Annotated in this window: 51 protein-coding genes and 2 tRNA genes (2 of these 53 cut by a window edge); 26 read left to right on the forward strand and 27 right to left on the reverse strand. The window is 61.7% G+C overall.

All coding sequences use genetic code 11. The features are described 5' to 3' along the window. The 3 genes from ACFFP0_RS18385 to ACFFP0_RS18395 form a co-directional block, all read right to left on the reverse strand. On the reverse strand, positions 1–26 hold the 5' portion of the coding sequence (locus ACFFP0_RS18385; RefSeq protein ID WP_377263521.1) for a hypothetical protein. The gene continues 136 nt to the left of window position 1, outside the view; 26 of the gene's 162 nt are visible here — the first part of the coding sequence; the start codon lies at positions 24–26; the stop codon falls past the left edge of the window. A gap of 592 nt (positions 27–618) precedes the next feature. Further along, positions 619–708, reverse strand: a tRNA-Ser gene (locus ACFFP0_RS18390). A gap of 73 nt (positions 709–781) precedes the next feature. Further along, the gene (locus ACFFP0_RS18395) at positions 782–1501 is read right to left on the reverse strand and encodes a Crp/Fnr family transcriptional regulator (protein WP_377263522.1); all 720 of its coding nucleotides are present in this window, start codon (positions 1499–1501) and stop codon (positions 782–784) included. A 143-nt stretch (positions 1502–1644) separates the two neighbouring features. Here ACFFP0_RS18395 and ACFFP0_RS18400 point away from each other — a divergent pair, with 143 nt between their 5' ends. The 8 genes from ACFFP0_RS18400 (at position 1645) to ACFFP0_RS18435 (ending at position 9536) form a co-directional block, all read left to right on the forward strand. Further along, complete coding sequence (locus ACFFP0_RS18400) at positions 1645–1881, forward strand: DUF6894 family protein (RefSeq protein ID WP_377263523.1); 237 nt, start codon at positions 1645–1647, stop codon at positions 1879–1881. 180 nt (positions 1882–2061) lie between these two features. Then, on the forward strand, positions 2062–3240 hold the full coding sequence (locus ACFFP0_RS18405; protein ID WP_446692713.1) for a septal ring lytic transglycosylase RlpA family protein: 1179 nt from the start codon (positions 2062–2064) through the stop codon (positions 3238–3240). 68 nt (positions 3241–3308) lie between these two features. Continuing rightward, positions 3309–4475, forward strand: a complete 1167-nt coding sequence (locus tag ACFFP0_RS18410) for a D-alanyl-D-alanine carboxypeptidase family protein (RefSeq protein ID WP_377263656.1) — start codon at positions 3309–3311, stop codon at positions 4473–4475. A gap of 53 nt (positions 4476–4528) precedes the next feature. Then, positions 4529–5227, forward strand: coding sequence for a dTMP kinase (gene tmk / locus ACFFP0_RS18415; RefSeq protein WP_377263524.1), 699 nt, complete (start codon positions 4529–4531; stop codon positions 5225–5227). After that, entirely contained in the window at positions 5224–6252 is a 1029-nt protein-coding gene (locus ACFFP0_RS18420) for a DNA polymerase III subunit delta' (RefSeq protein WP_377263525.1), read from the forward strand. Before tmk ends, ACFFP0_RS18420 begins: the two co-directional genes overlap by 4 nt. 103 nt (positions 6253–6355) lie before the next feature. Continuing rightward, the gene (metG, locus tag ACFFP0_RS18425; protein WP_377263527.1) at positions 6356–7912 is read left to right on the forward strand and encodes a methionine--tRNA ligase; all 1557 of its coding nucleotides are present in this window, start codon (positions 6356–6358) and stop codon (positions 7910–7912) included. Positions 7913–7928: 16 nt separating this feature from the next. After that, a complete protein-coding gene (locus ACFFP0_RS18430) occupies positions 7929–8711 on the forward strand; it encodes a TatD family hydrolase (protein ID WP_377263528.1) in 783 nt (260 codons plus the stop codon). 3 nt (positions 8712–8714) lie between these two features. Further along, positions 8715–9536 (forward strand): MBL fold metallo-hydrolase, encoded by an 822-nt coding sequence (locus tag ACFFP0_RS18435; protein ID WP_377263529.1) that lies wholly within the window; start codon positions 8715–8717, stop codon positions 9534–9536. Between the two features lie 232 nt (positions 9537–9768). Here the strand turns inward: ACFFP0_RS18435 and ACFFP0_RS18440 are convergent, their stop codons facing one another. From ACFFP0_RS18440 to ACFFP0_RS18450, 3 genes are all read right to left on the reverse strand, one after another. Next, positions 9769–10248 carry a GNAT family N-acetyltransferase gene (locus ACFFP0_RS18440; protein ID WP_377263530.1) on the reverse strand — a complete coding sequence of 160 codons (480 nt, stop codon included), beginning with the start codon at positions 10246–10248 and terminating at the stop codon, positions 9769–9771. Positions 10249–10329: 81 nt separating this feature from the next. After that, positions 10330–10920, reverse strand: a complete 591-nt coding sequence (locus ACFFP0_RS18445) for a J domain-containing protein (protein ID WP_377263531.1) — start codon at positions 10918–10920, stop codon at positions 10330–10332. A gap of 323 nt (positions 10921–11243) precedes the next feature. Continuing rightward, positions 11244–12401: an MFS transporter gene (locus tag ACFFP0_RS18450; RefSeq protein ID WP_377263532.1), complete on the reverse strand. Its 1158-nt coding sequence runs from the start codon at positions 12399–12401 to the stop codon at positions 11244–11246. Positions 12402–12683: 282 nt separating this feature from the next. Here ACFFP0_RS18450 and ACFFP0_RS18455 point away from each other — a divergent pair, with 282 nt between their 5' ends. Further along, positions 12684–13109 carry a DUF4864 domain-containing protein gene (locus ACFFP0_RS18455; RefSeq protein ID WP_377263534.1) on the forward strand — a complete coding sequence of 142 codons (426 nt, stop codon included), beginning with the start codon at positions 12684–12686 and terminating at the stop codon, positions 13107–13109. A 31-nt stretch (positions 13110–13140) separates the two neighbouring features. Here ACFFP0_RS18455 and tgt read toward each other — a convergent pair whose 3' ends face one another. From tgt to coaD, 5 genes are all read right to left on the reverse strand, one after another. Next, complete coding sequence (tgt, locus tag ACFFP0_RS18460; RefSeq protein ID WP_377263535.1) at positions 13141–14271, reverse strand: tRNA guanosine(34) transglycosylase Tgt; 1131 nt, start codon at positions 14269–14271, stop codon at positions 13141–13143. Further along, positions 14268–15353 (reverse strand): tRNA preQ1(34) S-adenosylmethionine ribosyltransferase-isomerase QueA, encoded by a 1086-nt coding sequence (gene queA / locus ACFFP0_RS18465; protein WP_377263536.1) that lies wholly within the window; start codon positions 15351–15353, stop codon positions 14268–14270. Before queA ends, tgt begins: the two co-directional genes overlap by 4 nt. A 66-nt stretch (positions 15354–15419) precedes the next feature. Further along, positions 15420–15929: a peptidylprolyl isomerase gene (locus ACFFP0_RS18470; protein WP_377263537.1), complete on the reverse strand. Its 510-nt coding sequence runs from the start codon at positions 15927–15929 to the stop codon at positions 15420–15422. 55 nt (positions 15930–15984) lie between these two features. After that, positions 15985–16557, reverse strand: coding sequence for a peptidylprolyl isomerase (locus ACFFP0_RS18475; RefSeq protein WP_377263538.1), 573 nt, complete (start codon positions 16555–16557; stop codon positions 15985–15987). A 24-nt stretch (positions 16558–16581) separates the two neighbouring features. After that, positions 16582–17076, reverse strand: a complete 495-nt coding sequence (gene coaD / locus ACFFP0_RS18480) for a pantetheine-phosphate adenylyltransferase (RefSeq protein WP_377263539.1) — start codon at positions 17074–17076, stop codon at positions 16582–16584. A 434-nt stretch (positions 17077–17510) separates the two neighbouring features. Here coaD and ACFFP0_RS18485 point away from each other — a divergent pair, with 434 nt between their 5' ends. After that, positions 17511–17666, forward strand: coding sequence for a hypothetical protein (locus ACFFP0_RS18485; RefSeq protein ID WP_159457700.1), 156 nt, complete (start codon positions 17511–17513; stop codon positions 17664–17666). A 35-nt stretch (positions 17667–17701) separates the two neighbouring features. Beyond that, positions 17702–17839, forward strand: a complete 138-nt coding sequence (locus tag ACFFP0_RS18490; protein ID WP_377263666.1) for a hypothetical protein — start codon at positions 17702–17704, stop codon at positions 17837–17839. Positions 17840–17957: 118 nt separating this feature from the next. On the opposite strand, the gene gyrA is transcribed toward ACFFP0_RS18490, so the two are convergent. After that, positions 17958–20771: a DNA gyrase subunit A gene (gyrA, locus tag ACFFP0_RS18495; RefSeq protein ID WP_377263540.1), complete on the reverse strand. Its 2814-nt coding sequence runs from the start codon at positions 20769–20771 to the stop codon at positions 17958–17960. A 228-nt stretch (positions 20772–20999) separates the two neighbouring features. Between gyrA and ACFFP0_RS18500 the strand changes: the two genes are divergently transcribed. Next, entirely contained in the window at positions 21000–21629 is a 630-nt protein-coding gene (locus ACFFP0_RS18500; protein ID WP_377263541.1) for a MarC family protein, read from the forward strand. A gap of 71 nt (positions 21630–21700) precedes the next feature. Continuing rightward, positions 21701–22846, forward strand: a complete 1146-nt coding sequence (locus tag ACFFP0_RS18505; protein WP_377263542.1) for an HPP family protein — start codon at positions 21701–21703, stop codon at positions 22844–22846. Between the two features lie 95 nt (positions 22847–22941). On the opposite strand, the gene ACFFP0_RS18510 is transcribed toward ACFFP0_RS18505, so the two are convergent. Further along, on the reverse strand, positions 22942–23487 hold the full coding sequence (locus ACFFP0_RS18510) for a single-stranded DNA-binding protein (RefSeq protein ID WP_377263543.1): 546 nt from the start codon (positions 23485–23487) through the stop codon (positions 22942–22944). Between the two features lie 247 nt (positions 23488–23734). Here ACFFP0_RS18510 and uvrA point away from each other — a divergent pair, with 247 nt between their 5' ends. Together uvrA and ACFFP0_RS18520 are read left to right on the forward strand one after the other, a co-directional pair. Then, positions 23735–26656, forward strand: a complete 2922-nt coding sequence (gene uvrA / locus ACFFP0_RS18515) for an excinuclease ABC subunit UvrA (protein ID WP_377263545.1) — start codon at positions 23735–23737, stop codon at positions 26654–26656. A gap of 25 nt (positions 26657–26681) precedes the next feature. Beyond that, the gene (locus tag ACFFP0_RS18520) at positions 26682–27500 is read left to right on the forward strand and encodes a DUF72 domain-containing protein (RefSeq protein ID WP_377263547.1); all 819 of its coding nucleotides are present in this window, start codon (positions 26682–26684) and stop codon (positions 27498–27500) included. Here ACFFP0_RS18520 and ACFFP0_RS18525 read toward each other — a convergent pair. After that, on the reverse strand, positions 27490–28971 hold the full coding sequence (locus ACFFP0_RS18525; protein ID WP_377263549.1) for an NAD(P)H-hydrate dehydratase: 1482 nt from the start codon (positions 28969–28971) through the stop codon (positions 27490–27492). The two genes, ACFFP0_RS18520 and ACFFP0_RS18525, sit on opposite strands and share 11 nt — an antisense overlap. A 342-nt stretch (positions 28972–29313) precedes the next feature. On the opposite strand from ACFFP0_RS18525, the gene ACFFP0_RS18530 reads away from it, so the two are divergent. From ACFFP0_RS18530 to hspQ, 4 genes are all read left to right on the forward strand, one after another. Beyond that, a complete protein-coding gene (locus tag ACFFP0_RS18530; protein WP_011975544.1) occupies positions 29314–29652 on the forward strand; it encodes a P-II family nitrogen regulator in 339 nt (112 codons plus the stop codon). A gap of 63 nt (positions 29653–29715) precedes the next feature. Next, positions 29716–31125, forward strand: a complete 1410-nt coding sequence (gene glnA / locus ACFFP0_RS18535; RefSeq protein ID WP_377263554.1) for a type I glutamate--ammonia ligase — start codon at positions 29716–29718, stop codon at positions 31123–31125. Between the two features lie 100 nt (positions 31126–31225). Continuing rightward, entirely contained in the window at positions 31226–32149 is a 924-nt protein-coding gene (locus ACFFP0_RS18540) for a DMT family transporter (RefSeq protein ID WP_377263556.1), read from the forward strand. Positions 32150–32243: 94 nt separating this feature from the next. Beyond that, positions 32244–32573, forward strand: a complete 330-nt coding sequence (hspQ, locus tag ACFFP0_RS18545) for a heat shock protein HspQ (protein WP_377263558.1) — start codon at positions 32244–32246, stop codon at positions 32571–32573. A 162-nt stretch (positions 32574–32735) separates the two neighbouring features. Here hspQ and ACFFP0_RS18550 read toward each other — a convergent pair whose 3' ends face one another. Further along, a complete protein-coding gene (locus tag ACFFP0_RS18550) occupies positions 32736–33383 on the reverse strand; it encodes an invasion associated locus B family protein (protein WP_377263560.1) in 648 nt (215 codons plus the stop codon). A gap of 284 nt (positions 33384–33667) precedes the next feature. Here ACFFP0_RS18550 and ACFFP0_RS18555 point away from each other — a divergent pair, with 284 nt between their 5' ends. From ACFFP0_RS18555 to ACFFP0_RS18565, 3 genes are read left to right on the forward strand one after another with little or no spacing between them, the layout of a single operon-like run. Next, positions 33668–35473, forward strand: coding sequence for an extracellular solute-binding protein (locus ACFFP0_RS18555; RefSeq protein WP_377263658.1), 1806 nt, complete (start codon positions 33668–33670; stop codon positions 35471–35473). A gap of 38 nt (positions 35474–35511) precedes the next feature. Then, on the forward strand, positions 35512–36183 hold the full coding sequence (locus ACFFP0_RS18560) for a DsbA family oxidoreductase (RefSeq protein WP_377263562.1): 672 nt from the start codon (positions 35512–35514) through the stop codon (positions 36181–36183). Between the two features lie 20 nt (positions 36184–36203). After that, complete coding sequence (locus ACFFP0_RS18565) at positions 36204–37130, forward strand: DMT family transporter (protein WP_377263565.1); 927 nt, start codon at positions 36204–36206, stop codon at positions 37128–37130. Positions 37131–37143: 13 nt separating this feature from the next. Here ACFFP0_RS18565 and mfd read toward each other — a convergent pair whose 3' ends face one another. Beyond that, positions 37144–40650 carry a transcription-repair coupling factor gene (mfd, locus tag ACFFP0_RS18570; RefSeq protein WP_377263660.1) on the reverse strand — a complete coding sequence of 1169 codons (3507 nt, stop codon included), beginning with the start codon at positions 40648–40650 and terminating at the stop codon, positions 37144–37146. An 11-nt stretch (positions 40651–40661) separates the two neighbouring features. Further along, positions 40662–40991 (reverse strand): FAD assembly factor SdhE, encoded by a 330-nt coding sequence (locus ACFFP0_RS18575; RefSeq protein ID WP_377263567.1) that lies wholly within the window; start codon positions 40989–40991, stop codon positions 40662–40664. A 90-nt stretch (positions 40992–41081) separates the two neighbouring features. Here ACFFP0_RS18575 and recG point away from each other — a divergent pair, with 90 nt between their 5' ends. Beyond that, on the forward strand, positions 41082–43190 hold the full coding sequence (gene recG / locus ACFFP0_RS18580; RefSeq protein ID WP_377263569.1) for an ATP-dependent DNA helicase RecG: 2109 nt from the start codon (positions 41082–41084) through the stop codon (positions 43188–43190). A 1-nt stretch (position 43191) separates the two neighbouring features. On the opposite strand, the gene ACFFP0_RS18585 is transcribed toward recG, so the two are convergent. The 8 genes from ACFFP0_RS18585 to pcsA form a co-directional block, all read right to left on the reverse strand. Then, positions 43192–43887 (reverse strand): DUF502 domain-containing protein, encoded by a 696-nt coding sequence (locus ACFFP0_RS18585; protein WP_377263570.1) that lies wholly within the window; start codon positions 43885–43887, stop codon positions 43192–43194. A gap of 93 nt (positions 43888–43980) precedes the next feature. Further along, positions 43981–45807: a glutamine--fructose-6-phosphate transaminase (isomerizing) gene (gene glmS, locus ACFFP0_RS18590; RefSeq protein WP_377263571.1), complete on the reverse strand. Its 1827-nt coding sequence runs from the start codon at positions 45805–45807 to the stop codon at positions 43981–43983. Between the two features lie 124 nt (positions 45808–45931). Then, the gene (gene glmU, locus ACFFP0_RS18595) at positions 45932–47293 is read right to left on the reverse strand and encodes a bifunctional UDP-N-acetylglucosamine diphosphorylase/glucosamine-1-phosphate N-acetyltransferase GlmU (RefSeq protein ID WP_377263572.1); all 1362 of its coding nucleotides are present in this window, start codon (positions 47291–47293) and stop codon (positions 45932–45934) included. A 244-nt stretch (positions 47294–47537) separates the two neighbouring features. Then, complete coding sequence (locus ACFFP0_RS18600) at positions 47538–48611, reverse strand: BMP family ABC transporter substrate-binding protein (protein WP_377263573.1); 1074 nt, start codon at positions 48609–48611, stop codon at positions 47538–47540. 45 nt (positions 48612–48656) lie between these two features. Beyond that, on the reverse strand, positions 48657–49571 hold the full coding sequence (locus ACFFP0_RS18605) for an ABC transporter permease (protein ID WP_377263574.1): 915 nt from the start codon (positions 49569–49571) through the stop codon (positions 48657–48659). After that, positions 49571–50659, reverse strand: coding sequence for an ABC transporter permease (locus tag ACFFP0_RS18610; RefSeq protein ID WP_377263575.1), 1089 nt, complete (start codon positions 50657–50659; stop codon positions 49571–49573). The genes ACFFP0_RS18605 and ACFFP0_RS18610 overlap by 1 nt, the downstream gene beginning before the upstream one ends. Next, positions 50649–52223: an ABC transporter ATP-binding protein gene (locus ACFFP0_RS18615; protein ID WP_377263577.1), complete on the reverse strand. Its 1575-nt coding sequence runs from the start codon at positions 52221–52223 to the stop codon at positions 50649–50651. Before ACFFP0_RS18615 ends, ACFFP0_RS18610 begins: the two co-directional genes overlap by 11 nt. Before the next feature lie 172 nt (positions 52224–52395). Then, entirely contained in the window at positions 52396–53124 is a 729-nt protein-coding gene (gene pcsA / locus ACFFP0_RS18620) for a phosphatidylcholine synthase (RefSeq protein ID WP_377263578.1), read from the reverse strand. 187 nt (positions 53125–53311) lie between these two features. On the opposite strand from pcsA, the gene ACFFP0_RS18625 reads away from it, so the two are divergent. Continuing rightward, positions 53312–54514: a UbiH/UbiF family hydroxylase gene (locus tag ACFFP0_RS18625; RefSeq protein ID WP_377263579.1), complete on the forward strand. Its 1203-nt coding sequence runs from the start codon at positions 53312–53314 to the stop codon at positions 54512–54514. Here the strand turns inward: ACFFP0_RS18625 and ACFFP0_RS18630 are convergent. Then, the gene (locus ACFFP0_RS18630) at positions 54491–55453 is read right to left on the reverse strand and encodes an AEC family transporter (RefSeq protein ID WP_377263580.1); all 963 of its coding nucleotides are present in this window, start codon (positions 55451–55453) and stop codon (positions 54491–54493) included. The two genes, ACFFP0_RS18625 and ACFFP0_RS18630, sit on opposite strands and share 24 nt — an antisense overlap. 43 nt (positions 55454–55496) lie before the next feature. Continuing rightward, the gene (locus ACFFP0_RS18635) at positions 55497–56252 is read right to left on the reverse strand and encodes a cytochrome c biogenesis CcdA family protein (RefSeq protein WP_377263581.1); all 756 of its coding nucleotides are present in this window, start codon (positions 56250–56252) and stop codon (positions 55497–55499) included. Positions 56253–56455: 203 nt separating this feature from the next. Between ACFFP0_RS18635 and ACFFP0_RS18640 the strand changes: the two genes are divergently transcribed. Both ACFFP0_RS18640 and ACFFP0_RS18645 read left to right on the forward strand, forming a co-directional pair. Then, positions 56456–56531 (forward strand) — tRNA-Lys (locus ACFFP0_RS18640). Between the two features lie 604 nt (positions 56532–57135). After that, on the forward strand, positions 57136–57671 hold the start of the coding sequence (locus ACFFP0_RS18645; RefSeq protein WP_377263582.1) for a DegQ family serine endoprotease. 994 nt of this gene lie beyond the right edge of the window; only the first 536 of its 1530 coding nucleotides appear in the window; its start codon is at positions 57136–57138; its stop codon lies off the right edge, out of view.

The following is a 57671-nucleotide window of genomic DNA, read 5'->3' on the forward strand; positions in this document are numbered from 1 at the left end:
CTTATCGACATGGTTTCGTTCGACATATCATTGTCCCCAATCTGCCCCGGGTTCATCCCGGACGGGAAAACGATAGGGATGTTGGCTTGCGCCGAGCTTGATAGATGGCCGGATGCGGATTCGCAACGGGCTATCCGCATCCGGTTATTCAGCTAGCGTTCATTTAGCAAATGTCAATTCAGACACGCCGTATCGCCTTACGGCAGGAGGCCCGGCGTGTTGATCACACGAGGCGCACGCCGGGTCTTTCGATCATCGAATGGGGGGAGCCGTGCAGCTGGCAGCGATCTTGAAGCGTCTGCTATCCGTTTTTCAGAGACGCCGGAGCCATAACGATATCGATTATACCCTTGGATATCGCGAGCCTTGGATCGACCAGTCCATTCGGGATTTCGAGCGGCAGTTGAGAGATTAGGGGCGCGGGGCCGGGAGAAGGTCTCTTTATCATTCTTACATTGCAGGGGGCGCCGCAAACGGCTTCTCATGTCGGCTGCTTTCCAATGCCGGCGTGCTATTGGTATTCAGCTATGCCAGTTCTTTAGCGAAAGGCCCCGAATTTGCTAAAGCAAATCGTCAATGGGATTTTCTAGATTAGAAAACGCAATAAAATCAATACAATGGCGGAAGAGGTGGGATTCGAACCCACGGTACGGTTTCCCGCACGCCGGTTTTCAAGACCGGTTCCTTAAACCACTCGGACACTCTTCCCCGAACGCTGGCTTTATAGCTTGCCGGTCTTCGGCGTCAACTGAATGGTATCGATGATTTCAGGGGAGGCGATTTATCTCGGCTCCACCGAGAGGCTGAGATAGGTGGGATCGAATTCGGCGACTTCCGCCAGCCGTTCCCAGTCCAGGATCGTGATCGTCTGGTTGATCCAGGAAATCAGGCCCTCACGCCGGAGCCGCTGGATGACGCGGTTCATGTGGACGAGCGACAGGCCCAGCACATCGGCCATTTCGCCCTGCGACAACGGCAGATGGAAGCTTGGGCCGCTCGTGCGGTGGACGACGCCCAGCCGGACGTAAAGCTCGCAGATGATGTGGGCCAGGTGCGATGCCTTCGAACGCCGCCCCATGGCAACGATCCAGGCGCGGTGGATGGAACCGTGCACTAGCGTGTCGAGCCAGAGCATCCGGGTCAGGTGAGGGTGGCGCTCCGTGATTTTCTTCAGTTCCCCGTGGTCGGCAAATGCGACGTGACACGGAGAAAGCGCGATGATGCCATGATCCATGGTCTTCAGCAGGAAAGCATGCAGATCGACGAAATCGCCGGCAATATGGATCGCGGTGATCTGCCGCGTCCCTTCACCCGTCAGCTTGTAACGTGCAGCAAACCCGCCCACAAGCAGGCTGCTGAATGCCGGTCTCGATCCCTCCACCACGAGATCCTCACCGGCGGCGAAACGCCTCTCGCGAACGATGATCCCCCTTAATAGATCCCGCTCCTCATCCGTCAGGACATCATGCTGCTGAAGGTTGAGAAACAGGGAGTTGATCACGATTTTCCTCGATTTGCCTGAAGGTAGAAACGGAAGAGATCACGAAAGGTTCAAACGCATCGGATGAACGACGCGGCGACCGACGGGAACAAACAGCGTCGCCGGTCATTCGGCGTCCATGGACCGGTAGCGGCAGACATGGCATGGCGCGATATTTTTTCGATCTTATCAACGGAGCGGGCACCAACCGGGACCTGGAGGGCCAGGACATGACCAGCCCGGAGGAAATCAGCCGGGAGGTAAGCCGGATACTTGCGGATATCGCCCAGGAGGAGTTTCCTGGCCGCGACGGCGGCATGATTTCCGTCGAGGTGCGTGACGAACAGGGCAGGCCGGTTCTTGCCGGCCATCTGTCCTTCAGGACACACTGGTATCCGTGAGGGAAGGCTCAAAGCTGCAGACCACGCCGTCATCGGCATCAATTCATTAACCATACTCGATAGAATTTTATCTATGTGACCGATTTGGCTCGCATTTCCGCCATGTTGCGGGCAAAACTCGTCCCATATCAGTTCAATGGCATCGTCGCATGTCTCGAACCGGTTCAATATCCGCGAAGGATGAGACAGTTACGAGGGTTGTCTCTGTCCGTCGCGGCAAGGCGGCGATATAAACGGACGGGTTTGGGTTTGAGTGGCGGCAAGCTTTCACTAGGCGTGAAGTGGCTCGGGGTTACTTTGGTCTGTTTCGGAATGGCGTCCTGCGCCACGACCGAGGCGCCGAAAAAGAAATCCCGCAGCAAGGAGTATTTCTCCGAAAAGGAATACGGCGTGAAGGCAAGTCCGCGCGTCGTGGGCGATGGGCAGGCCATTCCGAAGGGCGGCGGGCGCTTCATGGTCGGTCAGCCCTATCAGGTGAAGGGCCAGACCTATGTTCCGAAGGAAGATCCGAATTACAACAAGAACGGATTGGCCTCGTGGTATGGCTCCGCTTTCCACGGACGGCTCACCGCGAATGGCGAAGTCTATGACAGCGAGCATCTCTCTGCCGCGCATCCGACCTTCCCCCTGCCAAGCTACGCCCGGGTGACGAACCTCGAAACGGGGTCGTCGGTCATCGTGCGCGTCAACGACCGCGGGCCATACCATCCGGGCCGCATCCTCGACGTTTCCGAGAAAACCGCCGAGATGCTCGATATAAAGCGCACCGGGACCGCGAAGGTGAACGTGCAGTATGTCGGCCGGGCCCGCATGGACGGCCAGGACACGCCGTTCCTCATGGCATCCTATATCCGCAAGGGCGACCGCCTGCCGTCGATCCGTCCGGAAGGACAGATCGCAACCGGCGTGATGGTCGCCTCGAACCAGCCGCTCGGCGATCAGTTGCAGAGCTACGGTTCCTCCATGCCGCAGCCGGTCGTGCAGGCCGGACGCGTCCCAGCGGGTGCGAAGCCGGTATCCTCCGGAAAACCTGCCTCTGCAGCGCAGAACAATGTCGCGGCGGCGTCGCAGGCTGCGCCGAAGCCGAACGACCGCCCGGGGACCGCCGAGGTGCGCCAGCCGGCGAAGATGGTAGCCGCAGCAGCCTATCCCGCCCCGCAGCCACGTCAGGCGGCACCGGCTCAGCAGCCGGCGCGGATGGCGTCGGACATTCGTCCGATCGAACCTCAGGCACGGCAACCGCAACCCCAGACCACGGCGACCGCCTATGCGGGCGAGCAGCGGGCGAAGGAACCGGTCGTCATCTTCGGCAACATGGTGCTTCAAAACCCCACACCCGGTCAAAAGCCCGTGCGCTGACCTTCCGCGGCAATTGCCTGTTGCAGTTGCCGCTGCTACGCATGGGACGGAACGTCCATGGGGTGATGATGCGGCACCTTCTGTTTCTGTTTTGCCTGATCGTGCATGGCGCCACCTGGCTCTCCGGACTGGCAATGGCGCAGGAATCTCCCCCCGCCTTCGTCACCAAGGCGAAGCAGGTCTACATGATCGAGGCAAAGACCGGCACGGTGCTGCTCGCCTCCAACGAGAACCAGGTTTTTCCGCCCGCGTCGCTCGCCAAGCTGATGACGATGGAAGTCGTCTTCAGCGCGATCAAGCGGAACGAGATCAGCCGGGACACCGTCTATTCCGTCAGCGAACATGCCTGGAGAACCGGAGGAGCGCCGTCCGGAACAACGACCATGTTCGCCGCCCTGAAATCCCAGATACGCGTGGACGACCTGCTCAGGGGCGTCATCATTCAAAACGCCAATGATGCCTGCATGGTTCTGGCCGAGGGCATTTCCCGCTCGGATGCCGAATTCGCCGCCCGGATGACGGCGCGCGCCAGGGATCTCGGTCTCACCCGCTCGATCTTCAGCAATTCGACCGGCCTTCCGGATGCCGAAAGCCGTACGACGGCCCGTGACCTCGTCGAACTCGCCCGGCACATCTACGGGACATATCCGGAATTCTATCCGCTCTATGCGCAGCCGGACTTCACATGGAACAAGATATTCCAGCGCAACAAGAATCCGCTTCTTGCGCTGAATATCGGCGTGGACGGTTTCGGTGCCGGATTTGCCGAGGGTTCCGGTTATGCGCTCGTTGCTTCCGTCGAGCGCAACGGCACGCGCCTCTTCCTGGCCATGGGCGGGCTTGCCGGCGACAAGGAAAGGCTCGAGGAAGCCAGGAAGGTGCTCGAATGGGGGCTTTCCTCCTTCGAAACCAAAGTGCTCTTCAAGCAGGGCGAAGTGGTCGGCCAGGCGAGCGTCTATGGCGGGACGTCGCGCTATGTGGATCTGATCGCGAAGGAACCCGTCGACATCTATCTGCCGGCCAACAACCCCGATCGCCTTTCCGGCCGAATCGTCTATCGCTGGCCTTTGAGAGCGCCCGTGGCGGAGGGGCAGCCCGTCGGCGTGCTGCGGATCTCCTCGGGCGAACGGGTGGTGCGGGAAGTGCCGCTGGTGAGCGCACGATCCATCGGAACCGGAAGCCTGACCAGCCAGGCGACGGACGCCTTGCTTGAACTGATGTTCTTCTGGCTTTGATGGCTGCCGATTGTTTCGCACCGCACCTATATGCGCTATAAACGAATGAAAAGATGAGTGCGGACACACGCGTGGCAGAACATTCCGGATTGTTTGTGACTTTCGAAGGAGGCGAGGGGGCTGGCAAATCCACCCAGATTCGCCGGCTGGCCGATCAGTTGCGGCGTCGGGGCCATGACGTGCTTCTGACGCGCGAGCCCGGTGGCTCGCCGGGCGCGGAAGCGGTGCGGCATGTCCTGCTTTCCGGAGCGGCGGAGGAGTTCGGCGTGCGAATGGAAGCGATCCTGTTCGCGGCCGCCCGCAACGACCATGTCGAGGAGGTGATCCGGCCGGCGCTCGAAAGCGGTGCGGTCGTCCTCTGCGACCGTTTCATCGATTCCTCGCGCGTCTATCAGGGTGTGACGGGCAATCTGGAGCCCGACTTCATCGAAGTGCTGCAGCGGGTGGCCATCGACGGCGTCGTGCCGGATTGCACGCTGATCCTGGACCTGCCGGCGGAAATCGGCCTGAAGCGGGCCCGCAAGCGCGGCGCTGAGAATGCTCCCGACCGCTTCGAGCGCGAGGAGATCGAGACGCATGAGAAGCGCCGGGAAGCCTATCTGGAGATTGCCGAAGCGGAACCCCAGCGCTGCCATGTCGTGGACGCCGACCGCTCCGAGGATGATATCGCCGACGAGATTTTTGCGATCATCGAACCGCTGGTGCGGGAATATGGTTTCGCCCAGACGAGCAGCGCGGAATCGGTCGGATGAGCGAGGAAACCGTCGGTATCCTGGACGGCGCCGTTCCACCGGCGCGCAATCCGCATCTCTACGGCCATCAGGCGGCGGAGGATTTCCTTGCCCGCAGCTATCGCTCGGGGAAGGGGCACCACGCCATCCTGATCGAGGGGCCGGAAGGGATTGGCAAGGCTACGCTTGCCTTCCGCTTTGCCAATCATGTGCTCAGCCATCCCGATCCGCTGGCCGCTCCCGAGCACATCGCCGATCCCGATCCCGGTTCCCCCGTCAGCCGGCAGATTGCGTCCGGCGCCTCGCATAACCTCCTGCATCTGACGCGGCCGGTGGACGAGAAGACGGGCAAGGCGAAGACCGCTATCACCGTCGACGAGGTGCGCAGGGCAGGGCACTTCTTTTCCCAGACCTCCGGCACGGGCAACTGGCGCATTGTCATCATCGATCCGGCCGACGATCTCAATCGCAATGCGGCGAACGCCATCCTGAAGATCCTGGAGGAGCCGCCGCGGGGCGCGATGTTCCTCGTTCTGTCGCATGCGCCGGGAAAACTGCTGCCGACGATCCGCTCCCGCTGCCAGCCGTTGAAATTGTCCCCGCTCGGCAATGCCGATATCTCGCGGGCGCTTTCACAGCTCGGCATGCCGCTCGATGGCGGCAGGACGGAGGACATGGTTCTGTCCATGTCGAAAGGCAGCGTTTCGCAGGCGCTGAAGCTGCTGAACTATGGAGGCACGGAGATCATCGCCGCTTTCGACGAGGTGATCGCCGCCGAAGGGCCGACGGCGCGCAAGGCCATGCACCGCCTCGCCGACGTGCTTTCCGGGAAGGAAAGCGATGTGATCTTCGGGTTCTTCCTGGAGCATCTGAGCGACCATCTGGTCGCCCGGGCACGGGAAGCAGCGCTTGCCGGCGATCTTCCGAAGGCCGACCGGCAGGCGAAACTGGTCGGTGACATCGCCGAGAAGATCACGGTGGCGCAGGCCTATAATCTCGACCGCAAACAGACGATCCTCTCGATCCTGGAGGCCGCCAGGCGATAAGAGAGCGGGCAGGGGGAACATCGTGAAGGAACTTTGTGTTTCGCTCCTGCGAAACATGCGCTAAGAGCGGCATGAAACAATTCAAAGTGCCCGAGTGCCTCCCATGTCCGACAAGACGCCCTATTACATTACCACCGCGATTTCCTATCCGAACGGCAAGCCGCATATCGGCCATGCCTATGAGCTGATCGCGACGGACGCCATGGCGCGCTTCCAGCGCCTCGATGACAAGGATGTCTTCTTCCTGACGGGCACGGACGAGCACGGCCAGAAGATGCAGCAGACTGCCCGCGCCGAAGGCATCACGCCGGAGGCTCTCGCCGAGCGCAACTCCAACGAGTTCCGCGAGATGGGCCGACTGCTCAATGCGTCGAACGACGATTTCATCCGCACCACCGAGCAGCGCCACCATGAGGCGTCGCAGGAGATCTGGAACCGGATGGCCGACAACGGCGACATCTACAAGGACACCTATGCCGGCTGGTATTCGGTGCGCGACGAGGCCTACTACGCCGAGGACGAAACCGCGGTGCGCGACGGCGTGCGTTACGGGCCGCAGGGCACGCCGGTCGAATGGGTGGAGGAGTCCAGCTATTTCTTCAAGCTTTCCGCCTATGGCGACAAGCTCCTGAAGCACTATGAGGAAAACCCGGATTTCATCGGGCCGAACGAGCGCCGCAACGAAGTGATTTCCTTCGTGAAGTCCGGTCTCCGCGACCTTTCGGTCTCGCGCACCACCTTCGATTGGGGCATCAAGGTGCCGAACGATCCGGCACATGTCATGTATGTCTGGGTCGACGCGCTGACCAACTACATCACCGCGACCGGCTACATGGACGATCCGAACGGTCCCCGCGCCAAATACTGGCCGGCGGACGTGCACATCATCGGCAAGGACATCATTCGCTTCCATGCCGTCTACTGGCCGGCTTTCCTGATGTCCGCCAGGCTGCCGTTGCCGAAGCGCGTCTTCGCGCATGGCTTCGTGCTCAACAACGGCGAGAAGATGTCGAAGTCGCTCGGCAACGTCGTCGATCCTTTCGAGCTTCTCGAAAAGTTCGGGCTCGACTACGTGCGCTATTACCTCTGCCGTGAGATTTCCTTCGGCCAGGACGGCAATTGCAACGAGCAACTGATCGCGACCCGCGTCAACGCCGACCTCGCCAACGGCATCGGCAATCTCGCCAGCCGCTCGCTGTCGATGATCGTCAAGAATTGCGACGGCATCGTGCCGCAGCCGGGCGAATTGACCGATGCCGACAAGGAGCTTCTGGCGCTTGCCGACGGTCTGCTCGTGTCCTGCCGCGAAGACATGGACAAGCAGCTCATCCACAAGGCACTCGCCTCGATCATCGGCGTCGTATCGGAAACGGACCGCTATTTCGCTGCCCAGGCGCCGTGGACGCTGAAGAAGATCGGCAACACGGAACGCATGGGCACCGTACTCTACGTGACGGCCGAGGTGGTGCGCCAGATCGCCATCCTGTTGCAGCCGTTCATGCCGGATTCTTCGGCGAAACTGCTCGATCTCGTTGCCGCGCCGGCGGACAAGCGGGATTTCGCGGCTCTCGGCGAAGCCGGCCGGTTGAAGCCGGGCATCGTTCTGGACGCACCGCAGCCCGTATTCCCACGCTATGTGGCGCCGGAAACGGACGCCTGAGATCTAGGCCCCAGCCATGCTGATCGATACCCATTGCCATCTGGATTTTGCCGATTTCGCGGAGGAGCGCGACGCCATCGTCGAGCGCGCTCACGAGGCCGGCGTCAGGCAGATGGTGACCATCTCGACGCGCGTGCGAAAACTGGACGGCCTGCTGGCCATTGCGGAAAAATATCCGTCCGTCTTCTGCTCGGTCGGCACGCACCCCAACAATGCCGGCGAAGAACTGGATATCGGAACCGAAGACCTGGTGCGGCTGGCCAGTGCGTATGAAAAGATCGTCGCGATCGGCGAAGCCGGACTGGACTATTTTTACGATACGCAAACGCCGGCCGACCAGAAGACAGGCTTGATCCGACACATCGCCGCGGCGCGGGAAACCGGCCTGCCGCTGGTTATCCACAGCCGCAGCGCCGACGAAGATATGATCGGCATCCTGACAGGCGAAAGCGGGAAGGGGGCTTTCCCCTTCATCCTGCATTGCTTTTCCTCGGGAGCCGACCTCGCCTGCGCCGGCGTCGAGCTCGGCGGCTATGTCTCCTTCTCCGGCATCCTGACCTTTCCGAAATCGGAAGAGCTGAGGGCGATTGCCGCAACCGTGCCGATGGACCGGCTGCTCGTCGAGACCGACGCGCCGTATCTGGCGCCGAAACGCTGGCGCGGCAAGCGAAACGAGCCTTCCTATGTGGTCAATACGGCCGAGGTGCTCGCCGGGTGCAAGGGCGTAAGCTACGAGGAGATTGCCCGGATCACGACCGAAAATGCGTTCCGGGTCTTCTCCAAGATGCCGAGGCTCTGACCGGTGGCCCGTTATCGGCAGCGCTTCACCATCCTCGGCTGCTCATCGTCACCGGGCGTGCCGAGACCGAATGGCGATTGGGGCGCCTGCGACCCGGACAATCCGAAGAACCATCGGACGCGCGCGGCTTTCATGGTCGAGCAGATCGCGCCGGACGGCGCCAGCACGGTGGTCGTGGTCGACACCGGACCGGATTTTCGACAGCAGATGATCGCTGCCAGGGTGCAGCGGGTCGACGCCGTTCTCTACACCCATGCGCATGCGGACCATCTCCATGGCATCGACGACCTGCGGACATATTTCATGCTGCAGCGCCATCGCATCCCGATCCATGCCGATCCATTCACCATGGAGCGCATCCGCCAGGGCTTCGGTTACTGCCTGGAGACGCCGCCCGGCGGCAATTATCCGCCGATCGTACGGCCTTTCCTGATCGAAACCGTGGACGAGCCGGTCATCGTCGATGGTCCCGGCGGATCGATCCGCTTCCTGCCGCACTGGCAAGTCCACGGCGATATCCGCTCGCTGGGGTTCCGGATCGGCGATGTGGCCTATTGCAGCGACGTGAGCGACTTTCCGCCGGACAGCATACCGAGGCTTGCCGGACTGGACGTGCTGATCATCGATGCCCTGCAATACCGCTACCATCCAAGCCATCTGTCGCTCGAACAGGCGCTCGAATGGATCGCGCGGCTTCAGCCGAAGCGTGCGATCCTCACGCATATGCATATTCCACTCGACTTCGATGTCGTCGCGGCTGAAACGCCGTCCCACGTAGAACCAGCCTATGACGGCCTGGCGTTCGAGATCGAACTCGATCTTTGACCAGCCCGTCATTCGGACCTTCGGTACTTACGAGTGCAGAAAATAACGGGAGACCCGGACTTCTCCATCCTTCCATCTTTATGAAAGTTCCATAATCTATCTTATGTGATCAACGGAATGGCCTGGGTGGGTTCACGGATGAAGAGCCTAGACATCCCCCATTCGGATACAGCCAAACCATTTGTCGCCGGTTTCATGCTCTCTGCTCCGGCACCCAAGGTTTGCCTCTTCCTCAGCTCTCAGCGAGGCTTTCCAGCGCCTTTCCGGACAATCTGCAGCGAACCCATTCCTTCATCGGTTCGGCGCCGATCGCCTCGTAGACGCGGATGGCCGGTTCGTTCCAGTCGAGCACGCTCCATTCGAAACGGCCGCAATCGTTTTCAAGCGCCAGCGACGCCAGTTTCTTCAACATGGCCTTACCGGCGCCAGAGCCGCGTGCCTTCGGCGTCACGTAGAGATCTTCGAGGTACAATCCGTTCTTCGCCTGCCAGGTCGAATAGCTGAAGAACCAGATCGCCATCCCGATCGGTTCGCCGTCCTGTTCGCAGATCAGCGTGCGCGTCACCGAGCGTTCGCCGAAGATCGACGCCTCGATCGTTTCGACCGTGGCGGCGACCTCGTGTTCGGCCTTTTCGTAGATCGCCAGTTCACGAATGAAACCGAGAAGTGTCGCGGCGTCCTCGCGGACGCCCTCGCGTATAGTCAGAACCATGGAAAACCCTTTGGAATTAGGTGAATGTAGATTTTTTCCGATGTGGGCGATGAGGCCAGGATGTCCATTCGCCGGTCATCGCTATTCGGCCGCGGTTTTCATCTCCACGGCCACCGCATCGATCTCATAGGAGTAACCGTCCAGCATCTCGTAGGCCTTTTCGATATGGCCTATTTCGGTTTCCGCCTTGACGATCGCATCGTTGATCGTGTCGCATCGCGAGCGGAGCATGCGTCCCAGAACGTCGGCATCCGGTTTCTTGCCAATGCGGTCGATATGATTGCGGATGCGGGCGCGGTGGCGCTCCATCTCCAGGATGTGGAAACGCGCATTGACGATCTTGTCCGTGAGCTTGCGGCGCATGGCCGCGACCGGATCGAAACTCCCCGGCTCCCGCTCGTCCAGGATGATCTCGTTGACCAGGGTTTCCAGGATCACCAGTCCCTGCAGGTCCTTGGTGTCGGCAAGTTCCGGATCATAGCCGGTGTCGTCATAGACCTTGCGGCGAACGGGATCGGAAAGAAGCTCGTAGGACATCGTCAGCTTGCTGAACATGTCGACATCGCCGCCGGCATCCGGATGGGCGGTTTTCGCGCGCTTGCGATAGGCCAACTTGATGGCTGCGCCATCGGCCTCGCGGGAAACACCAAGCATCTCATAAGGGTCGATCACAGTGTCACCTGTTTTCGGCGATTCAATTCCATTGTCCTAACGGCTATGGCCCACAGGCTCAACCCATTATCCAATCTTGTGGCCAATTAGGGGCAGGTCATACCCCCTGCCCGGTTTTCCCCACAGGCAAGATGCCCCTTCGGCATTCCGTAATGGGAACGCGTCATCTCGGGAGGTGGCAGGCTACAGTTCACCCACGCCCACTCCTTCCTGCACGACCTGCTCGCCCTCATCCGGGATCGCATGGCGGCAGGCCATGGCGGTTTCCCGCTGGTCGGCACGCCGGAGCAGGTGGCCGAAGGCATCCGGAGAACCGTGACCGGTTAGCTTCTTCGCCGGCTTCCGAATGAGAGGCGCCGGCCCTCGGCCACCGGCGCCATCAGGAAGCTCATGACGACGCAGGGCAACAAGACGAGAAAGGTTGCGATGAGGCTGACATGCTCGGCGATAAAGCCGAGCAATGGCGGCACGCCTATGGTCGAGAGCATCAGCGTCAGCGCCAGGGCCGCAAGGTTTTCCGAAGGCTGGCCCTTGCCGAGCGCGATCGTCGTGGAAACGGCAAGAGGAAATGCCAGCGCCACGCCGCAACCGATCAGGAAAAGTGCGACCCCTGCCAACGTGAGGCTCGGCGTCGTCACCATAAGCAAGCTCCCGATCGCCACCGAGACGGCCGAGGCGCGTACCAGAACCATGGGCCCGAAACTCTCGCGCAGCATGTCGCCGGAAAGACGGGTTAATCCCATACCGATCGTGAAGGCCGCATAAAGAATGCCGGCGATTGCCGGGTCAGCCTTCAGCTCCTCGCGAAGGAAGAAGATGCCCCAGTCGTAAATCGCTCCCTCGACGATGCACAGGCCAAAAACCATGACGCAGATGAGCATGATCGTCCGGTCGGGCAGGACGTAAGCCGACCGCCTGCGATCCGGCTGCCGCTCCGGCGCCACATCCCTGGGGGTGATCCAGAAGACCAGAAGGCATGCGGCGACGACGAAACCGGCGGCCATCACCTGCTGCGAAAACGGCGTCACCGCCCTCTCCGCCAGGAAACCGGAACACAGGGAGCCGACGAGCAGTCCGACGGACCAGAAACCGTGGCTGCGCGCCAGAACCTTCGTGCCGGTTCGCTGTTCGATCCCCGCGGAAATCATATTGGCGGCGACGTCGAAAATCGTCCGGAAAAAGCCGAAGAGAAAGAAGCAGAGCAGGAAGCCGCTGACCGGCAGGATGGTCAGTGCCGGTGTGAGCATGGCGCAGATCGGCAGTGTCACGAGCGCGGTCAGGCGCGGCGTGAAGCGATCGTTGATCCGGCCGGCCAGCGGCAGGGCGAGAAATGTGCCCACGGGAGCGCTGAGCAGCGCGAAGCCGAGAACCGCCTTGTCGATGCCCATCGACGCCTGGATCGTCGGCAGTCGGGTGAACAGGGAGATAAACAGGATGGCGTTGCTGAAATAGAGCAGCGCTGGCGGCAGAAGGATTTTCATGAAATTGCATTCCGGGCGAATCAGGAGCTCCCGGCGCATTCGTGCCAGTGCGGACAGCCGCAGGCAAGCGGCGATAACGGGACCCTGCCTTGCGCTGCGGCAGGGAGGAAATACACGGAAAAGTGCGCAATCCGACCTCTCTCCAAAGGGGTTGTCATCATCCTGTAATCATTTGGATTCGTTTGCCCACGCCAAAGGCGCTGCCGGAAAATTCTGCAGTCACCATCTTCTCCTTTGGCCGAAAAGCGCTAGCATTTTTTCGTATGTTCCCGGAGAACCCCGATGCCCGTTCGATTGCTCCCCGTCGTTCTGTGTTTCGTTCTCTTTTCCCTGCTCCCGGCCAAGGCCGAAGATCCGGTCGCGCAGGCTCAGGCCGTCATTTCCGGCCAGATCGCCGCGCTGATGCATAATGATGCGGAGAAGGCCTATTCCTTCGCTTCGCCGGGTATTCGCAGCCTTTATCCCAACAAGGATCAGTTTCTGGATATGGTGCGCAAGAGCTACGAACCGGTTTATCATGCCGGCAACTATGCCTTCGGCCGTTCGAAACTGATCGGCGGCGGGGAGGTCGTGCTGCAGGAAGTGATGATCGGCGCCCGCGAAGGCAAGGACTGGACCGCCATCTACGAAATGCGGCTGATGGACGACGGCTCGTACAAGGTGAACGGTGTGCGGATGATCCGCAACACCACCAGCCAGGGGATATGAGGGGAGCGGGCGGGGAGCCGCCGCCCTGCCCTCAGATCGGATCGATATCGCCCCTGGCCCAGGCTTCCTGCGTCTCGGCATAGAAATCCGCGAAACGTCCCTCGGCGATCGCCTGCCGGATGCCCTTCATCAGGTCCTGATAGTAATGCAGGTTGTTCCAGGAGAGCAGCATTCCGCCGAGCGCCTCGTCCGAACGCACGAGGTGGTGCAGGTAGGCGCGGGAATAATCACGCGCCGCCGGGCAGCTTGATTCCTCGTCCAGCGGGCGAAGATCCTCCGCGTGTCGGGCGTTGCGGATATTGACCTTGCCGCGACGCGTGAACGCGAGGCCATGGCGGCCCGAGCGTGTGGGCATGACGCAGTCGAACATGTCGATGCCGCGCGCGACCGATTTCAGGATGTCATCCGGCGTGCCGACGCCCATCAGGTATCGGGGCTTTTCGTGCGGCAACACGGGCAGCGTGGTTTCCAGCATCTTCAGCATGACGTCCTGTGGTTCGCCGACCGCAAGGCCTCCAACCGCATATCCCTTGAGATCGAGCTGCTTCAAACCTTCCGCGGAACGGATGCGCAGGTCCGGCTGGTCTCCACCCTGGACGATGCCGAACATCGCCTTGCCCGGCTGGTCGCCGAACGCCACTCGGCAACGTTCCGCCCAGCGCAGCGACAATTCCATCGCCCGTTCGATCTCCTTGGGTTCGGCCGGAAGCGCGACGCATTCGTCCAGTTGCATCTGGATGTCGGAGCCGAGCAGGCCCTGGATTTCGATCGAACGTTCCGGCGACATGTGGTGCAGGCTGCCGTCCACATGGCTCTTGAACGTCACGCCCTTCTCGTCGAGCTTCCGCAATCCCGAAAGCGACATGACCTGGAAACCGCCGCTGTCCGTCAGGATCGGATGCTCCCACCGGATGAGATTGTGGAGCCCGCCGAGACGCGCGACACGTTCCGCCCCCGGCCTCAGCATCAGATGGTAGGTGTTGCCCAGGATGATGTCCGCGCCGGTATCGCGAACCTGGTCGAGATACATGGCCTTGACGGTGCCGACGGTGCCGACCGGCATGAAGGCAGGCGTCCTGATCACCCCGCGGGGCATGGTGATTTCGCCAAGGCGGGTGCCGCCGTCGGTGGCCTTCAGATTGAACTGGAAATTCTCGGTCATCGGTCGTCTCGGAAAAGCAGGCTCGCATCGCCATAGGAGTAGAAGCGATAGCCTGTCGATATGGCATGGGAATAGGCCGAACGCATCGTCTCAAGCCCGCAAAATGCCGAGACCAGCATGAACAGCGTCGATTTCGGCAAATGGAAATTGGTCATCAACATGTCGACCGCCTTAAAACGGTAACCGGGCGTGATGAAGATATCCGTCGCCCCGCTCCAGGGGGTGATCACGCCGTTTTCGCCTGCGGCGCTTTCGATGAGACGCAGAGACGTGGTGCCGACGCAGACGACCCGCCCGCCGGCGCGCCTGACGGCATTCAGCCGCGCGGCGGTATCGGCGCTCACATGGCCTATCTCCTGGTGCATCCTGTGGTCCAGGGTGTCGTCCGCCTTGACCGGCAGAAAGGTTCCTGCCCCCACATGCAGCGTCACGAAATGCCGCTCGATGCCGGCGGCGTCGAGTTTGGCGAAAAGCTCGGGGGTGAAATGCAGGCCGGCCGTGGGGGCTGCGACCGCCCCCTCCTCGCGCGCATAGATGGTCTGATAGTCCTTCCTGTCCCGGGCGTCCTCCGGCCGTTTGGCTGCGATATAGGGAGGTAACGGGATATGCCCGACCGCCATGATCGCCTCGTCCAGCGCCGGCCCGGAAAGCTCGAAGCGCAACGTCACCTCGCCGCCCTCGCCCTTCTCCTTCACGGCGGCGGCAAGCGAACCGAGGAGGCAGGCATTGCCTGCGTGGCCGAATTCGATCCGGTCACCCACCTTGATGCGTTTTCCGGGCTTGGCAAAGGCCTTCCAGACATTGGAGGCAGCCCGCATGTGCAGCGTCGCCGAGACCTGCTGGCCACCCGCCCCTTCCCGTTGGCGGATGCCTTCCAGCTGGGCGGGAATGACCTTGGTATCGTTGAAGACCAATGCGTCGCCAGGTCTCAGGAAATCCGGCAGTTCCGATACCTTGTGATCGGCCAGCGCCGGCTCGCCTTCCGGCCGCACGACGAGCAGGCGTGCACTGTCGCGCGGGCTTGCAGGCCTCAGCGCAATGTTTTCCTCTGGCAGATCAAAGTCAAAGAGATCGACGCGCATGAAAAATCCAGAAATACGAAACCCGCCCCGCCGGAAGACGGAGCGGGTTTTTCCGTTTATGCCAAATCAGACGTCCGCGGCAACGCGCAGCGAGACGATCGAGTCCGGGTCGCTGACGGGCTCGCCCTTCTTGATCTGGTCGATATTGTCCATGCCCTCGATGACCTGGCCCCAGACCGTATACTGCTTGTTCAGCCAGGGAGCATCGGTAAAGCAGATGAAGAACTGCGAGTTGGCCGAGTTCGGGTTCTGCGAGCGGGCCATGGAGCAGGTGCCGCGCACGTGCGGAACGGCGGAAAATTCGGCCTTCAGATCCGGCTTGTCGGAACCGCCCATGCCGGCCCGGGCCGGGTTGAAGCTCTCGCCTCCCTGCTTGCCGAACTTGACGTCGCCCGTCTGGGCCATGAAATCGGCGATGACCCGGTGGAAAACGACGCCGTCATAGGCCTTTTCGCGGGCGAGTTCCTTGATGCGGGCGACATGGCCCGGAGCGAGGTCCGGCAGCAGCGAGATGACGACCGTGCCCTTGGTGGTTTCCATGACGAGGGTGTTCTCGGGGTCCTTGATCTCTGCCATTTTCTTCTCCTTTTCGAGGCGCCTGTAACGTCGTCTGCGACTGGGCGCTCTGAGTTTACTTCTTGCCGACGGTGACCTTGATCATCTTGTCGGGGTTGGTCACTTCACCGTTGCGGCCCTGGCCGCGCTTGATCTTGTCGACGAATTCCATGCCGGACACGACCTTGCCGATGACCGTATACTGGCCGTTCAGGAAGGAGCCCTGGTCGAACATGATGAAGAATTGCGAATTGGCCGAGTTCGGGTTCTGGGCGCGCGCCATGCCGACCATGCCGCGTTCGAACGGCACCTTGGAAAACTCGGCCGGAAGATCCGGCAGGTCGGAGCCGCCCGTGCCGGCGCGAGCCGGGTTGAAGCCCGGGCCTCCCTCCTTGCCGAACTGCACGTCGCCGGTCTGCGCCATGAAGCCGTCGATGACACGATGGAAGACCACGCTGTCATAGGCTCCCTTGGTCGCCAGCGCCTTGACCTGCGCCACATGCTTCGGCGCGACGTCCGGCATGAGCTGGATCACCACCGGGCCGTCCTTGAGCTGGATGGTGAGGAAATCGTCCGGCGCGGCGGAGACCGGCATGATCATGGAAGCCAGGGCGAAAGCGCCGGCAATGGCAAGACGAAGCAGTTTCATACGGAACTCCACGTTCGGAAACGATCAGCGTTTCAGCTTGTTCTTCAGGGCCTTGAGGACCGCGGCAGGCACGAAGGCACTGACGTCGCCGCCCATCGCCGCGATCTGCCGGACCAATGTGGCCGTAATGGGCCGTGAGGCCGTGCCGGCCGGCAGGAAGACCGTCTGGATGTCCGGCGCCATCTGCCGGTTCATGCCGGCCATCTGCATTTCGTAATCGAGATCGGTGCCGTCGCGCAGGCCCCGGATCAAAAGCGTCGCGCCGTTGGCGCGGGCCGCATCGACCACCAGGTTGTCGAAAGACACGACCGAAATATTGCTCACCCGGTCCGGCAGGACTTCGGAAAGCGATTCGCGGATGAGACCGGCCCTTTCCTCGAAGGTGAACATCGGCGCCTTGCCTGGATGAATTCCGATCGCGACGATCACCTTTCCGGCGACATTGAGCGCCTGGACAAGCACGTCCAGATGACCGTGGGTCATCGGATCGAAAGAACCGGGATAAAAAGCTGTCGTCATGCCGGGCGGCCCGTTTCAACGAAATTCCCCGGCCTTTTGTCATGGAAGCACTCTCACCGCAAGGCTCTGCCCAATTCTGAACGAAAGATGAATGCGCCGTTCAAGGGCGTTTCAGCAGCACTGTGGTCTTGTGACCATCGTGGCGGGCATGAAGACCCGTCCGTATCGAGGGAGAAACGAAGGGAAATGCTGGCTTTGATGGTGATATGTGCCGTGGCGCTCGCTTTCTTGATGGAGGCCGTGGTCGTCGCCTTCAGGTCGGAAGAGGCTTGAAAGGTCAGGGAATTATGAACGCCAGATGAACGGACCATTCAAGGACGCTTCAGAGCAGCCCGAATAAGTTTCTCTTAAAATGCGGTGGAACCTGTTTGCGCAAGGCGCGTTCAGGCAAACAAGAAGGACAGACGGAGATGATCGCGAAAAGGAAAACGGTCATGCCTGACAAGATCACCATGATCAATCTGGTATGGACGGCAATGATCGCTGTAATGCTCACAGCAACAGTGACCCTTTATCAAGATAAATCCGAATTGACCGATCTCAACTACCCGCAGGTAACGGGTCGTTATACGGATCTCTCGTATTACTGACGCGGATACACGAGCGAGAAAGGATGAACATGTTCGTGACGTTGACTGTACTTGCAGGCTTGATCAGCATCATGTTCGTGGCATCCGTGGCGTCCACGATTTCCGAGCTTCGCCGCGAACGCGAAGACATGAAGGATTTCCGCGATTTCGCGCGGCGCCACAGCGCATTCTAGCAATTGTCCAGTAGTACGGACCGGATCACGCAGACTTCCCGTCGCGACCGGTTCAAACAAAAGCCGGAGGATTTTCGTCCTCCGGCTTTTACTTTATTCCTGTTCATGACGATGCGGCCTATTCGGTCGCACCCTCATCCGCCGGACGTTCGTCCGCGGCGGTATCGGCTTCTCCGGTCTCCGAGGTCAACTCGTCCGACAGGCCGTTGCCGTTTTCCTCCTCGCCTTCCGGCTCGCTGATACGCTCGACCGAAACAACCTTCTCGTCCTTGGCCGTGGAGAAGATCGTGACGCCCTTTGTCGCGCGGCTGGCGATGCGGATGCCGTTGACCGGCACGCGGATCAATACGCCGCCATCCGAAACGAGCATGATCTGATTGCTCTCCTCCACCGGGAAGGCAGCGACCAGTTCGCCGATCTCGGACGTCTTCGACGTATCCGTGGCACGAATGCCCTTGCCGCCACGGCCGGAGGTGCGGAAGTCGTAGGAGGAAGAACGCTTGCCGAAGCCTTTCTCGGAGACCGTCAGCACGAACTGCTCGCGCGCCTTCAGCTCCTCGTAGCGTTCGTCGTTGAGCTGTCCCTCTTCGGTGACTTCCTCGCCGACGAGAGCGATATCCTCCTCGTCGACGCCAGCGGCACGGCGTTCGGTCGCCGAGCGCTTCAGATAGGCCGCGCGCTCCCATGGCTCAGCATCCACATGGCCGACGATCGTCATGGAGATGATGCGGTCGCCATCGCCAAGCGTGATGCCGCGCACGCCGATCGAATTGCGGCCGGCGAAGACGCGCACGTCATCGACCGGGAAGCGGATGCACTGGCCGAGCGCCGTCGTCAGCAAGACGTCGTCCCGATCGGTACAGGTTTCGACGGAGAGGATCTCATCGCCCTCCTCGTCCAGCTTCATGGCGATCTTGCCGTTGCGGTTCACCTGCACGAAGTCCGACAGCTTGTTGCGGCGGACCGTGCCGCGCGTGGTCGAGAACATCACGTCCAGGTTATCCCAGGTCACTTCGTCCTCGGGCAGCGGCATGATCGTGGTGATGCGTTCACCGGCCTCGAGCGGCAGCATGTTGATCAGCGCCTTGCCGCGAGATTGCGGCGTGCCGATCGGCAGGCGCCAGACCTTCTCCTTATAGACGATGCCGCGCGAGGAGAAGAACAGCACCGGCGTATGGGTGTTCGCCACGAACAGGCGATTGACGAAATCCTCGTCGCGCGTCGCCATGCCGGAGCGGCCCTTGCCGCCGCGCCGCTGGGCACGATAGGTGCCGAGCGGAACGCGCTTGATATAGCCGAGATGCGATACCGTGACGACCATATCCTCGCGGGCGATGAGGTCCTCGTCGTCCATATCCGGACCGCCTTCGAGGATTTCCGTGCGGCGCGGCGTGCCGAATTCGTCGCGAACGGCAGCCAGTTCGTCCTTGACGATCTGCTGGATACGCAGGCGCGACGACAGGATGTCGAGATAATCGCTGATCTCGGCGCCGATCTTGTTCAGCTCGTCGCTGATTTCGTCGCGTCCAAGTGCGGTCAGGCGGGCAAGACGCAGCTCGAGGATCGCGCGGGCCTGCTCTTCCGACAGGTTGTAAGTGCCGTCATCGTTGAGCTTGTGACGCGGATCGTCGATAAGCCGGATCAGGGATTCGACGTCATGGGCCGGCCAGCGGCGGGTCATCAACTGCTCGCGCGCCGTCTGTGGATCGGGAGCGCGACGGATCAGGCTGATGACTTCGTCGATATTGGCGACCGCGATCGCCAGACCGACCAAGACGTGCGCACGCTCGCGCGCCTTGCGCAGCAGGTATTTGGTGCGCCGGCTAACCACCTCCTCGCGGAAGGATACGAAAGCCTTCAGCATGTCGACCAGGGTGAGCTGCTCCGGCTTGCCGCCGTTCAGCGCCACCATATTGCAGCCGAAGGACGTCTGCAGCGGTGTATAGCGATAAAGCTGATTAAGTATCACTTCCGCATTGGCGTCGCGCTTCAGCTCGACCACCACACGATAACCTTGACGGTCGGATTCATCACGCAGGTCGGAAATGCCCTCGATGCGCTTTTCGCGCACCAGTTCGCCGATCTTCTCGACCATGGTCGCCTTGTTCACCTGGTAGGGAACTTCGGTGACGATGATCTGTTCGCGGTCGCCACGCATCGGCTCGATATGAGCGCGTCCGCGCATGATGATCGAGCCGCGGCCCGTCTCGTAGGCGGACCGGATGCCGGCGCGGCCGAGGATCAGGGCGCCGGTCGGGAAATCCGGACCCGGAATGATCTGCATCAGTTCCGGCAGATCGATCGCCGGATTGTCGATGATCGCGATGCAGCCGTTGATCACCTCGATGAGGTTGTGCGGCGGGATGTTGGTCGCCATGCCGACCGCGATGCCACCGGCGCCGTTGATCAGCAGGTTCGGAAATTTCGCGGGCACCACGACGGGCTCGGAGAGCGTGCCGTCATAGTTGTCGCGAAAATCGACCGTCTCCTTGTCGAGGTCATCGAGAAGCGAATGGGCCGCCTTCTGCAGACGGCATTCGGTATAGCGTTCGGCCGCCGGCGGATCGCCGTCGATGGAGCCGAAATTGCCCTGGCCGTCGATCAGCGGCAGACGGAGCGACCAGTCCTGCGCCATGCGCGCCAGTGCGTCATAGATCGCCATGTTGCCGTGGGGATGGTATTTACCCATCACGTCCCCGGTAACGCGGGCGCACTTGACGTATTTCTTGTTCCAGTCGATGCCGAGTTCCGACATGCCGTAAAGGATGCGCCGGTGCACCGGCTTCAATCCGTCGCGGACGTCAGGAAGCGCACGGCTCACGATCACGCTCATCGCATAATCGAGATAGGAGCGCTGCATCTCTTCCATGATGGAAATGGGTTCGATGCCTGGAGGCAGCTTTCCGCCGCCGGGTGTGCTTTGCTCAGTCAAATCGGATCACGATCTCTGTTCGGAATCAGTTGGTTTTTTTATAGCGGAAAGCGGTTCCGAGCGCCAATTTCCGCCAGGGTTTTGAACAGCTTTTGCGGTGTTTTCCGGGCAGTGTTAACGACATGACGCCTCATTCCTGAAAACCCGTTGCGGGCTTCCCTAAACCGCGCGCCTGTCCTAACAATCTTCGCATGCGACTGCAAGAATTGCAGCCTGACGGGGGAAGACATGGCCACGCCTGACATGCTGATCAATGCGCTCACGACCATGCTCGTGACACTCGATCCACCGGGGCTGGCGCCCGTTTTCCTCGGCCTGACCGTCGGCATGACGGCGGTTCAGCGCCGGCATGTGGCGCTTCGCGGATCGCTGATCGCCTTCTGCATACTGGCGGTCTTCGCCCTCTTCGGTTCGGGCGTGCTCGGTCTTCTCGGAATATCGATCGGCGCCTTCCGGATCGCCGGCGGCCTCCTGCTTTTCTGGATCTCCTTCGAGATGGTGTTCGAGCGGCGGCAGGAGCGGAAGGAGAAGACCTCGCAGGCGGCGATCACCATCGACCATATCCAGAACATCGCCGTTTTCCCGCTCGCCCTGCCCCTGATCGCCGGCCCGGGCGCCATTTCCGCCACCGTGCTGCTTGCGGGATCTTTTCCCGGCGCCTTCGACCGGGCGCTGCTCATCGGCATCATCGCGCTGATCATGGTGCTCGTCTATGTGACCCTGCTGGTCGCCGAACGGCTCGACCGGTTTCTCGGCGTCACCGGCCGGGCAATTCTCACCCGTCTGCTGGGCGTCATCCTGGCCGCGCTTTCGGTCCAGTTCGTGATCGACGGCGTGCGCTCGGCCTTCAATCTGTAAGTCTTCCGCGACATCGCGGTGTTTTCTGCTAAAAGCCCGCATCGACAAAGAGATTCGAGGGCCTGCATACCATGCGACGTGCGTTGCGGCGGCTCCTGCCGGAGCCTGCACCCATCAGTTCGAAGGAAAGATTGCGCGCCGCCTCCGGTGCTCTGGCCGGCATCCTCGTCACCGGCCTGATCGGAAGCCTGGCCTTGCGAGCCGACGCCTCGCTTCCGGCGCTGATCGCTCCGATGGGGGCTTCGGCCGTGCTGCTTTTCGCCGTGCCGTCCAGCCCGCTCGCCCAGCCATGGTCGATCCTCTGCGGCAATATCGTCGCGGCATTGGTCGGCGTCACGGCAGCCATGTTCGTCGACGACCCGTTCGTGGCTTCCGCGCTCGCGATCGGCTTGGCAATCGCCGCCATGATGACACTGCGCTGCCTTCATCCGCCAAGCGGCGCCATCGCACTCACCGCGGTACTCGGCGGGCCGGCCATCCATGAACTCGGCTACGGCTTCGTGCTCTGGCCGGTTGCGGGCAATTCCCTGGCCTTGCTGGTGCTCGCCCTCATCTACAACAACCTGACCGGTCGCCCCTATCCGCATGCGATCAAGCCTTCGACGGATCACGGCACCGCCGACCCCGCCCCCATAGAGCGCATCGGCTTCACGTCGGCCGATCTCGACGACGTGCTCAAGGAATATGACGAATTCCTCGATATCGACCGCGACGACCTGGAAACCATCCTGCGGCGGACGGAATTGCGCTCCTACCGCAGACGCGCCAGCCATCTCGATTGCAACATCATCATGTCCCGCGACGTGGTTGCCGTCGCGCCGGACAATTCGCTGAAGGAGGCGCACGACCTGATGCGCGCCCATCACTTCAAGGCCCTGCCCGTCACCAATGACAGGGCCGAGGTCATCGGCATCGTTACGCAGACCGATTTCCTCGACAAGGCGAACTGGACCAAGGGACGGCCCCGGATCGGTTTTGCCCATCGCCTGCGCCTGGTGCTTTCCGGCGCCAGCGCTCCCAACGATACCGTCAAGGACATCATGACCGCGCCCGTCCGGACCGTCGGCCCCGACACTCCCATTGCGGACGCCATTGTCATCTTCGCCGAGGAAGGGCTACACTATCTGCCGGTCACGCGGGAGAACAACAAGCTGGTCGGGATCGTCTCCCAGTCCGATGTCCTGGTGGCCATGCTGGCCGATGCCGCAGCCAGCTGAAGCGCGGAACCCGCAAGAGCGCTCTTCCCCTCTACCGCTACAGCATTCCCCAGGACTGTGCACAGGGGCCGCTCTCGCCCGGCCGGAACGACCGATCAGAACGGAATGTCGTCATCCATATCACGCGAGAAATTGCCGCCAGCGGGCTGACTGCCACGGCTGGCTCCACCCGAAGGCCGGCCGTAATCGTCCCCGCCGCCATAACCGCCGCTGAAGTCGTTTCCACCGACGTCGCTGCCGACGCGATTGTTGCCGCCGCCGTAGCTGCCTCGATCGCCCCCGCCCTCACCGCGACCGTCCAGCATCGTCAGCGTGGAATTGAAGCCCTGCAGCACGACTTCCGTCGTGTAGCGGTCGTTGCCGTTCTGGTCCTGCCACTTGCGCGTCTGCAGCTGGCCCTCGATATAGAGCTTGGCGCCCTTCTTCACATATTGCTCGACGACCTTGCAGAGGCCTTCGTTGAAAACCACGACATTGTGCCATTCCGTCTTTTCACGGCGTTCGCCGGAATTGCGGTCGCGCCAGGTCTCCGAGGTCGCAATTCGCAGGTTGGCGATCGGGCGACCGTCCTGCGTGCGGCGGATTTCCGGATCGGCTCCGACATTTCCCACCAGGATAACCTTGTTCACGCTACCAGCCATAATTCTCACCTTGTCCGCCGCATCCTGCGGCCCTAAATCCGTCGTGGTACCTTAACCCATCGGTTCGATCCGTTGGGCGCAGATGATTTTTAATCCACAGACAAATTTGTTCTTTATTTGTTCTAATTTATTCCTATAGTGCTGTCAACCGACTCGGAACCGCCGACGGGTTGCGGCAGTTTCGTCTCGACCAGGCGCGCATCAATCACTACATAAGGGCCTTCCATCCTCCCCGAAGAGCATGAAGATGAGTGAACTGAAGACCATTTCCATACGTGGTGCGCGCGAGCACAATTTGAAGGGCATCGATCTCGATCTGCCGCGCAATTCGCTGATCGTCATGACCGGCCTTTCCGGTTCGGGCAAGTCCTCGCTTGCTTTCGATACGATCTATGCCGAAGGCCAGCGGCGTTATGTCGAAAGCCTTTCGGCCTATGCGCGTCAGTTCCTGGAGATGATGCAGAAGCCTGATGTCGACCAGATCGACGGGCTTTCGCCGGCCATCTCCATCGAGCAGAAGACGACCTCGCGCAATCCGCGCTCGACGGTCGGCACGGTCACCGAAATCTACGACTACATGCGCCTGCTTTTCGCACGCGTCGGCGTCCCCTATTCGCCGGCGACCGGCCTGCCGATCGAAAGCCAGACGGTCAGCCAGATGGTCGACCGCATCCTCGCTTTCGAGGAAGGCACGCGTCTTTATATCCTGGCGCCGATGATCCGCGGGCGAAAGGGCGAGTACAAGAAGGAACTCGCCGACCTGATGAAGAAGGGCTTTCAGCGGGTCAAGGTCGACGGGCAATTCTATGAGATTGCCGATGTTCCGGCGCTCGACAAGAAATACAAGCACGATATCGATGTTGTCGTGGACCGCCTCGTGGTGCGCTCCGATATCTCGGCGCGCCTGGCGGACAGTCTTGAAACTTCGCTGAAACTCGCAGACGGTCTGGCGGTGGCGGAATTCGCCGACAGGCCGTTGCCGCCCGAAGAGACGGCCGCCGGGGGCTCGGCCAACAAGTCGCTCAACGAGACGCACGAGCGCGTGCTGTTCTCCGAGAAATTCGCCTGCCCCGTTTCCGGCTTCACCATTCCGGAGATCGAGCCACGGCTCTTTTCGTTCAACAATCCGTTCGGCGCGTGCCCGACCTGCGACGGCCTTGGCTCGCAGCAGAAGGTGGACGAGGCGCTGATCGTGCCGGAACCGGCCCGGACCTTGCGGGACGGCGCGATCTCGCCCTGGGCCAAATCCACCTCTCCCTATTACAACCAGACGCTCGAAGCGCTGGGGAAAGTGTTCGGCTTCAAGCTTTCGAACCGCTGGAACGAGCTGTCCGGCGAGGCGCAGAAGGCAATCCTGCATGGAACCGAGGAGAAAATCGAGTTCCACTATGCCGACGGCGCCCGTTCCTACAAGACGGTCAAGAATTTCGAGGGCATCGTTCCGAACCTCGAACGCCGCTGGAAGGAGACCGATTCGGCCTGGGCGCGCGAGGATATCGAGCGCTACATGTCGGCCGCCCCCTGCCCGGCCTGCAACGGCTACCGCCTGAAGCCGGAAGCGCTCGCGGTGAAGATCAAAAAGCTGCATATCGGCGAAGTGACCGATATGTCGATCAGAGTGGCGCGCGACTGGTTCGAGGCGCTTCCCGGCGAATTGAATGCCAAGCAGAACGAGATCGCGGTACGAATCCTCAAGGAAATCCGCGAGCGCCTGCGCTTTCTCAACGATGTCGGCCTCGATTACCTGAGTCTCTCTCGCAATTCCGGCACCCTGTCCGGTGGCGAAAGCCAGCGCATCCGGCTCGCCTCGCAGATCGGCTCGGGCCTGACGGGCGTGCTCTACGTACTCGACGAGCCTTCGATCGGCCTTCACCAGCGGGACAATGCCCGCCTGCTCGAAACGCTGAAACACCTGCGCGACATCGGCAATACGGTAATCGTCGTCGAACATGACGAGGACGCGATCCTCACCGCCGACTATGTCGTCGATATCGGCCCCGCCGCCGGCATCCACGGCGGCACGGTGGTCGCGCAGGGCGCGCCCGCCGAGATCATGGCCAATCCGAAGTCCCTGACCGGCAAGTATCTTTCCGGCGAACTCGGCGTGCCGGTGCCGGCCGAGCGCCGCAAGCCGAAGAAGGGCAAGGAGATCAAGGTCGTCGGCGCGCGCGGCAACAATCTCAGGAATGTCACGGCCTCCGTGCCGCTTGGCGTCTTCACGGCGGTGACCGGCGTTTCGGGCGGCGGCAAATCCACGTTCCTGATCGAAACGCTCTACAAGGCGGCCGCACGGCGGGTGATGGGTGCGCGTGAGATACCGGCCGAGCACGATCGGATCGACGGGTTCGAGTTCATCGACAAGGTGATCGACATCGACCAGTCGCCGATCGGCCGCACGCCGCGCTCCAACCCGGCGACCTATACCGGCGCCTTCACGCCGATCCGGGACTGGTTCGCAGGCCTGCCGGAAGCGAAGGCGCGCGGCTACCAGCCCGGCCGTTTCTCGTTCAACGTCAAGGGTGGCCGCTGCGAGGCGTGCCAGGGCGACGGCGTCATCAAGATCGAGATGCACTTCCTGCCGGACGTGTATGTCACCTGCGACGTCTGCCACGGCAAGCGCTACAACCGGGAAACACTGGATGTCGCCTTCAAGGGCAAGTCGATTGCCGACGTGCTCGACATGACGGTGGAGGAAGGCGTCGAATTCTTCTCGGCGGTGCCGGCCGTGCGCGACAAGCTGCAGTCGCTTTTCGATGTCGGCCTTGGCTATATCAAGGTCGGCCAACAGGCCAACACGCTTTCGGGTGGCGAGGCGCAGCGCGTCAAGCTAGCCAAGGAACTGTCGAAGCGTTCGACAGGCCGTACGCTCTACATCCTCGACGAGCCGACGACCGGCCTGCACTTCCACGACGTCGCCAAGCTCCTGGAGATGCTCCACGAACTGGTGAACCAGGGAAATTCCGTGGTGGTGATCGAGCACAATCTCGAAGTCATCAAGACGGCTGACTGGATCATCGACATTGGACCGGAAGGCGGCACCGGCGGCGGAGAAATCGTCGCGGCCGGCACGCCCGAGCAGATCGTCAGGGAGAAGCGGTCCTATACCGGCCAGTTCCTGAAGGAACTGCTGGAGCGGCGGCCGGCAAAGAAGGTTGAAGCGGCGGAGTGAACCTCCGCATGTTGGAGGTGAGTTCATGACCAAAGCCGGCATCATTCGCACGGGCATCGGCGGCTGGACCTTCGAACCCTGGGAGGGCACGTTCTACCCCGAGAAGCTGCCGAAGAAGAGGCAGCTCGAATATGCCGCCGGCAAGCTGAAGGTCATCGAGGTCAACGGCACCTACTACGGATCGCAGAAGCCGGAAACCTTCGCCAAATGGGCTTGCGAAGTCCCGGACGGTTTCATCTTTTCGCTGAAGGCGAGCCGCTTCACGACGAATCGCAAGGTTTTGGCGGAAGCCGGGGAATCGATCGAGAAATTTCTGGGTCAGGGGCTGACGGAACTCGGTGACCGTCTCGGCCCCCTGCTCTGGCAGTTCGCCCCGACCAAGAAGTTCGAACCGGACGATTTCGAGGCCTTCCTGAAGCTTCTGCCCGATAAGCTTGACGGCTTGAAGCTGACGCATGTGGTGGAAGTGCGCCATGACAGCTTCAAGGTGCCGGAATTCATCGCGCTGCTTGCGAAATACAATATCGCGCCGGTCTGCGCCGACCATTTCGAATACCCGATGATCGCCGATGTCACCGCCGATTTTGTCTATGCCCGCCTTCAGAAGGGCTCCGACGACATCGCTACCTGCTACGCGGAACCGGACATGCAGGCCTGGGCCCGGAGGCTGGAGACCTGGTCCCAAGGCGGCGTGCCGGACGATCTTTCCCTGATTGACGGGACCCGCAAGGTTGAAAAACGGCCGCGCGACGTGTTCGCTTTCTTCATCCACGAAGGCAAGGTGAATGCGCCGTACGGAGCCATGGCGATGCGGGAACTGCTGGAAGAAAGAGCTAGGCGCTGAAGCCGACACCAGCCTGAGCGGCAAGTTCTTCGGCCGTCATGCCTTTGCCGGCACGTTTGCCGGCCTCTCCATGCAGGTAGACGCCAGCGGCGGCGGCTTCGAAAGCAGGCATGCCCTGAGCGAGCAGCGCACCGATCATGCCTGCGAGAACATCGCCGGAGCCTGCGGTGGCAAGCCAGGGCGGTCCGTTGGTGTTGATGTGGGCGCGTCCGTCGGGGCTCGCGATGACCGTGTCGGCCCCCTTGTAGACGATCGCGGCATGGGCGCGTTCGGCGGCCCTCACCGCCTTTTCGACCTTGCTCAAGTCCTCGTCTGCGGCAAGATCGGGAAAGAGGCGGGAAAACTCGCCTTCATGCGGCGTCAGGACCAGATGGGACTCGCCGCCTGTAAAGGCATCGAAAAGTTCCGGCGGGCTTTCCCTGAACGATGTGATGCCATCCGCGTCGAGCACCAGCGGCCTGTCCCTGAGCGAGAGCACGAATTGCTTCGCTTTTTCGCCGATACCGAAACCCGGCCCGAGGACGAAAGCGGCAAGCTTTGCCGTGTGAAGCCATGTTTCAAGGTCTTCTGCGGTATCGATCCGATGCAGCATGATCGCCGTAAGCGACGCGGCGTTGACCGGCATCGCGTCATCGGGCGAAGCAACGGTCACAAGCCCCGCCCCCGCTTTCAGGCCCGCCATTGCCGACAGCCGGGCAGCCCCGGTCTTGTCTGCCGGGCCGGAAAAAACCGCGAGATGGCCACGCCGGTATTTGTGGGTATCGCTTTCGGGCTCCGGCAATAAATCCCGCCAGAGATCCGGCCTGTTCTCACGAATCTTCCCCGCCACGGAGAGGACGATACGGGCGGGAATACCGATATCGAAAACCTCGACCTCACCGCAGAGCGACCGGCCCGGCAAAAGCAGATGGCCCGGCTTGCGAGTCATGAAGGTGACCGTGCGGACAGCCGCGAAAGCGGCGCCAAGCGGACGGCCGCGCCGGCCGCATAGACCGGAAGGCAGGTCCACGGCCAGAACGGGCACGTTTGCCTGCCTCACCTTGTCGATCAGTTCCGCGACGAGCCTCGGAACATCGCGGGCGAGACCCGCTCCAAACAGGGCGTCGATCACCAGGTCACCGGGGTGAGGCAGATAGTTTTCCAGCGGCTGCGACGGTAAACGGGAAAGCTGCCGCGCCAGCCTTGCATCACCCTTGAGCCTGCCGGGATCGCCGAGGTGATAGACTGCCACGGAAGCCCCCGCATCGGCCAAGGCCCGGGCCGCGACATATCCGTCGCCACCATTGTTGCCGGGACCGCAGAGCACGGCATAGCGCCCCGCGCCCGAAAAATGCCTCAGCGCGGAGGCGGCAACCGCCTGCCCCGCCCGTTCCATCAGGCCGAAGGAGGAAATGCCGGATGCCGCCGAGGCCGCGTCGGCCGCCCCCATCTGCTGGGGTGTCAGGAGGATATGGTCGGGCAAATGTCGCATGACGGTATTGAACGGAAAGCCGCCCGGAAAACAAGCGTCCTCTTTTCGATCTGTTTGATTAACAAATAAGCAAATGAATAAGATATAATCATCGCTTTAAGTGTGGTCGCATTTCCTTAATTTTCAAGAAAATGTCAAAAAAGCCCAATTCTTGTGCCGCAGCGCACAAAAAATGCGAAAAACGGAAGCATTTTTGTCACGAAAGCGGCACTTGCGCAGGGATTTGGTGCAAAACCGCATTATCTTTTTGAAAGTGCCTTCCGAGTTTGGCACGATATCTGCATTGGCATGGCCGAGTGGGTAAAGGCCTGCTTCAAGGGAGAAGCGGAGAGATAGTTTCTCATGAAAAAGATCGAAGCGATCATCAAGCCTTTCAAGCTCGACGAAGTGAAGGAAGCCCTTCAGGAGGTCGGCTTGCAAGGGATCACTGTGACCGAGGCAAAGGGTTTTGGCCGCCAGAAAGGCCATACGGAGCTTTATCGGGGCGCAGAATATGTTGTCGACTTTCTGCCTAAGGTGAAGGTCGAGGTCGTCCTGGCGGACGAAAACGCGGAAGCGGTCATCGAAGCGATTCGGAATGCCGCGCAGACTGGACGGATCGGAGACGGCAAGATATTCGTCTCCAACGTGGAGGAGGTCATCCGCATCCGCACCGGTGAAACGGGCATAGACGCCATCTAACTGCCTTCCGGCCGTCCGGCCGGGGCTTCTCTTCAGTCGTCATCTTACATTGAGGAACGTCATATGACGAGCGCAAGCGAAATCATGAAACAAATCAAGGAAAACGACGTCAAGTTCGTGGACCTGCGCTTCACCGACCCGCGTGGCAAGCTTCAGCATGTCACCATGGATATTGCCTCCGTCGACGAGGACATGTTCGCCGATGGCGTCATGTTCGACGGTTCCTCGATTGCCGGCTGGAAGGCCATCAACGAGTCGGACATGGTGCTCATGCCCGATCCGGCGACGGTCCACATGGACCCGTTCTTCGCCCAGTCGACCATGGTGATCTTCTGCGACATTCTCGACCCCATCTCGGGCGAAGCCTATAACCGCGATCCGCGCGGCACCGCCAAGAAGGCCGAGGCCTATCTCAAGGCATCCGGCATCGGCGACACGGTCTATGTCGGACCGGAACCGGAATTCTTCGTCTTCGACGACGTGAAGTACAAGGCCGATCCCTACAATACGGGCTTCAAGCTCGATTCCTCCGAGCTGCCGTCCAACGACGACACGGACTACGAAACCGGCAACCTCGGCCACCGTCCGCGCGTCAAGGGTGGCTACTTCCCGGTCCCGCCGGTAGACAGCCTGCAGGACATGCGCTCGGAAATGCTGACGGTGCTCGCCGAAATGGGCGTCGTCGTCGAGAAGCATCACCACGAGGTCGCTGCCGCCCAGCACGAACTCGGCGTCAAGTTCGACACGCTCGTGCGCAACGCGGACAAGATCCAGATCTACAAGTACGTCGTGCACCAGGTCGCCAATGCCTACGGCAAGACCGCGACCTTCATGCCGAAGCCGATCTACGGCGATAACGGTTCGGGCATGCACGTCCACCAGTCGATCTGGAAGGACGGGAAGCCGACCTTCGCCGGCGACGAATATGCCGGTCTTTCCGAAAGCTGCCTCTATTACATTGGCGGCATCATCAAGCATGCCAAGGCGATCAACGCCTTCACCAACCCCACGACGAACTCCTACAAACGTCTCGTGCCCGGTTTCGAAGCGCCGGTCCTGCTTGCCTATTCGGCTCGCAACCGCTCCGCGTCGTGCCGCATTCCGTTCGGCTCCGGTCCGAAGTCGAAACGCGTCGAGGTCCGCTTCCCCGATCCGCTGGCGAACCCCTATCTCGGCTTTGCCGCCATGCTGATGGCCGGCCTCGACGGCATCAAGAACAAGATCCATCCGGGCAAGGCCATGGACAAGGATCTCTACGACCTGCCGCCGAAGGAACTGAAGAAGATCCCGACGGTCAGCGCTTCGTTGCGCGAAGCGCTCGAAAACCTCGATCGCGACCGCAAGTTCCTGACCGCCGGCGGCGTCTTCGACGACGACCAGATCGATGCGTATATCGAACTGAAGATGACGGAGGTCATGCGTTTCGAGATGACGCCGCATCCGGTCGAATTCGACATGTATTATTCGTCCTGATCCTGACGGCGCGGAAAACTGCGCCTTCCTTCCTGAGCGGCGGGCCATCAAGCCCGCCGTTTGCCTTTGGGGGCTTGCCCCCTGCTTCTTCCGGTGTCCGATGCCTTCCCCGCCCCCGCCCCAGCCGCGCACCCTCGACTGGCTGATCTTTGCCCTCGTTCCCGTCTTCTTTTCCAGCAACCTGATTTTCGGGCGGGGCGTGATCGGCGAGATAGGCCCGTTCATCACGGCCTTCATCCGCTGGGGTGGCTCCACGCTGGTCATGGTCCCGGTGCTTTATCTCGACCGGCGCTCGGCCTGGTCGTTCGTGCGCAAGCATACCTGGCTCTGGCTCTGGCTCGGGTTCCTTAGCATCGGCATCTGCGGCGGTTTCGTCTATTGGGCGCTGACACTCACCACCGCCTCGAATGCGACGCTGATCTACACGACTTCGTCGCTTTTCATCATTCTCCTGGAGTGGCAGTTTTCCGGCCGCAGCATCGGCGGCCGCGAACTGATGGGTATGGCGGTGGCGTTTGCGGGCGTTGCCGCGATCGTCTTGCGCGGAGATATTGCCGCACTTGCTCACATGAATTTCAATCTCGGGGATCTCGGCATGCTGGTGGCCGCGATAGCCTTCGCGATCTATTCGGTACTCCTGCGTCGTCCAGCCGCCCGGTCGGTCCGCCCGTTGTCCTTGTTCGGGTTGATCGCCTTCTCGGGCTCACTACTCCTCCTGCCGCCCGCGATATGGGAACTCTTCCATGGAGGGCTGCTTCCCCGGACGTTTTCGGCATGGTGGAAGATCGCCGGCATCATCGTCTTCGCATCGCTTGCCGCCTTCTTCTGCTTTCAACACACAGTGCGCATCTTCGGGCCGGCAACGGCTGGCATCACGCTCTACATGATGCCGCCGGTTTCGATCGTGATGGCGGTGATCTTCCTTGGCGAGACCTTCGAGTATTACCACGGGGTGGGAATCGTACTTGTGCTCGGCGGCGTAATCCTGGCGACTGCAGGCCCTCGAAAACCGGCGACGTCCTGAAGTCAAATCCGGGGAACACTATGCGCCTACGTACATTCCTCTCTTGATGTCGGAGAATTTTATTCCCACATTGGATGCGAAAGGACATCGCACCATGAAACAACGCAACGCTAAATTTACCATCGGAGAAGTGGTTCGCCACAAGGTCTTTCCGTTTCGGGGCGTCGTGTTCGATGTTGATCCGGAATACGCCAATACGGAAGAGTGGTGGAATGCCATTCCTGCGGAGATCCGGCCGAGCAAGGACCAGCCCTTCTATCATCTCCTCGCGGAGAATGACGAGACGGAATACGTCGCCTATGTTTCCGAGCAGAACCTCGAACACGATCAGAGCGATGCCCCCCTGCGGAACCCGCAGGTCTACCAGATCTTCGATCGTGCTCCGTCCGGCCAGCTGAAGCCCAAGGTCATCCTGGCCCACTGATCCCATCTGGCCGAACAGGCCGGGATTGAAGGCGCCGGCTCACGAGCCGGCGCTTTTTCTTTTTCCTGCGGGGCCGTTCCCGGCGCCGCCTTCGGACATCCGCAGCTTCGGAATCAAAAGCCCGGCGCGAAGCCGGGCTCTCTCATTCTGGCCTGGGCCGGATTACTGACCCTGCTTGGCGGCGTTCTGCGCGTCTTCCAGCTTCTTGCGGGTCTCTTCGGCCTTGCGCTGCATGCCCTCTTCCAGGCTCCGCTGGCTCTGGGCGATCTTTTCCTGAGGCATGGCCGGACCGTCGAAGACACCCGTGAAGCCCTGGAGCGAAACCTTGATCGGGTTCGGCGCGCGGCGGAAATTGATGGACGTGAAGATCACTTCATTGCCCTTCTTGAGGCTTGCGATCATCGGGTCCGTCAGCGGAACTTCGGCCGTGCATTTGTCCGGAAGGCAGACGACGTAGTCGAGCTTCTGGCCCTTGCCGCCGTCGATCTGCATGATGATGCCCGGAGGCACGAGCCGTGCGGTCGGAACCGAGACCTGCAGGATCTTGCGGTTGACCTTGCCTTCGACCGTGATCAGGCCGACGGCCGTGATGAGCTGGCCGTTCTGGGCAGCGATGATGTTCTGCACGACGCAGAGGTCGCTGTCATCCTGCTTGGAGCAGGTCTTGAACCAGCCGAGCGGCGGGGCGCCCGGCGCGGCCGGGGCCGCAGCATCCTGTGCAAAGGCTGCAACCGGCAGCGTGCTCGCGCCGATCGAAAGAGCGAGAGCGGACATCGCCGTCCGCAGAACTTGGGTTGCCTTGAGCATCATACCAGATCCGTCTCCTGAAATCCGTTGGGTACGGCCGAGCCGCTTATATCCCTCGGGGTGTCTTATTGCCCGTCACCTGTCGGTCAAATGAGGCAATTGAATGACCCGCCCGTCCGGTCTCCCTGTTACATCGCGCGGTCGCCGATATCCAGCCCTCCTTTCTCTTTTTTTGACAGGGCGTTAACGTCATCGATCAATCTTTCGCGCATTCCGGCGGTTGGTCGCCTTCACCGCATGCGGTATTTTGCGGGCGAATCAGCGAGGAATTCACTGCCATGAGTCCCATGCGACGCCTCCTTCCCTTCGTTACCGCGCTTCTGGTCGGCGTTCCCGCACTGGCCCAGCCGCTTCACGGCATCGCCATGCATGGCAGTCCTGCTCTCCCGCCGGACTACAGGCACTTCACGTATGTGAACCCGGATGTGAAGAAGGGGGGCAAGGTGACCTATGGCGTTGTCGGGACGTTCGACAACCTCAATCCGTTCATCCTGAAAAGCATGCGCACGACCGCGCGCGGCATGTGGGACCCCGCCTTCGGCAACATGATGTACGAATCGCTGATGATCCGCTCCAGCGACGAGCCCTTCACCCTTTACGGGCTGCTGGCCGAAAGCGTGGAATGGGACGACGACCGCACCTTCATCCAGTTCAACCTGAACCCCAGGGCAAAGTGGTCCGACGGCCAGCCGGTGACGCCCGAGGATGTGATGTTCACCCTGGAACTCCTGCGGGACAAAGGCCGCATTCCGTTCTCGGAGCGGCTGGACCCGATCGCAAAGATGGAAAAGGTCGGCGAGCATGGCGTCCGGTTTTCCTTCAAGGACAAGGGGGAACGGGAATTCCCGCTGATTCTCGCGAGCTTTACGCCGATCCTGCCAAAACATGCCGTCGATCCGGCCAAGTTCGACCAGACGACGCTGAAGCCGCCGATCGGCTCCGGTCCCTATGTGGTGAAATCGGTCTCGCCCGGCGAGCGGATCGTCTATGAGCGCCGGCCCGACTACTGGGGCAAGGACATTCCTTCGAAGATAGGCTTCGACAATTACGACCAGATCGCCGTCGAGTATTTCCTTCAGGACAATACGCTCTTCGAAGCCTTCAAGAAGGGCGTGGTCGATATCTATCCCGACGGCAGTCCGACGCACTGGGCCCGCGCCTACGATTTTCCCGCCGTCCAGAGCGGCGACGTCAAGAAGGACGCTTTCAAACCGCAATTGCCGACCGGCATGCTCGGCTTCGTCTTCAACCTGCGCCGGCCGATCTTCTCCGACGTCAATGTGCGGGCCGGCCTGTCGCTCGCCTTCGATTTCGACTGGGCCAACAAGAACCTCTTCGACGGCGCCTATACCCGCACCGAAAGCTTCTGGCAGAACTCGCCGCTGACCTCGCTCGGCAAGCCGGCCGAGGATCGCGAGCTCGCCATCCTCGGCCCGGCCAGGGACAAGATAGAACCTCAGGTGCTGGATGGCACCTATCGGCTGCCGAAAACAGACGGTTCCGGTGCGGACCGCAAGGTGCTGCGGGAGGCCGTCGATCTCCTGAAGAAAGGCGGCTACACGATCAAGAACGGCCGGATGACGGACACATCCGGCAGGCCGCTCGCCTTTGAGGTGATGACACAGACGCCCGACCAGGAGAAGCTCGCGATCGCCTATCAGCGGACGCTGAAGATGATCGGCGTCGAAATGTCGATCCGGACCGTCGACGATGCGCAATACCAGGCGCGCTCCGGGGATTTCGATTATGACATGATCGTCAAGTCCTATCCGTCCTCGCTTTCTCCCGGGATAGAACAGGTCAAGCGATGGGGATCGGCGTCGCGGGATGCCCAGGGAAGCTTCAATTTCGCCGGGACGGCCGATCCGGATATCGACCGGCTGATCGAGGCGATGCTGAAGGCCCGCAGCAAGGAGGATTTCGAGGCCACCGTGCGCGCCTATGACCGACTGCTGATTTCCGGTCACTATCTCGTGCCGCTCTACCACATCGCGGAACAATGGGTGGCGCGCCGCGCCCATATCGGCTATCCGGAGAAGCTGCCGCTTTATGGCTACCAGCTCAACGTCTGGTGGGACGAACGCGCGCAATAATCCGGAACTTCCCGGTCCCGCCATGAAAGGACGCCGCCATGGAGCGCGTAACCATCGATATCGTCTCGGATGTGGTCTGCCCGTGGTGCTATCTCGGCAAGGCACGGCTTGAACTGGCCATCGCCGACGTGCAGGACGAGATCGGGGTCGACGTCAACTGGCGGCCATACCGGCTCAATCCGGACCATCCCCCGGAAGGAGTCGACCATCAGGCCGATCTTGCCGCCAAGCTCGGCGGCAAGGAGGCGGTGGAACGCGCACACGCCATGCTGCGGAAACTCGGCGAAGAGGTCGGGATTCACTACAATTTCGAAGCGATCAAGATCGGACCCAATACGCTCGATGCACATCGGCTGCTGCATTGGGCGATGACGGAAGGCCGGACCGTTCAGGACAAGGTCGCGACCGCGCTCTTCAGGGCGAATTTCGAGGAAGGACGCAATGTCGGCGACCACAGGGTATTGGCCGACATTGCCGAAGCATCCGGTCTCGACCGCAAGGTCATCGAGAACCTTCTCAAGACGGATGCGGACAAGGACGCGGTTCTCTCCGAGATAGAGGCCGCACAGAAGATGGGCGTCACCGGCGTGCCCTTCTTCATCATCGACGGGCAATATGCGGTGAGCGGGGCGCAGACGCCGGACGTCCTCGCGAATGCCTTGCGCGAGATCGCCAAATTGAAGTCGGAAGCCCGCAAGGGCATGATCTGAGCCGTTCCAGGAGCCTTGACTTGCGTCGCGACCAGAGCCTGAAGGGCGTTCTCCTGGCCTTTGCCGCGTTCGCCGCCTATTCCTGGAGCGACGCCAGCGTCAAGATGATCGAAGGCGCGCTGAGCGCCTACGAGATGTCCTTTCTCGGAGCCCTCTTCGGCCTCGCCGGCTTCCCCCTTCTCATGAAGCCCGGCGACCGCTGGACGGATGCATTCAGGACGTCGAACCGGGGCCTTTGGCTTCTGCGTTTCTTCGCGACAAGCGCCGGCACGATCGGCAGCGTGGTGGCCTTCACCCATCTCTCGATGGCAGAAGCCTTCGTGCTGATTTTCCTGCTGCCCTGTTTCGTGACGATCATGTCCGTGATCTTCCTCAAGGAACAGGTGGGCATCAAAAGATGGAGCGCCGTCGCGATCGGCTTCATCGGCACGCTGATCGTGTTGAGGCCCGGTTTTCGGGAATTGTCGATCGGTCACCTGGGCGCCATGTTCGGGGGGCTGAGCGGCGCCATCTCGATCGTCTGCTACCGGGCGATCGGCCCGTCGGAAAAGAGCATTTCGCTTTACAGCGCCGGCGTGCTCGGCGTGCTGGTCATCTGCGGCCTGCTGATGATCCCCGACTTCCGGTTTCCGACCCTGGAGCAATGGCTCTATCTCGCCGGCTACGGCCTGCTGGCGGCGGCGGCCGCGATCCTGATGATGTATGCCGCGAACCATGCCCCCGCCGCAATGATCGGACCGACGCAATACAGCCAGATGATCTGGGCCGTACTGTTCGGTTATCTGATCTTCGGCGACCGTGTCGATCTGCCGATGCTGGCCGGCATCGTGCTGATCATCGGCTCGGGCCTTTTGACGCTGGCGCGCGAACGGGCGCGCAATGTCCCGTTGCCGCCCGCCGTCGCCACCGACCCGCAAGCGGCGGGCGCTGCGAAGCCGGAATCATAGACGCGATACTTGATTATATTTTTGCGAGCTCCGCGAACTGGGTCATCACCTGCGCGGCGGCCACCAGCCGCTTTTCGGGCGATGGCAGGTCGCGTGTCAGGAATACGCTCTGATCCGGGCGGATCTTCGCAAGCGTCCCCTGCCTGGCGATATAGCCGACCAGCGCCGCCGGGTTCGGAAACTGCTTGTCCCGGAAGCTCACGACGACGCCCTTCGGTCCGGCCTCCAGCTTCTCGACATTCGCCTTGCGGCAGAGCGACTTGATGTAGACGACCTTCAGCAGGTTCTGGATCTCCGGCGGCATCGGGCCGAACCGGTCGACCATTTCCGCGCCGAAACCGTCGATCTCGGACAGTTCGGTCAGTTCGCCCAGCCGGCGATAAAGCCCCATGCGCAGATGCAGGTCCGGAACGTAACTTTCCGGGATCATCACCGTGATGCCGACGGAAATCTGCGGAGACCAGCCGGTATCGGTGATCTCGTCATCACCCTTCACCTCCGCGACCGCCTCCTCCAGCATCTGCTGATAGAGCTCGAAGCCGACTTCCTTGATATGGCCCGATTGTTCTTCGCCGAGCAGATTGCCGGCGCCGCGTATGTCGAGGTCGTGGCTGGCCAACTGGAAACCGGCGCCGAGGGTGTCGAGCGACTGCAAGACTTTCAGGCGTCGCTCGGCGGTCGCGGTAAGCGGCTTGTTGACCGGCAGCGTGAACAGTGCGAAGGCGCGCACCTTCGAACGTCCGACACGGCCGCGGATCTGATAGAGCTGGGCCAGGCCGAACATGTCGGCGCGATGCACGATCAGCGTGTTGGCGGTCGGAACGTCAAGGCCGGATTCGACGATGGTCGTGGAGAGCAGCACATCGTATTTGCCGTCGTAGAAGGCATTCATGATGTCTTCCAGTTCTCCGGCGGGCATCTGGCCATGTGCGATCGCAACCTTCAATTCCGGCACATCGGACTGCAGGAACGCCTGGATTTCCGGCAGGTCGGCGACGCGCGGGCAGACGTAGAAACTCTGGCCGCCACGATAATGCTCACGCATCAGCGTCTCGCGGATGACGAGCGGATCGAAGGGCGAGATGAAGGTGCGCACCGCCATGCGGTCCACCGGCGGCGTGGTGATGAGCGAAAGCTCCCGCACGCCGGTCATCGCGAGCTGAAGGGTGCGCGGAATCGGCGTCGCCGACAGCGTCAGGACGTGAACGTCGGTCTTGAGTTCCTTCAGCCGCTCCTTGTGCTTCACGCCGAAGTGCTGCTCCTCATCGATGATGAGCAGGCTGAGGTTCGCAAATTTGATACCCGCGCCGAGGAGAGCGTGCGTGCCGACGACGATGTCGATCTTGCCGTCTGCTATCCCCTTCTTCACGTCCGCCAGTTCCTTGGCCGACACGAGGCGCGACGCCTGGGCTATGGTTATCGGAAGCCCCCGGAAACGTTCCCTGAACGTCTTGTAGTGCTGGCGGGCAAGCAATGTGGTCGGAACGACGACCGCCACCTGCGCACCGTTCATGGCAGCGAAGAAGGCGGCCCGAAGCGCCACCTCCGTCTTGCCGAAACCGACGTCGCCGCAGACGAGGCGATCCATGGGGCGGCCTGCGGAAAGGTCCTCGCGTACGGCATCGATCGCGTTCGCCTGGTCCTCCGTCTCGTCATAGGGGAAACGGGCGGCGAATTCGTCGTAAAGCCCCTCCGGCGTCGCAAGGACCGGCGCGCGGCGGGTCATGCGCGTGGCTGCAATGCGGATCAGGTCGTCCGCCATGTCGAGCAGGCGCTTCTTGAGCTTCGCCTTGCGGGCCTGCCAGGCGCCACCGCCCAATCTGTCGAGCTGAGCTTCGGCGGCATCCGAGCCGTAGCGCGACAGGAGATCGATGTTCTCAACCGGCAGGAAGAGCTTTGCCTGGTCTGCGTAGTGCAGCTCAAGGCATGCGCGCGGCGCGCCGGCCGCCTCGATCGTGACGAGGCCGACAAAACGGCCGATGCCGTGCTCCGCATGGACGACGAGCGAGCCTTCGTCGAGGCCGGCCACTTCCGTGAGGAAGTCCGCACCCCGCTTGCGCCGCTTGGCGCGACGGACCATCCGGTCACCCAGGATATCCTGCTCGCCGATGACAGAGATCCTGTCCGTCTCGAAGCCCGCTTCGAGGCTCAGGACCGCCGATGCGGCCTCACCCTTCTCAAGCAGGTCGAGGTCGTCCAGCTTTTCGATCTGCCTGATGCGTTTCAGGCCGCGTTCATCCAGAACCTGCAGCAGGCGGTCGAGAGAACCGGCCGACCAGCCGGTGACGAGAATCTTGATCCCTTCGGCACGTTTGTCGGCGATGTGCTTAACCACGAGATCGAAGACATTGACGCGTTCGTCGCGGTCCTTCTCCTCAGCCTGGGATTTTGCCCAGCGCGGACCGGCATGCGCATCGACCGTCACCACGCGGCGACCCTCGGCATCCACCTCGTTGAACGGGGTCAGCCGCAGCGCGCCGGCCGCATCCAGCGCGGAGGAAAAGGCCTTGCCGTCGAGATAGAGCTGTCCCGGCGAAACGGGCTTGTAGGGAGTTGCCTGCGCCGTGGCCCCCTTCCCTTGCGCGCCGCTGTCGCGCCGCGCCTCGTAATAGTCGAGGACGAGTTTCGAACGCTCGTTCGCCGCCTCGCGCGCCGTGTGGTCGGTGACGATCCGGAACCCTTCGAGGTAATCGAAAGCCGTTTCGAGCCCGTCGTAGAACAAGGGCAGCCAATGCTCCATGCCGGCATAACGTCGTCCTTCGGAGACGGCCTGATAGAGCGCGTCGTCACGGGTCGCCGCACCGAAGAGAGACAAATAATTCCTGCGGAAGCGGCTGATCGTATCGGGCGTCAGCGTCACTTCGCTCATCGGGTTCAGATCGAGCATGCGCTCCTGCCCGGTCGTGCGCTGGCTTGCCGGATCGAAGGAGCGGATCGATTCCAGCGTATCGCCGAAGAAGTCGAGGCGGACCGGCTCTTCCGTACCCGGCACGAAAACATCGAGGATGCCGCCGCGCACGGCGAATTCGCCGACCTCGCGCACCGTCGCCACTCTTTCGAACCCGTTTCGATCGAGCCGCGCGGCGATATCGTCCATGCGGATCTGATTGCCGGGCCTGGCCGAGAAGGTCAGGCTCTCGATGATCCCGGCGGGTGCGATCTTCTGCAGCATGGCATTGACGGTGACGAGCACGATCGCCGCATGCGGCTTCTTCCGGTGCGCGATGAGGCCGGAAAGCGCAGAAAGTCTCCTGGCGGAGACATCCGCGCTCGGAGACACACGGTCATAGGGCAGACAGTCCCAGGCGGGCAGCGTCAACACCGGGATTTCCGGCGCCACGAAGGATAGCATCTGCTCCAGATCGGGCATGCGCTGGCCATCGGACATCACATAGGCGACCGGCTGGCCGGCACGCGCGAGCTCGGCAAGGATCAGGGGCTCCATGCCCGGCGGTACATTGCCGACAGTCAGCGGGCTCTGGGCCGCCGCGATTCTCTTTGCATCGAATCCGGGGATCATCGGGATGGAATTCATTGAGTCTTTCCGAGCCTCGCCTCCAGGGAGGCCTTGGTGACAGGATCGAAATCCGGCGTATAGGCTGCGACGCGGGCAAAAAGCGGCGTCTTCAGGTGTTCCGGCAATGGCTGCGCGCCGGTGATCCAGGCATGCAGGTCGTGGTCGTCCTCGCCCATGATCGCCTCGAACTCGTCAAGCTCGTGATCCGAAAGACGCCCGATCTCCGCCTCGGCGAATTGCCCGAAAACAAGATCCATCTCGCGGATGCCTCGATGCCAGCAGCGATAGAGAATGCGCCGCCGGCGCGGGTCGAGATCCGCGCTCGTGCGCGATAGTCCTGTCATGTCCATACCCCTGTTTTGCGGTTCATATAGGATTCTTTTCGCGCCGCGTCACCTTGCCAAATGGGCGAAACCTGACGCAATTTGCACCGCATGCGTCCTGCCATCCTTGATCCGCTGTTCTCGCCCGTCGCCTCACTTGCCGGCGTCGGGCCGAAGCTTGCCGAATTGATCGCACGCGTCACCGGCCGCGAGGACCCGGACGATTGCCGGGTGATCGACCTGCTCTTCCACGCCCCCCATTCCCTGATCGACCGCAGAAACCGACCCGGCATCGCGCTTGCGCCGCAGGGTGCAATCGTCACCATCGAGGGCCGTGTCGACCGGCATCAGCCGCCGCCGCGCGGCAAGTCCAACCTGCCGTACCGCGTCTTCCTGCATGACGATACGGGCGAGCTGGCGCTGACCTTCTTCCATGCCAAAGGCAACTGGCTGGAGAAATCCCTGCCGATCGACGAAATGGTGATGGTGAGCGGCAAGGTGGACTGGTTCAACGGACGCCCGTCGATGGTCCATCCGGATTTCATCGTGAAATCCTCCGAAGCGGAGAACCTGCCGCTCGTCGAACCCGTCTATCCGCTGACCGCGGGCCTTTCGCCGAAAGTGCTGCGCAGGGCGGTCGATGGCGCGGTCGCGCGCCTGCCCGATCTTCCTGAATGGGCGGACCCGGCGCTGACCGCGCGCCAGGGTTTCCCCCCCGTGGCGGAAGCGTTCCGGCGACTGCACGAACCGCGCGATGAAACGGATGTCGCGCCGCAATCGCCCGCCCGGCGGAGACTTGCCTATGACGAGTTCCTGGCGGGCCAGGTGTCGCTCTCGCTGGTCCGTCAGCGCATCCGGAAAGTCCCCGGCCAGCCGATCCGGGTGAAGGGCGATCTCGCTGCAAGGATCGTTGCGGCCCTTCCGTTTTCGTTGACGCCCAGCCAGCGCGGTGCGGTCGACGACATCCTGAAGGACATGGCCGGCGAGGAACGCATGCTCCGGCTTTTGCAGGGGGACGTCGGTGCCGGCAAGACCCTCGTCGCGCTGCTCGCCATGGCTGCGGCCGTCGAGGCCGGCGGCCAGGCGGTGCTGATGGCGCCGACGGAGATCCTCGCGCGCCAGCACTTCTCCACGATTTCGAAACTCGCGGGTGCCGCGGGCATAGCGGTCGACGTGCTGACGGGACGCACCAAGGGCCGCGAGCGGGACGAAATCACCGAACGAATTGCCTCCGGGGAGGCGCAGATCGTCATCGGCACCCACGCCCTTTTTCAAGATGCGATCAACTATCACAATCTGGCCCTCGCTGTCGTGGACGAGCAGCATCGGTTCGGCGTTCACCAGCGGCTGCGGCTGACCGCCAAGGGTATCTCTCCCCACATGCTGGTGATGACCGCGACGCCTATCCCCCGCACGCTGGTGCTTGCGGCCTTCGGCGATATGGACGTTTCCAAGCTGACCGAAAAGCCGGCCGGCCGCAAGCCGATCCAGACGGTCACCATCCCGACCGAACGGATCGGCGAGATCGTCTCCCGGCTCCGCGGCGCAATCACGGAAGGAAAGAAAGCCTATTGGATCTGCCCGCTCGTCGAGGAGTCGGACGTGTCCGACCTCATGTCGGCGGAAGAGCGGCATTCGGTGCTGGCCAGGGAACTCGGCCACGGCAATGTCGGGCTGATCCACGGGCGCATGAGCGGCCCGGAAAAGGACGCGGTCATGACCGCCTTCAAGAACGGCGAACTGCGCCTGCTGGTCGCAACGACGGTCGTTGAAGTGGGCGTCGATGTGCCGGATGCGACGATCATGGTGATCGAGCATGCCGAACGCTTCGGTCTCGCGCAGCTTCACCAACTCCGCGGCCGGGTCGGGCGCGGCGACGAGGCCTCCACCTGCATCCTGCTCTACAAAGGCCCGTTGAGCGAGACGGGACGTTCGCGGCTTTCCATCCTGCGGGAGAGCGAGGATGGGTTCCTGATCGCCGAGGAGGACCTGAAGCTACGCGGCGAAGGCGAGCTTCTGGGCACGCGCCAGTCCGGCACGCCCGGCTTTCGGATCGCAAGCCTCGAGGCGCATGCGGACCTGCTGGAGATCGCGCGAAAGGATGCGGCCTACCTGCTCGAACGCGACCCGGAACTCACAAGCGAACGGGGCCGGAACATGCGGGTGCTTCTCTACCTGCACCGACGCGACGAAGCAATACGGTTCCTGAGAGCAGGGTAGATCAGCCCGGGACGACCGGCGGCGGCAGGACCGCGGTCGGCGCGCCTGCGGAGGATTTGTATTCGGGCGCGATCAGGCCGCCGGAGATCAGCAGCTTGGCCCCCTCTTCCGGCGTCATGTCGAGCATGATGATCTTGCTCTTCGGCACGAACATCAGGAAACCGGCCGTAGGCACCGGTGTCGGGGGCATGAAGACCCCTACCATTTCCTCGCCGTCGGCATTGAGCTTTGCCGCGATCTCGCCCTGCGCATCGCCGGAAATGAAGACCAGCGCCCACATGCCGGGACTCGGGAATTCGATCAGCCCGCATTTCTTGAAGGAGGTGGATTGCTCCTTGAGCACCGTTTCCAGGATCTGCTTCACGCTTCGGTAGATCGTCCTGACCAGCGGCATGCGATGCAGGATCGACTCGCCGAAATTGACGATCGACCGCCCGATCAGGTTCCTGCCGAGGAAACCGACAATGGTGATGAACACCACAGCAATCAGCAGGCCCGTGCCGGGAATGGTGATGTTGAAATAATATTGCGGATCGTAGCGCTGGGGAATGTAGGGCGTCACCCAGCTATCGGCCCAGTCGATGAAAGCGAACGTCAGCCATATGGTGATTGCGACCGGCGCGCAGATGATGAGCCCGGTTAGGAAATTATTCCTGAGACGGCCGGCCAGCGATATTCGCTCGGGACTGTCGCTCATTCGGCTTTCCTGATTCACCTGACGCACTGCCGCATTCGTTTGAATGCGACAATGCCGGATGCGATGTTGCTATGCAAGGAAAAGCGGCGGAGATCACTCCACGGTGACGGATTTCGCCAGGTTGCGCGGCTGGTCGACGTCGGTTCCCATGAAAACGGCCGTATGATAGGCGAGCAGCTGGATCGGCAGCGAAAAGATCATCGGAGCGATGATCTCGTCGACATTCGGTAGCGTGATCGTCGCCATGGTCGGCAGCTTCGAGGCGGCCGCGCCCTTTTCGTCGGTGATGAAGATGATCCTGCCGCCGCGCGCCGCCACTTCCTGCATGTTCGAAACCGTCTTTTCGAAAAAGCGGTCATGCGGCGCGATCACGATCACCGGCATGTTCTCGTCGATCAGCGCGATCGGTCCGTGTTTCAGCTCGCCGGCGGCATAACCTTCCGCATGGATATAGGAGATTTCCTTGAGCTTCAGTGCCCCTTCCAGGGCGAGCGGAAAGCTCGTGCCGCGGCCGAGATAGAGCACGTCCTTGAAACGGGAAAGGTCGCGCGACAGCGCTTCGATCTGGGGCTGGATATCGTTCAGGACCCGGCTCATGATGCGCGGCATTTCGGCGAGATGTTTCACCATCGCCTTTTCGTCGCCAGCGGTCACCGTGCCGCGGGCGCGGCCAGCACCGATCGAAAGCGCCGCCAGAACGGCGAGCTGGCAGGTGAAAGCCTTGGTGGAGGCGACACCGATTTCCGGCCCGGCGAGGATCGGAAAGATTGCGTCCGACTCCCGTGCGATGGTCGACTCCCTGACGTTGACGACAGCGCCGATCTTCAGCCCCTGATCCTTGCAGTAGCGCAGCGATGCAAGCGTATCGGCGGTTTCCCCGGACTGGGAGATGAAGAGCGCGGCCTGGCTGGGCGACAGAGGAAGCTCCCGGTAGCGGAACTCGGATGCCACATCGATTTCCACCGGCAGGCGCGCATAACGCTCGAACCAGTACTTGCCGACGAGACCGGACAGATAGGCCGTACCGCAGGCGGAAATCGCCAGTCCCGAAACCCCGCCGAAATCGATCGCCGTGTCATTCGCCTTCACCGTGTGGCTGGCGAAATCGATATAGTGGCTCAACGCATGGGAAATGATCTCCGGCTGCTCATAGATTTCCTTCTCCATGAAATGCCGGTGATTGCCCTTGTCGACCATGAAGGCGGCGGCCTGGGAGATATGGCTTTGCCGCTTCTGCGGCCTGCCTTCGTAGTCGACGATCTCGACACCCCGGTGGGTGACGATGGCACAGTCGCCATCGACCAGATAGGTGATCTCGCTGGTGAAGGGCGAAAGCGCGATGGCGTCCGAGCCGAGGAACATTTCCTCCCGGCCATGACCGATCGCCAGCGGCGGTCCGAAACGGGCAGCCATGATCGTGCCGGGATCGTCCTCGAACATCACCACCAGCGCATAGGCGCCGGAGACGCGGTTGAGCATGGCGAGCATGGCTTCGCTATGATCCATTCCCTGGCGGTTATATTTCGCAAGCAGATGGGCCACCACCTCCGTATCGGTCTGGCTTGCAAAGATCGCGCCCTCGGCCAGCAGCTCGTCCTTCAGCTCGGAGAAGTTCTCGATGATGCCGTTGTGGACGACAGCCACGCCTTCGACGAAATGCGGATGGGCATTGGTCTCGTTCGGTACGCCATGGGTCGCCCAGCGGGTATGGGCAATCCCGATCATCCCCGGCAGCGGCTCGGCATCCAGCTTCTTCTCAAGGTTGAAAAGCTTGCCTTCGGCTCTGCGCCGGTCCATCCGGCCGCCGTGGATCGTGGCTACCCCGGCGGAATCATAGCCGCGATATTCGAGCCGCCGCAATGCATCGACCAGACGCGCCGCCACCGGCTCTTTTCCGACGATCCCGACAATTCCGCACATGAACGTCCCTCTCCGCTTTGATGAAACCCGCGCGAATTCCTAGCCGATTGCGGATTTCACGCAATCATCCGACCGGTCACTTTCGATGTCGGAAAGTAACGCTCGGCGGTTAAGGCACGGTTGTTCATTTGCCTGCTTTTTTAGCGGCCTTGATGGCAAGTGCGCGCTCCCGGATCGATTTGGCACGATCCGGCTTGATTTCCTGCCGGGCACGGCCAAGGGCCAGAGCATCGGCCGGAACGTTGTCGGTAATGATGCTGCCGGAAGCCACATAAGCGCCGTCGCCGATCGAAACCGGCGCCACGAGGGACGAATTCGAGCCGATGAACGCATTCGCGCCGATATGCGTTTCGTGCTTGTTCACCCCGTCGTAGTTGCAGGTGATCGTGCCCGCGCCGATATTCGAATGCGCGCCGACGACGGCATCGCCGATATAGGTCAGGTGGTTGACCTTGGCGCCTTCGCCAATCCTGCCGTTCTTTACCTCGCAGAAATTGCCCACCTTCGACTGGGGCGCAAGGTCCGCCCCCGGCCGAAGGCGCGCGAACGGCCCGACGGTGGCGCCGGCGCTGACACGCGCGCCTTCGAGATGCGAGAAGGCATGGATCACAGCGCCGCCTTCGACCTTCACGCCCGGGCCGAAGACGACATTGGGCTCGATCAGCGCATCCTGATCGATTTCGGTATCATAGGACAGGAAAACGGTCTCGGGGGCGATCATCGTGACGCCGGAAACCATCAGTTCGTGGCGACGGCGCTCCTGCCAGAGCCTTTCGAGAAAAGCGAGCTCCGCACGGTTGTTGCAACCGGCGACCTCCGTTTCCGGTGCGTCGACGGCGACGACCTTGCCGCCGGCGGCACGGGCGATCTCCACGAGGTCAGGCAGGTAATATTCACCCTTGGCATTGTCGTTGCCGATCTTTTCGAGCAGCGCCAGCGCCTTGCGACCATCGATCGCCATCAGTCCGCTGTTGCACCAGGTAATCCTGCGCTCCTCTTCCGTGGCATCCTTTTCCTCGCGAATGGCAATCAGTTCACCATTCTCGACGAGCAGGCGGCCGTAGCCCGTGGGCTTGTCCGTATGGAAACCGATCACCACGATATCGGCGCCCTGCGCCAGCCTTTCGCGCGCCGCGGCAAAGGGTGCCGCCGTGACCAGGGGGACGTCGCCATAAGTGACCAGAACGTCATCGTAGCCTCTGGCGATCGCCTCGCGTGCCGCAAGCACCGCATGTCCGGTGCCGAGGCGCTCCTTCTGCAGAAAAGCCTCGACCGAAACGCCCGCGACCGAGCCGGCCTTCGCGACGGCCTCGGCATCGCGACCGACCACAAGGGCCGCATCCGTCATCCCGGCTTCGGCAACGGCCGCCATGACATGGGCGATCATCGGGCGACCGGCGATCGGATGCAGCACCTTCGACATCGACGATTTCATACGCGTGCTGTCGCCAGCGGCAAGGATGACGGCAAGGCAGGAACGGCTCATCGGGAATCTCCTTCATGCAGTTGCCCGGCTTTTAGCAGCAAGAGGGTTGAAGGGCGATAAACGGCTTATGTGCATGCGAAACAAAAAGGGCGTCCGAAGACGCCCCATTCGATCTCATAGGTTTCGAAGGCAGGTCCGCCCGGGGCTTCGCCCGACCGCTCAGCCCTCCGCCATGGCTCCGGGCGTTCGTCGCTGCAATCGATTCACCGGATCGATTGCCCGGGCTTCGCCCGGCCGCTTCTCACTATTGCGGAAGCTTGTCGTCCACGCCTTCGACATAGAAATTCATGCCGAGCAGGACGCCATCCTGGGCCTTCTCCCCGGCGGCGAGCCATGCCGAACCGTCCTGCTTGTTGATCGGGCCGGTGAACGGGTGCAGTTCGCCCGACTTGATCTTGGCTTCGGTTTCCTCCGCCATCGCCTTCACGTCATCCGGCATGTTCGTATAGGGCGCCATGGTCAGGATGCCGTCCTTCAGGCCGTCCCAGATCTGCTCCGACTTCCAGGTGCCGTCGAGCAGCGCCTGGGTGCGCTTGACGTAGTAGGCGCCCCAGGTGTCGACGATTGCGGTCAGTTGCGTCTTCGGGCCGGCGGCGATCATGTCGGAGGCCTGACCGAAGGCCAGGATGCCGCGTTCGGCGGCGACCTGCATCGGCGCCGTCGTATCGGTGTGCTGGGTCAGAATATCGACGCCCTGGTCGATCAGCGCCTTGGCGGCGTCGGCTTCCTTGCCCGGGTCGAACCAGGTGTTCGCCCAAACGACCTTCAGCTTGAAGTTCGGGTTGACCGACTTCGCGCCGAGCTCGAAGGCGTTGATGCCCATGACCACTTCCGGGATGGGGAACGAAGCGATGTAGCCCGCGAGACCCTTCTTCGACATCTTCGCGGCGATCTGCCCCTGGATGTAGCGGCCTTCGTAGAAACGCGAATTATAGGTGGCGACGTTCGGGGCGGACTTGAAACCGGTCGCGTGTTCGAACTTCACGTCGGGGAACTTCTGGGCCACCTTGATCGTGGCATCCATGAAGCCGAAAGAGGTGGTGAAGACCAGAGCGCAGCCCGACCGGGCCATACGCTCGATGGCACGCTCGGCGTCGGGGCCTTCCGGAACGTTTTCGAGGAAGGGCGTTTCCACCTTGGAGCCGAGGGCCTTGTCGAGCTGCTGGCGACCGATCTCATGCGCCTGCGTCCAGCCGCCGTCCGTGCGCGAACCGACATAAATGAAACAGACCTTTTTCTTTTCCTGGGCCTGAGCGCCGGTCGCGAAACCGCCCAGCAAGGCGGCCGATGCGGCAAGAGCGATAATCAGTTTCTTCATTTCCGAACCTCTATTGGCTTGAAGACGTTTGTTCTTGGGTCGCGGTCACCGGTCGGGGACAAAGGGTTTCCCGAGCGACGCCGGCGTGTTGATGAGCGTCGTGCGACGATTATGCGAGATGATGATCAGCACGACAATAGTAGCCGCATAAGGAAGTGCGGACAGGAACTGGGACGGCACGCCGATGCCGAAGGCCTGCGCATGAAGCTGGCCGATGGTGACGGCGCCGAAAAGATAGCCTCCCGCCAGCACGCGCCAGGGACGCCAGGAGGCGAAGACGACCAGCGCCAGCGCGATCCAGCCGCGACCGGCCGACATGTTCTCCACCCATTGCGGCGTATAGACGAGGGAGAGCTGCGCACCCGCAAGTCCGGCGCATGCGCCGCCGAACATGACCGCGAGATACCGGGTGCGGATGACATTGATGCCGAGCGCATGGGCCGAGGCATGATTGTCGCCGATTGCCCGGATCTTCAGGCCGGTGCGGCTTTTGAAGAGGAACCAGTTGATGCCGAGCACCAGCGCGATCGACAGATAGAAGGCAAGGTCCTGGCTGAAGAGGACACGGCCGAGGAACGGAATATCCGACAGCAGAGGAATGACGATCGGCTGCAGCTTGATGCCGGGCTTGCCGACGAAAGCCTCGCCGAGCTGGCCGGAAAGGCCAAGCCCCAGGATGGTCAGCGCCAGGCCGGTGGCCACCTGGTTGGCGACCAGCGTCAGCGTCAGGAAACCGAAGAGCATGGAGAACAACGCGCCGCCGGCTATGCCCGCGACGATGCCGATATAGGGCGAGCCGGTCAGTTGCGCGGCGGCGAAAGCGCACACGGCGCCCATGATCATCATGCCCTCGACGCCGAGGTTCAACACGCCGGCGCGCTCCGTCACCAATTCGCCGAGAGCCGCGATGACGAGCGGGGTGGATGCGGTGATGACGGTAAGAAGAATCGCCTCGAACATCAGGCCTTCACCTCCACTGCCCTAGTCCCTGCCAGCACCAGCCGTATCCTGTAGTGGATGAGCGTGTCGCAGGAGAGCACGAAGAAGAGCAGCAGCCCCTGGAAGACGCGGCTGACCTTGTCCGAAATGCCGATCGAAAGCTGTGCCGCCTCGCCGCCCAGATAGGTGAGCGCCAGCACCAATCCGGATGCGATGATCCCGAGAGGATTGAGGCGTCCGAGGAACGCGACGATGATCGCGGTGAAACCGTAGCCCGGCGAGATGGTGGGCTGTACGTGGCCGATCGATCCGGAGACTTCCGAAATGCCGGCAAGCCCGGCCAGCGCGCCGGAAAGCAGCATGGAGAACCACACCATGCGGCGCGCCGAGAAACCGGCGAAGCGCCCTGCCCGTTCCGATTGACCGAGGACGGAGACTTCGAACCCCTTCAACATGAAGCGCATCATGAACCAGAGCGCCACGGCCGCGACGATCGCGAAGACGAAGGCCCAGTGGGCGCGGCCGGAGGACAGGATTTCCGGCAGGACCGCCTCCACCTGGAAACTCTTCGTCTGCGGGAAATTATACCCCTGCGGATCGCGCCACGGGCCGCGCACCAGCCAGTCCAGGTAGAGCTGCGCGATATAGACGAGCATCAGGCTCGTCAGGATCTCGTTGGTGTTGAAGCGCGTCTTGAGAAGCGCGGGAAGGCCCGCATAGAGCGCGCCGCCAACCATGCCCATGACCAGCATCAGCGGCAGGATCATCGGCGAGTGCCAGTCGGGATACATGACCGGCAGGATCGAACCGGTGATCGCGCCGATGGTGAACTGGCCTTCGGCGCCGATATTCCAGTTGTTGGAGCGGTAGCAGACGGAAAGCCCGACGCCGATCAGGATTAGCGGCGCGGCCTTGATCGCCAGTTCGTGCAGCGACCAGACCTCGCGCAGCGGCTCGATGAAATAGACGTAGAGCGCGCCGAGCGGGTTCTTGCCAAGCAGCCAGAACATCACCGCGCCGAAAACGAGGGTCAGCGCCAGCGCGAGCAACGGCGAGAGAACGGAGAACAGCCTCGAGACCCGGGCGCGCCTTTCGAGTTCAATGCGCATGCGCCGCCTCCGGGACCGAGTGGCTTTCGTGAATACCGCCCATCATCAGGCCGATGCGTTCCAGCGTCAGGGTGCCGGCCGGATGCGGATCGGAAAGCCGGCCCTCGGAGATCACGGCGATATTGGTCGCAACCTCGAAAATCTCGTCGAGGTCCTGGCTGATGACGATGACGGCCGACCCGGCCTTGGCGAGATCGATCAGCGCCTGGCGGATGCGGCTCGCCGCGCCTGCGTCGACGCCCCAGGTTGGCTGGTTGACCACGAGCACGGCGGGCTGGCGGTCAAGCTCGCGGCCGACGATGAATTTCTGCAGATTGCCGCCGGAAAGCGAACCGGCCAGCGGGTCCTCGCCGCTCTTGCGGACATCCATGGCCTCGCAGATGCGCCGCGTCGCGGAGCGGATCGCGTCATGGCGGATGATGGAGGCAAAACCGCCGGACAGAAACGCCCTTCTGTCCGACCGGCTGCGGGCGAGCAGGAGGTTGTCAGAGAGGGGCATGGCCGAAACCGCCGCATGGCCGTGGCGCTCCTCCGGCACGAAGCCCGCGCCAAGCAGGCGACGGCCGTTGATGCCGATATTGCCGACGGCCTTGCCACGAATGCGGATCGCATCGGCTTCCGCGACCGGGTATTCGCCCGACAAGGCATCGAAGAGCTCACCCTGCCCGTTGCCCGCGACACCCGCGATCGCCAGCACCTCGCCGGCCCGCACCTTCATCGAGACATTCCTGAGGGAAACGGCAAAAGGCGTGCGCGCCACGACGGACAGGTTGGCGACCTCGATACGGATGTCCCCCAGGGCCGCCCCTTCGTCCCGATGCACTTCGGCGACGTCCGAGCCAACCATCATGCGGGCAAGCGAGGCGGGCGTTTCCTGCCCGGGATCGCAAGCACCGGTGACCTTGCCATGCCGCAGCACGGTCGCGCGGTCGCAGATGCGCCGCACTTCCTCCAGCCTGTGGCTGATATAGAGAACCGACCGGCCCTCTGCCTTCAGCTTGAAAAGCGTCTCAAAGAGTCGATCGGCTTCCTGCGGGGTCAGGACCGATGTCGGCTCGTCGAGGATGATCAGCTTCGGATTCTGCAGAAGCGCCCGCACGATCTCGATACGCTGACGTTCGCCGACCGACAGGTCCGCCACATGCGCCTTGGGATCGAGCGGCAGGCCATATGCCTTCGAGAGCGATGCCGCCTCGTCGGATATCTTCGCCAGCGAAATCCCGGGGTCGAGCGAAAGCGCGATGTTTTCCGCCACCGTCAGCGCTTCGAACAGCGAAAAATGCTGGAACACCATGCCGATGCCGAGGCGGCGGGCCTCGCCGGGCGAACCGATCGCCACCGGCATGCCCTCCCACACGATCTGGCCGGCGCTTGGCTGCAGCACGCCGAAGAGCATCTTCACCAAGGTGGATTTGCCCGCGCCATTTTCACCGAGAAGCGCATGGATTTCACCCGGCGCGATATCGAGGTCGATCGCGTTGCAGGCGGCGAAGCTGCCGAAAAGCTTGGTCAGACTTCGAACCGACAGAAGCGGAAGGGCTTCCGGACCTTCGGATAACGTCACTGAACCCCCTGTTTGCACCTGTTCCCGCCTTCTCTTGAGGCTTTTGGCGTGGCGGCACATTTGTTTTCGAACTTTTCCCGGACCCGAAAGTCAGGATGTTCGATTTGTCATATTGATACCGTTTTTGCTGCTTTGCACAACATCAAAGAAACAGAGCCGAAGCAATGCCCCGCTATTTTCCGAGATCGGGAAAAAGCTGCAGCACCGCGCCGATGCAATAGAGGTAGAGACCGCTCGCGATGACGCCCCAGATGACCCAGTCCGGGGTCGTGAAATGCAGGAGCAGCGAATATCCGCCAAGCGCGCACCAGAGAAGGCAGATCGCGAGATTGAACGGCCTCAGACGCTTGACACGCACCGGATGCAGGAAATTGATCGGCAGGAAAGTCAGGATCACCGACACGGAGACGATGATCAGGGCCGTCAGCGCACTCGCATCGATGACGAAAAGCGTGAAAATCACCATATTCCAGACGACCGGGAAGCCGGAGAAGAAATATTCCTCCGTCTTCATGCCCGTATCGGCATAATATACGGCGCTGGAGACCACGATCGCGCCGGCAGCGAAGAAAGACCATGGCTCGCCGATCATGCCGCTCTGGTAGAGTGCGAAGGCCGGCAGCAAGACATAGGTCACATAGTCGATGATATTGTCCAGCGTGTCGCCGGACCAATTGGGCAGCACTTCCTTGACCTGCACCTTGCGGGCGATCGGACCGTCGATCCCGTCGACGAGAAGCGCCAGTCCCAGCCACCAGAACATGTCGACGAAACGATGCTCGGCCGCCGCCACGACGCCGAGGAAAGCGAGGAATGAACCCGAGGCCGTCAGAAGATGGACCGAAAAGGCGCGGATTTCCGCATAGGGAACTTTCCGATAGTTGAAGATTCGTCTGATCACACGTCAGTCCCGCATTGCCCTGTCCCGGCAAGGTATGCGGCCAATCATTGGCCTTTGCAACCGGCTCGGGGTGCTCTACACGGGATAAAGCCTTGTTTTTCTATGCTGCGCTGCCATACCGCATGGATATGCGCGCGTTGGCGCTCTAGATAGTTTTCACGGATATTGTCGAACCAGGACGACGGACATGCAGCATTTCGAGATTGCCGTGGTGGGCGGAGGGCTTGCCGGATCGATCGCGGCGCTGGCGCTGGCGCGTGCCGGCCGCAAGGTCGCGCTAATTGCTCCCTCGCCCGAAAAAGCCGACGACCGCACCACGGCGCTGATGGACCAGTCGATCCGCTTTCTGGAACGGCTCGGCGTCTGGGACGACATTGCGCCGTCTGCCGCAGCGCTTTCCATCATGCAGATCATCGACGGTACGAAGCGGCTGCTCAGAGCGCCGACGGCGCAATTCCGGGCGCAGGATGTCGGGCTCTATGCCTTCGGATACAACATTCCGAACAAGGCATTGTCCGGGACGCTGGCCGCCGCCGTTGCCGCGGAACCCAATATCATCAAGATCGAACAGAGCGTCGAAACGCTGGACTATTCCTCAGAACGGGCCGCCATCACGCTTTCCGATGGCTCGATCGTCACGGTCGACTTCGTGGTGGGAGCGGACGGACGAAAATCCAGGACCCGGGATGCGGCCGGCATCGGCGTACGCCAATGGTCCTATCCGCAATCCGCCGTGGTCCTGAATTTCGCCCACACGCTGCCGCACGCCAACATTTCCACCGAATTCCACACGGAAAGCGGGCCTTTCACGCAGGTTCCCCTTCCCGGATCGCGCTCCAGCCTCGTGTGGGTGGTGAAACCGCAGGAAGCGGAGCGGCTGCTCGGACTTCCCCTTGAGGCGCTGTCGCGGGCCGTCGAAGATCGCATGCAGTCGATGCTCGGCAGGGTGACCATCGAGGGCATGCCACAGGTCTGGCCCCTTTCCAGCCTGATGGCCGACCGGTTCGGCAAGGGCCGGATGGCGCTGATCGGCGAGGCCGCCCATGCCTTCCCGCCAATCGGCGCCCAGGGTCTCAACCTGTCGCTCCGCGACGTGATCGCGCTTACCGAGCTTCTCGCTCCCACGGGCGACCGGCCAATCCCGGCCGATGCAGGCGACCGCTTCAACCACCGCCGCCGGCCCGACGTCATGAGCCGGACCTTGAGCGTCGACATCCTGAATCGTTCGCTGCTATCGGATTTCCTGCCCGTGCAGATGCTGCGGTCGGCGGGACTGCACATCCTCGGCAGCGTACCGCCGTTGCGCAATCTGCTGATGCGCGAGGGAATCGAGCCCGGACGCGGCCTGCGCGCCGTCGCCGATGCCCTACGGAACGAGATCCGGCGGTAGGATTCCCGAATTGATCAGGTAAAGCAGCACCGGCAGCGTCAGCACCGACAGCAAGGTGATGATCAGGATGCTCGCCGACGCCCTCTCCTGCCAGACATGGTACTGCTGGCTGATGACGAAGACGTTCGTCGCGGTGGGCAGGGCCGAGAGCAACATCGCCGAATAGATCCATACGGGATCGAAATTGCCGATCAGCGACAGAACCGCATAGGTGGTCAGCGGCAGGACCACCAGCTTGAAGACCGCGATATAGCCGATCTCCACCGGCACGCGCCTGAGCGGCCGAAGCGCCAGCGTGACCCCCATCGCGAAGAGCGCGCAGGGTGCCGCCGCCTGGGCCAGATAGTCGATCAGCCTCTGGAACGCCTCCGGCGGCCGGATCGCAAGGGCGGCGAAGCAGAAGCCGAGCGCCGTCGAAATGATGAACGGATGCAGGGCCACTTTTCGGGCGATATCGGCGACGACCTCGGCGACGGGGCGTTTGTCGCCGCCGGTGATCACCATCATCGCCGGAGCGACGATGAAATGCGCAGCGTTCTCGAAACAGACGATCAGCGCCACCGGCACGGCCGCCGCCTCGCCGAAAGCGAGCAGCGCCAGGCCTGGCCCCATATAGCCGATATTGCCGTAGGAGCCGGCAAACGACTGGATCGTGCAATCCGCGAAGGAATTTCGGCGGATGAAAAAACCGATCAGGAAAATCAGCAGAAAGATCAGGTAGGTCGCGCCGATCTCGCCGAAAATGAAGTCGGCCCTCTTCAGCTGTTCGACCGGCGTACGCGAGACGAGCTTGAAGAACAGGGCCGGAAGCGCCGCGAAGATGATAAACGTATTCATCCAGCCAAGCGCTTCGGCGGGTTGCCCGGTGGCCTTGGCGGCAAGATAACCGATGAGGATCAGCCCGAAGAAGGGCAGCAGCAATGCTATGACGTCGGCCATCTTTTCCTTGCCCGGAGCGGGCTGCGTTGGAAGACGCCTTTCGTTAGCCGATTTGCGTGAGGATTGGAAAGGTCTGCTGGAACCAGATCGCCGCGGAACTGACGAAGCCGAAGATGAAGGCAAGACCGGTCAGGATGAGGAAGATGCCCATCACTTTCTCGACCGCGCCGAGATGCCTGCGAAAACGCGTCAGGAACCGCATGAATGCGCCCGAGAAACCGGCGGCGATCCAGAATGGAACGGCGAGCCCGAGCGAATAGATAGCGAGCAGCATGGCGCCCTCGCCCACCGTATCGCGCGACGCGGCGACGCCGAGGATGGCGCCGAGCACGGGACCGATGCACGGCGTCCAGCCGAAAGCGAAGGCGAGCCCCATGATATAGGCGCCGGAGAGCGTTGCCGGCTGTCCGCCACCCTGGAAACGGGCCTCGCGGGCCAGAAGACCGATCCGGAAGACGCCCAGGAAGTTCAGGCCCATGACGATGATGATCAGGCCGCCGATCTTCGAAAGAAGATCGAGATGCTGGCGAAGCAAAACGCCGATCGTCGAAGCCCCGGCCCCCAGCGCCACGAAGACGGTCGCAAACCCCAGCGTGAAGAACAGCGCCGACAGGAGCACCGCACGGCGGGTTCCGCCACTCGCTTCGATGGCGGCGACATTGCCGCCGCGGAACTGCTCGACCGAAATACCCGCCATATAACAAAGATAGGGCGGCACGAGGGGCAGCACGCAAGGCGACAGAAAAGACAGAGCGCCGGCGAAAAGCGCGCTCAGCAGGGATATTTCGGCAATCGACACATGTGGCTCCGACCGGCAGGCCTTTCGAGGCCCGTATCTTCCGCCTCAGGTAACGGCTCAAGGCGGCGAATGCCAATCACCTTTTCGCATGATGACGGAAAAGCGGCAAGAAGCCGCATTTTTGCTATCGACACGGGTTGACCGCAAGGGGTCACCTGCATATGTTCCGCGCACTTTCAGGGACGCGTCTCGGCGCACCACGGGAGAGCGTAGCTCAGCCGGTAGAGCAACTGACTTTTAATCAGTAGGTCATGGGTTCGAGCCCCATCGCTCTCACCATAAAACCAATCGGTTAGGTGAGAATTTGGAACAGGCATGGAGCTGACTTTAGTCCCAAGAAGTTCCACGCGTTCTCACCATCTTAAAAATTCTTCATCTTTCCCGCCGGGTTCCAATCATTACGGATCTGTCAGGTTCCTTGCAGTGATACACGGGGGCAGGTGGATGCGGGAACCTCCCCTAACCAATTGAAAAACAAGATATCCTTGAAATCATAAATGAGCCGGAATTGGGGAATTTGGCCGAAATTCGGCAAATCACCGCCTTGGAACCTTATCTATTATTAAGCTGACCTCCGGCCCCGGCGGGCGTATTCCTATTGCCAAGCAGAATGCTGCCGGCGAGAGGTTCTTTCCCCGGCAGTTCCCCATTCTCCCGCCCGGCCGGCACCCTGCCCGGTCGGGTTCGCTGGACAGCCTGCCGATCGAGTTCGATCTCCGGGCGTTCGGGCTTCCTGAAGGGTCGGCCTCGCCCTGATGCCCATTCTTCGGCTGCACCAGATTCGAATCACCGATCCCCCGCGGAGATTGCTTCGCGGCATGATCTTCTTCGTTCTGCGGAAAGTCGCAATGCAGCCGCAGCGACAGATCGAAAGGAAACCAAGATGCCCAATATCCTTCGCAGACACCGTATCGCGGCGCTTCTTGGAGCCGCCATCGTCGCCGCTCCCCTGACCGCGCCTGTCATTATGGGAATCAATGCCGCCCATGCCGCTTCGGATATCGGGTCCGTTCCCGGGATCGTCGCCCCCGGCGGCTCCTTCGCGCCGGTCGTTGCGGCCGACAAACCGGCGGTGGTCACGATCACCACGACGATGAAGCCGCAAAACGTCAGTTCCGACGACAGCTCGCCCTTCGGTGACGATTCACCCTTCGACGAGCAGTTCCGGCAATTTTTCGGCCAGCAGGGCATTCCGATCCCGCGCCAGATGCCACAGCAGCGACAGACCCCGCGCGCCGAAGCCCTGGGTTCCGGTTTCGTTATTACCACCGACGGCTATATCGTCACCAACAACCATGTGATCGACAACGCCACGAGCATCAAGGTGACGCTCGACGACGGCACGGAACTGCCGGCCAAGCTGATCGGCGCCGACCCGAAATCCGATCTCGCCGTCATCAAGATCGCGCCGAACAAGCC

It is taken from the genome of Neorhizobium puerariae, from assembly GCF_042429745.1.
GTDB classification, from domain to species: Bacteria; Pseudomonadota; Alphaproteobacteria; order Rhizobiales; family Rhizobiaceae; genus Neorhizobium; species Neorhizobium puerariae.

What these genes read in the sequence shown, in the direction of transcription:
- ACFFP0_RS18475 (WP_377263538.1), bottom strand. Translation starts at nt 16,557, where the DNA reads ATGAAACTGCTTCGTCTTGCCATTGCCGGCGCTTTCGCCCTGGCTTCC.
- uvrA (WP_377263545.1), top strand. Translation starts at nt 23,735, where the DNA reads ATGAGTGAACTGAAGACCATTTCCATACGTGGTGCGCGCGAGCACAAT.
- hspQ (WP_377263558.1), top strand. Translation starts at nt 32,244, where the DNA reads ATGAAACAACGCAACGCTAAATTTACCATCGGAGAAGTGGTTCGCCAC.
- ACFFP0_RS18585 (WP_377263570.1), bottom strand. Translation starts at nt 43,887, where the DNA reads ATGAGCGACAGTCCCGAGCGAATATCGCTGGCCGGCCGTCTCAGGAAT.
- ACFFP0_RS18430 (WP_377263528.1), top strand. Translation starts at nt 7,929, where the DNA reads ATGCTGATCGATACCCATTGCCATCTGGATTTTGCCGATTTCGCGGAG.
- glnA (WP_377263554.1), top strand. Translation starts at nt 29,716, where the DNA reads ATGACGAGCGCAAGCGAAATCATGAAACAAATCAAGGAAAACGACGTC.
- ACFFP0_RS18470 (WP_377263537.1), bottom strand. Translation starts at nt 15,929, where the DNA reads ATGGCAGAGATCAAGGACCCCGAGAACACCCTCGTCATGGAAACCACC.
- ACFFP0_RS18530 (WP_011975544.1), top strand. Translation starts at nt 29,314, where the DNA reads ATGAAAAAGATCGAAGCGATCATCAAGCCTTTCAAGCTCGACGAAGTG.
- tmk (WP_377263524.1), top strand. Translation starts at nt 4,529, where the DNA reads ATGAGTGCGGACACACGCGTGGCAGAACATTCCGGATTGTTTGTGACT.
- ACFFP0_RS18485 (WP_159457700.1), top strand. Translation starts at nt 17,511, where the DNA reads ATGCCTGACAAGATCACCATGATCAATCTGGTATGGACGGCAATGATC.
- ACFFP0_RS18510 (WP_377263543.1), bottom strand. Translation starts at nt 23,487, where the DNA reads ATGGCTGGTAGCGTGAACAAGGTTATCCTGGTGGGAAATGTCGGAGCC.
- ACFFP0_RS18630 (WP_377263580.1), bottom strand. Translation starts at nt 55,453, where the DNA reads ATGGCCGACGTCATAGCATTGCTGCTGCCCTTCTTCGGGCTGATCCTC.
- mfd (WP_377263660.1), bottom strand. Translation starts at nt 40,650, where the DNA reads ATGATCCCCGGATTCGATGCAAAGAGAATCGCGGCGGCCCAGAGCCCG.
- ACFFP0_RS18500 (WP_377263541.1), top strand. Translation starts at nt 21,000, where the DNA reads ATGGCCACGCCTGACATGCTGATCAATGCGCTCACGACCATGCTCGTG.
- ACFFP0_RS18555 (WP_377263658.1), top strand. Translation starts at nt 33,668, where the DNA reads ATGCGACGCCTCCTTCCCTTCGTTACCGCGCTTCTGGTCGGCGTTCCC.
- ACFFP0_RS18450 (WP_377263532.1), bottom strand. Translation starts at nt 12,401, where the DNA reads ATGAAAATCCTTCTGCCGCCAGCGCTGCTCTATTTCAGCAACGCCATC.
- ACFFP0_RS18550 (WP_377263560.1), bottom strand. Translation starts at nt 33,383, where the DNA reads ATGATGCTCAAGGCAACCCAAGTTCTGCGGACGGCGATGTCCGCTCTC.
- glmS (WP_377263571.1), bottom strand. Translation starts at nt 45,807, where the DNA reads ATGTGCGGAATTGTCGGGATCGTCGGAAAAGAGCCGGTGGCGGCGCGT.
- ACFFP0_RS18605 (WP_377263574.1), bottom strand. Translation starts at nt 49,571, where the DNA reads ATGTTCGAGGCGATTCTTCTTACCGTCATCACCGCATCCACCCCGCTC.
- ACFFP0_RS18420 (WP_377263525.1), top strand. Translation starts at nt 5,224, where the DNA reads ATGAGCGAGGAAACCGTCGGTATCCTGGACGGCGCCGTTCCACCGGCG.
- ACFFP0_RS18400 (WP_377263523.1), top strand. Translation starts at nt 1,645, where the DNA reads ATGGCGCGATATTTTTTCGATCTTATCAACGGAGCGGGCACCAACCGG.
- ACFFP0_RS18560 (WP_377263562.1), top strand. Translation starts at nt 35,512, where the DNA reads ATGGAGCGCGTAACCATCGATATCGTCTCGGATGTGGTCTGCCCGTGG.
- ACFFP0_RS18610 (WP_377263575.1), bottom strand. Translation starts at nt 50,659, where the DNA reads ATGCGCATTGAACTCGAAAGGCGCGCCCGGGTCTCGAGGCTGTTCTCC.
- coaD (WP_377263539.1), bottom strand. Translation starts at nt 17,076, where the DNA reads ATGACGACAGCTTTTTATCCCGGTTCTTTCGATCCGATGACCCACGGT.
- ACFFP0_RS18405 (WP_446692713.1), top strand. Translation starts at nt 2,062, where the DNA reads ATGAGACAGTTACGAGGGTTGTCTCTGTCCGTCGCGGCAAGGCGGCGA.
- tgt (WP_377263535.1), bottom strand. Translation starts at nt 14,271, where the DNA reads ATGACCGAGAATTTCCAGTTCAATCTGAAGGCCACCGACGGCGGCACC.
- metG (WP_377263527.1), top strand. Translation starts at nt 6,356, where the DNA reads ATGTCCGACAAGACGCCCTATTACATTACCACCGCGATTTCCTATCCG.
- glmU (WP_377263572.1), bottom strand. Translation starts at nt 47,293, where the DNA reads ATGAGCCGTTCCTGCCTTGCCGTCATCCTTGCCGCTGGCGACAGCACG.
- ACFFP0_RS18440 (WP_377263530.1), bottom strand. Translation starts at nt 10,248, where the DNA reads ATGGTTCTGACTATACGCGAGGGCGTCCGCGAGGACGCCGCGACACTT.
- queA (WP_377263536.1), bottom strand. Translation starts at nt 15,353, where the DNA reads ATGCGCGTCGATCTCTTTGACTTTGATCTGCCAGAGGAAAACATTGCG.
- ACFFP0_RS18525 (WP_377263549.1), bottom strand. Translation starts at nt 28,971, where the DNA reads ATGCGACATTTGCCCGACCATATCCTCCTGACACCCCAGCAGATGGGG.
- ACFFP0_RS18520 (WP_377263547.1), top strand. Translation starts at nt 26,682, where the DNA reads ATGACCAAAGCCGGCATCATTCGCACGGGCATCGGCGGCTGGACCTTC.
- ACFFP0_RS18540 (WP_377263556.1), top strand. Translation starts at nt 31,226, where the DNA reads ATGCCTTCCCCGCCCCCGCCCCAGCCGCGCACCCTCGACTGGCTGATC.
- ACFFP0_RS18575 (WP_377263567.1), bottom strand. Translation starts at nt 40,991, where the DNA reads ATGACAGGACTATCGCGCACGAGCGCGGATCTCGACCCGCGCCGGCGG.
- ACFFP0_RS18410 (WP_377263656.1), top strand. Translation starts at nt 3,309, where the DNA reads ATGCGGCACCTTCTGTTTCTGTTTTGCCTGATCGTGCATGGCGCCACC.
- recG (WP_377263569.1), top strand. Translation starts at nt 41,082, where the DNA reads ATGCGTCCTGCCATCCTTGATCCGCTGTTCTCGCCCGTCGCCTCACTT.
- ACFFP0_RS18455 (WP_377263534.1), top strand. Translation starts at nt 12,684, where the DNA reads ATGCCCGTTCGATTGCTCCCCGTCGTTCTGTGTTTCGTTCTCTTTTCC.
- ACFFP0_RS18600 (WP_377263573.1), bottom strand. Translation starts at nt 48,611, where the DNA reads ATGAAGAAACTGATTATCGCTCTTGCCGCATCGGCCGCCTTGCTGGGC.
- ACFFP0_RS18505 (WP_377263542.1), top strand. Translation starts at nt 21,701, where the DNA reads ATGCGACGTGCGTTGCGGCGGCTCCTGCCGGAGCCTGCACCCATCAGT.
- ACFFP0_RS18625 (WP_377263579.1), top strand. Translation starts at nt 53,312, where the DNA reads ATGCAGCATTTCGAGATTGCCGTGGTGGGCGGAGGGCTTGCCGGATCG.